The following is a 44103-nucleotide window of genomic DNA, read 5'->3' as shown; positions in this document are numbered from 1 at the left end:
GCCGCCGGACTGGATGAAGCGCCAGGCCGAGCTGGTGCACCAGCGCGCCATCCAGGCCGACATCGTCATCACCACCGCGCTGATCCCGGGCCGCAAGGCGCCGGTGCTGCTGCAGGAAGCGACCGTGGCGCAGATGAAGCCGGGCTCGGTGGTGGTGGACCTGGCCGCCGCGCAGGGCGGCAACTGCCCGCTGACGGTGGCCGACCAGGTGGTCAACCACAACGGCGTGATCCTGATCGGCCATACCAACCTGGCCAGCATGGTCGCGGCCGACGCCTCGGCGCTCTACGCCCGCAACGTGCTGGACTTCCTCAAGCTGGTCGTCGACAAGGACGGCCAGTTCACGCTCAACCTCGAAGACGACATCGTCGCCGCCTGCCTGATGACGGGACGCAAGCAAGCGGCGCTGGCCGGCTGATTCAAAGGAGACCTCAATGGAAATGGTTAGCCACACGGTGATCAATCTGATCATCTTTGTCCTGGCGATCTACGTGGGTTACCACGTGGTCTGGACGGTCACGCCGGCCCTGCATACGCCCCTGATGGCGGTAACCAACGCGATCTCGGCCATCATCATCGTCGGCGCCATGCTCGCCGCGGGCCTGACCGAAGGCGGCGTCGGGCGCGTGATGGGCACGCTGGCGGTGGCATTGGCGGCGGTCAACGTGTTCGGCGGCTTCCTGGTGACCCAGCGCATGCTGGAGATGTTCAAGAAGAAGGAACCGAAGGCCAAGGCGCCCGAGGGCAAGCCGGCACTGGCCAAGGAGGGCGCGTGATGGCGGGCCTTGTCAGCATGAACCTCGTCACCCTGCTCTACCTGGTGGCCTCGGTTTGCTTTATCCAGGCACTCAAGGGGCTGTCGCACCCGGCCTCGGCGCGCAAGGGCAATGCCTTCGGCATGATCGGCATGGCCATCGCGGTGGTGACCACGCTGGTGCTGATCATCAAGCTGAAGAACGATTTCCTCGCGGCGGGCACGGCCCAGTCGTCGGTAGGCACCGGCATCGTGCTGATCTTCGCCGCGCTGGTGGTCGGCGGCGGCATCGGCGCCTACGTCGCGCGCAAGGTGCAGATGACCAAGATGCCGGAACTGGTCGCGGCGATGCACTCGCTGATCGGTCTCGCGGCGGTGTTCATCGCGGTGGCGGCGGTGGCCGAGCCGGCGGCATTCGGCATCAGCCCGGCCGGCTCGCACCTGATCCCGCTAGGCAACCGCATCGAGCTGTTTATCGGCTGCTTCGTCGGCGCGATCACGTTCTCGGGCTCGGTGATCGCCTTCGGCAAGCTGGCCGGGCGCTACAAGTTCCGCCTGTTCCAGGGCGCGCCGGTGGTGTTCGCCGGCCAGCACATGCTGAACCTGGCGCTGGCGGTGGCCATGGTCGGCTTCGGCATCGCCTTCTTCATGACGCAGGAGTGGCTGCCGTTCCTGGTGATGCTGGCGATCGCCTTCGTGCTGGGCGTGCTGATCATCATCCCGATCGGCGGCGCCGACATGCCGGTGGTGGTGTCGATGCTGAACTCGTACTCGGGCTGGGCGGCGGCGGGCATCGGCTTCTCGCTGAACAACCCGATGCTGATCATCGCCGGCTCGCTGGTGGGTTCGTCCGGTGCGATCCTCTCGTACATCATGTGCAAGGCGATGAACCGGTCGTTTTTCAACGTGATCCTGGGCGGCTTCGGCGGCGATGCGTCGGCTGGCGCGGCGGCCGGCGCGCAGGCACAGCGCAACGTCAAGTCGGGGTCGGCGGACGACGCCGCCTTCCTGATGGGCAACGCCGAGACCGTGATCATCGTCCCCGGCTACGGCCTGGCGGTGGCGCGCGCGCAGCACGCGTTGAAGGAGCTGACCGAGAAGCTGTCGGAGAAGGGCGTGACCGTGAAGTACGCGATCCACCCGGTGGCGGGCCGCATGCCGGGCCACATGAACGTGCTGCTGGCCGAGGCCGAGGTGCCGTACGACCAGGTCTTCGAGATGGAGGACATCAACAGCGAGTTCGGCCAGGCCGACGTGGTGCTGGTGCTGGGCGCCAACGACGTGGTCAACCCGGCGGCCAAGACCGATCCCAAGTCGCCGATCGCCGGCATGCCGATCCTGGAGGCGTACAAGGCCAAGACCATCATCGTCAACAAGCGCTCGATGGCCGCCGGCTATGCCGGTCTGGACAACGAGCTGTTCTATATGGACAAGACCATGATGGTGTTCGGCGACGCCAAGAAGGTGGTCGAGGACATGTTCAAGGCGGTCGACTAAGGCCGCGTCGCTCTCTTCCCGGAAAGTCGATTCACCAATTGCACCGTCCTGCTGCATCAAGGCCGGCACCACAGAACTTTCAAATCCGAGCGCAAGCCGGGTGCGCTCCATTGCAATGTCGCAACATAACGATGACACCCACCTTCGTTTCCTCGTCCATGGAAATCAACGCCTTCTTTCATCCGGCTACCTCCACCTTTAGCTATCTCGTTCTTGACCGGCAAAGCCGGCAATGTGCGCTGATCGACAGCGTGCTTGACTACGACCCTCACTCTGGCCGGATCTGCACGGCTTACGCCGATCGGCTGGTATCGCGGGTGCAGGAGTTGGGAGCGGTGGTTCAATGGATTATGGAAACCCATATGCATGCCGACCACCTTACGGCCGCGCCCTATCTCAAGCGACGGCTCGGCGGCCAGATCGCTATTGGAAGTCAGATCACAACGGTACAGAAGGTCTTCGGCGAGATATTCAATGCAGGGACGGAATTCGCACCAAACGGCTGCCAGTTTGATCGCCTCTGGAATGATGGCGACAAGTTCACGATCGGCAGTCTGCAGGCCCGTGCGATTCATACGCCAGGCCATACACCGGCCTGCATGACCTATGTGATTGGCAACGCCCAGGAGACCGCGGCCTTTGTCGGTGACACGTTGTTTATGCCTGACTATGGCACAGCTCGTTGCGACTTTCCGGGGGGCGACGCTCGCACCCTCTACCGCTCCATCCACAAGGTGCTGTGCCTGCCAACGGAGACGCGCCTCTACTTGTGTCACGACTATCAGCCCGGCGGCAGGGAACTCAGCTACATGGCCACGGTAGCTGACCAACGTGCGAATAACATCCATGTCCGGGATGGCATCGGCGAAGAAGAATTCGTGGTGATGCGCAGGGCTCGCGATGCTACGCTGCCGATGCCGGCGCTGATGCTGCCATCCGTTCAGGTCAACATGCGGGCGGGAGAGTTTCCCGCGCCTGAGGCCAACGGTAAGCGATATCTAAAAATCCCCGTTGACGCACCTTGATGCAAGAATTCCGGCCTCGGTGAAACCGCCGGACCGGGGGTCCGAAACTCAATCAACCGGGCCGTGACCGGCCCGGGGAACAACCGCGCTAGTTCACCGGCGTAAAGACCGGCGCCCCCTGCTTCTTGAGCAGGAACACGACGAACTTCGCGGGCCTGGTCTTGCTGGCATTGCGACCGACGGTGTGGAGGTCGTCCGGGCCTTCGTAGAAGGTCTCGCCCGCCTTCAGCGTAACCTCCTTGCCGCCCTTCACGCCCATCACGATGCTGCCCTCGAGCACATAGACGAACGCATGCGCATCATGGCGATGCACCGGGTCGAAGCCGCCGGGCGGGTACTCCACCGTGATCATCTGGACTTCCTTGCCCGCATAGTCGGGCAGCGCCCTGGTGGTCAGCGACTGGACCACCACCTCCGGCGGGGCGGCGTGGGCCGGCGGCGCCGACATCAGCAGCACCAGGCTTGCCGCCATGGCAATCGACCGTCTCACGGCATTACTCCAGGTTGGCCTTGTCCAGCCCGAAGGCTTTGTCGGAAGAACCGGGGACCATGCGGAAGGCTACGTTCAACCGATTCCACGTATTGATGGCGCCCACCAGGAAAGTGAGGTCGGACAGCTCTTGCTCGGAATACTGCGTGCGCACGCGCTCGTATACCAACGCCGCAAGGACCGGCCGCAACGGCGGCAGCCTCGACAAGGCGCCGTCTGCCTGAGCGCGATCCAGGCACTGCGACGCCCCGCCGACCCCGCTCCAGCGAACCCGGAGGCACGGACTGGCTGCGCAGCGTGCCGTTGCGGTCCGTCAGGATCTGATCGAGCTCGGTGCCAGGCGCCGCCTTCAGGTACCACAGCCAGTTGAAGCGGCGGTGACCCGGCTCGGTCGAACCGTCGGCCCCGGCACCATGTACTGCAGCATCATCGAGCCGGGTTCGTGCTGGAACACCAAGTTCTCGTAGAGCAGCGGCTTGGCGCTATCGGGCAGGCGATTCTCCTCGACCAGTCCGCGCCAGACCACATAGCCGGCATAGGTCGGCGAGATGCCCGACAGCATGAGCAATCGGACCGTGGAGCCGGCCCCGTCGGCGCCGACCAGCAAGTCGCCTTGCGCCTGCCGGCCATCGGCAAACGTGGCATGCACGCCGAAGCCGTCCTGCCCGACGCCGGTCAGCCGCGCTCCGCGATGATAGTGCCGGGCCGGGAAGCTGCGCATCATGCCGGGCCGGGAAGCTGCGCATCAATGCCGCGTACAACCTGTTCCACGACGTCCGAGTCTGCGGCGAATGCTGTCGGTCGCGCACCGTGCCGCGGGAATCCAGGTACAGCCGGTCGTGCGAGCGCACGCCAAGCGCGCCGCCCGGGACGACGCCCGCAAAGGCAAGGCGCGTATCACCTCGGGCTGCAGCACGATCCCGCCACCGCGGCTGCTCAGCGCGGAGGGCGAACGCTCGAACACCTCCACATCCCAGCCGACCGCTCGCAGCGCGGTTGCCGCGAACAAGCCGACGAGTGAGCCGCCGATGACGAGAGCCCTGGGCGGGCGCGCGAGCGCTGCCAGGTCCTGCGCGGCAGATGCCGCTGGTTCTGCATTAAGGAAAAGCTTGCCTTCCATGTCTGGCTCCAGTATGCGATCCGATGCAGCGATGGTAGAGGGCCGTGCGTGATCGCTGAAAGGGACGGCAAAGCAAGAGCGCTTTGCGGCAACAGCAACGACCAGCGGCGGCCCCACGCGGGGGCCGCGCCCTTGCGTGCGATGCAAAGCTGGATTGCACGGATATGCCATTCGTGCCGGCAGCGATCGCGCCTAACCTTCCTGCATCGCCAACGCATCGCGTTGAACAAGGAGAAGCGACATGGAAAGTCAAGCCACTCTTCACTATGTGACGATCCCTACTGCGGCTGGTGCTACGGCCTGGCGCCGCTGATTTCGGTAGCCGAAGAGACCGAAGGACTGAAGGTCGTCGCGCATGGTGGCGGCATGCTGGCCGGCGCGCTCGCACAGATGATGTCCGGGGAATGGCGTGAGTTCGTCCGGCCCCATGAAGCGCGCATTACCGCGCTCAGCGGACAAACGTTCGGCACGCGGTACCAGGAAGGCACCCAGTTCAACTATGACGTAAAGCTCGATTCCGCGCCGCCCACGGCAGCGATGCTGGCTGCGGAACGCGTGGCCGATGCGGGTGTGCGCATGCTGAAACGGCTCCAGACCGCGTACTACGTCGAGGGCCGGCACATTGCCGAGCGCGCCGAACTGGTCCGCATCGCCGTCGAACTGGGCCTGGACGCACAGGCGTTCTCGACAGCTTATGACCAAGCCCTGCGCGAGATCGGCACGCACTTCAGCAATACCCAGACACTCCCAGAGGCACTGGGCGGGCAGGGCTATCCGACCCTGGCGATCGAACGGGACGGCAAGCTATCGCGCATCCACCTGGGCCGGAATTTCGGCACGCCGGAACGTTTCCGCGAGGCGCTGGCGGAGCTGATGGCACCACCCCAGCTCGCAGCGTGACCGCACACGCACCAGCAGCGCGCCGGGCGGTGCACCCACGGCCAGGACCGGCCGCCTGGCGTCAGTCCCGGCGTCGGGTCGGCCCTGGCAGCGCCGCCAGGAACTCCAGGAATGCGCCGATTCTGCGCGAACCGCGCTGGTTCGGAAGATACAGCGAGGAGATCGCGGAGCTTGCCTGGTCCGGATTGACGGAACAATCGTCGAACAAGGCCGTCAGCTGTCCGGCAGCGATGTCGTCGTCGACCATCCAGTCGGGCAACAGTCCGATCCCTCCGCCGGCCAGCGCGACTTCGCGCAGGATCTCGGCGTTGTTGCTGCGGAAGTGGCCGCTGACCGGTACCTTAATCTCGCTGCCGCCGTGCCGGAAGGTCCACACTTGATCCCGCGCGCCATAGCTGAACCGAAGGCAGCGGTGATTGACCAGGTCGACGGGATCATCGGGACTGCCGTGGCTTTGCAGATAGGCCGGGCTGGCAACGACACGTCGGCGAAAGCGCCCGATTTCCCGCGCGACGACGTTGTCGTAGGATGCCGGGCTGCCCAGCCGCACGGAAAGGTCGATGCGCTGGCCCAGCAGGTCGACGATATCGTCGGTCAGCGTCACTTCGACCTCGAGCTGGGGATGCTTGGCCAGCCACCCACCCAGATAAGGCGCGATGCACCGCCGGCCGAATGCCACCGGCAACGACACGCGCAATTGCCCGACCGGCTCCTCGCCCCGATCGGCGATCAGCGCGTCGGCCTCCTCGACGGCATCGAGGATCCTGCGCGCGCGCTGATAGTAGGCGGCGCCCGCCTCCGTGACGGTAATCAGCCGTGTGGAGCGGTTCAGCAGCACCGCCCCGAGCGATGCCTCGAGCCCGTCCAGCGCACGCGTGACCGACGATGTGGCCAGGTTCAGGCGGCGCCCCGCGGCAGAAAAGCCCTTCGCATCCACGGTCTCCACGAACATCTTCAGTGCAAGCAGCTTGTCCATTTTTGCCTTGGGACTGGTTGATCGATCCGGGCTTCGGGCGCCGGGTCTGGCCGACGCGTCGCGGGACGGCGTTAGCGGTGAGCACCGGCATGAAACACCGGCAGGACCGTCGCCGCCAGTTCGTCGAGGATGTCCTGTACCGGCCGCCCGGAACCCGAGATATTGAGCGAGACGTGGTGGACGCCCAGCGCCCGCATTTCCCCGAGGAGATCGACGAGATGCCGGGCGCCCGTCCGATAGCCGAGATTCAGTGCCGTGGGTGGCTCGGACGCATTCTCGCTTAGCTCGAGCCGCACCGCCACACCGAACGCACGGAAGCTGCCCGCCGCAGCGCGGTCGCACGCCGCTCGCCACATGCTGTGCCGGTCGCGCTGCGTGGCCAGATCACGGTGGTAGGTCATCCAGCCGATGGCATTCCGGGCGATCCAGTCCACACTCTGCCCGCCGGAGCCCACGGCCAGCATCGGGACGCCGGCCTGCTGGCGCGGCAGCATGTAGAACGCGGTCCCGTCGTCGGGCTGCCGGTCGCCAATGACCTGCGACGGCACGCCAACCGCGGCTCTCACCACGTCCCAGTGCGCGCGGAACCGTTCGCGGCGCGCTGCCGTCCTGTCCGAAGGCGGCATATTCGGGCGGTCGGTCTCCGGAGCCGAGGCCGAGGATAAAGCGCCCCGCGGCAAGCTCGCTTGCCGAGATTGCGCCCTTGGCGATATGCAGGGGATGGCGCAAGGTAAGCACCACGGCGCCGCTGACCAACACGGCCGGGCGCGTGCGTGTGGCCAGTGCTCCAAGGAAAACCCACGGATCAAGATGGCCGACAGGATCGGGATATCCGTCACTGTTGAGCGGCACGTCGCGGACCCACAAGGCGCGGAAACCCGCCGCATCGGCCCGTTGCGCCAGGTCGAGCTGCAGGCCATAGTCCGCCACGCTCTGGCCGGCCGCGAGCACCGGCAAGGCCAGGCCGATCGAGAGCCGGTGATCGCGGAACAGCCCGAGGGCCGCACTGGCCCGAGGTCGCGAAGCGCTGAAATTCGACATGATCCGTCCGGCACGATTGCATGTCGGGCGATGATGCCACGCCTTGGCGCCCCGGGGGCAAGGCTTCGTGGGCGTTGTCACGACTTCGCCACACGCCATCGCCGGCCCCCGGATCAGGGTTAATACCAGCATCTCCGCTCTTTGCCTGCCGGAGGATTCGCCCTAATATTTATCAACCGATCACTGATCGATCGATAACTTAAGGAGGCAGCGATGGCACTGACCAGGCTGGCACATTTCTCCATCCGCACCACGGACCTGGAACGGTCCTGTGCGTTCTATGAACGCGTCCTGGGTTTCCGCCGCGGATACCGGCCGCCGTTCGACTTTCCCGGCGCCTGGCTCTATATGGGCGACGACGAACGCGAATACGGCACCGTCCACATCATTGGCGTGGATCCGGACAACGCCGCGGGACTGTCGGCCTATCTCGGCGACAAATCGCTGCCGGCGTCGGGCACAGGCACGCTGGACCACATCGCGTTCCTGGCCACTGGCGTGCAACAGATGTGGGCAACGTTGCGCGCCGAGGGCATCCCCTGGCGCGACCGTACGGTGCCGAGCTTGGGCCTGCACCAGGTCTTCATCGAAGACCCGTCCGGCGTGACGATCGAACTGAACTATCCGGCCGCCGAAGTGGCCGGCCTGGAACTGCCGCATGCGGCGCAAGCAAGAACCGGAGTGATGGCATGAATACCGTACGGCACCAGAAACCCAAGGCGATCATCGTCGGGGGCTCGCTCGGTGGGCTGTTTGCCGCCAATATGCTCGAGCGCGACGGCTGGGACGTTGAAGTCTTCGAACGCACGCCCGAGGCCCTGAACGGCCGCGGCGCCGGCATCGTCACCCATCCGGAACTGTTCGACGCGCTGGCCGCTGCCGGAGTGGCGGTCGACGACAGCATCGGCGTGCGCGTCGACACTCGCATGACGCTCGCGCGCGACGGCGTGGCCGTGTCCAAGCGCGAGATGCCGCAGACACTGACCGCATGGGGCAAGATGTACGATGTGCTGGAAAAGGCATTCCGTGGTGCCTACCGCACCGGCGCCATGGTGACGGCCGTCGATTCGCGCGTCGACCAAGCGCTGGTCACGCTGCAGGACGGTTCCAAGCACCGCGCCGACATCGTGATTGCGGCCGACGGATTCCGCTCCGGCGTGCGCGAACAGCTGTTGCCCGAGGCACGGCTCGAGTACGCGGGATACATCGCCTGGCGCGGCCTGGTTGACGAAAAGCAGCTCTCGGCGGCCACGCATGCCGAGATCTTCGGCAAGTTCGCGTTCTGCCTGCCTCCGCATGAACAGATCCTTGGCTACCCGGTGGCCGGCGACGGCAACAGCACGGAACCGGGACAACGCCGCTACAACTTCGTCTGGTATCGCGCCACACGCGAGGACGATGAACTTCCGGACCTGCTGACCGACGCCACGGGCAAGCTCTGGGCCAACGGCATCCCGCCGGGCCTGATCCGACCGGACGTGCTCGCCGACATGGAGCGCGCCGCCACCGAGCTGCTGGCGCCGCAGTTTGCCGAAGTGGTCGCGAAAACCTCCCAGCCACTGTTCCAGCCGATCTACGACCTGGCCGTGCCGCACATGGCGTTTGGCCGGATCGCGCTGCTGGGCGACGCCGCCTTCGTGGCGCGCCCGCATTGCGGCATGGGCGTGACCAAGGCGGCGGGCGACGCCATGGCGCTGGTTCGCGCCCTTGCCGGCCATGCGTCGGCCGAAGCGGCGCTCGAAGCGTACAGCGCCGAACGCGTCCAGGTCGGGCAGGCCGTCGTCGAGCATGCGCGCCATCTTGGCGCGTATATGCAGGCGCAACTCCGCAGCGAGCAGGACCGCGAGATGGCCGAGCGTTATCGCACCCCCGAAGCCGTCATGCGCGAGACCGCCGTGTCGCCTCGGTTCTGAGCACCGCCCGAACAATATTTGGAGACAACCTCATGCCTCAAGCTGCCCCTGCCCCTGCCCCCTTCGCGTCCGGCCCCGGCCTCGAAGGGTCGAAGACGCCAGTCGTCCCGCACCCGATGCTGAGCGAGCCCGCCTTCGAACGCCTGCACCGCATGCGCCGGCGCTTCTCATGGTCGCTCACGGCCGCCATGCTGCTGGTCTATTTCGGCTTCATCCTGACGCTGGCCTTCCGGCCGGACCTGCTGGCCCTGCCGCTGACGCCAGGCCGGCCGATGAGCGTCGGCATCCCCATCGGCTTCGGCATGTTCGCGTTCACCTTTGCACTGGTGGCCGTCTACGTGTATCGCAGCAACACCGTCTACGACAAGATGATCGCGGACATCCGCACCGGAGAACAGCCATGAAACGCGTACTGACGACGGTGGTCCCGCTGCTGGCGGCCACCCCGGCCTGGGCCACCACGCCGCCAGTCGGCCAGGGCCTGAACCTGATCGCGATTGCCCTGTTCCTGGTGTTCGTCGCCGCCACGCTCGCAGTGACGCGCTGGGCAGCCCGGCGCAACCACAGCGTGGCGGACCACTACGCGGCCGGCGGCAAGATCACCGCCATGCAGAATGGCTGGGCGATCGCCGGTGATTACATGTCGGCGGCGTCGCTGCTCGGGATCTCGGCATTGGTGTTCACCAGCGGCTACGACGGCCTGATCTATTCGATCGGCTTCCTGGCGAGCTGGCCGATCATCCTGTTCCTGATCGCCGAGCCGCTGCGCAACCTCGGCCGCTACACGCTGGCCGACGTGCTGTCCTACCGCCTCAGGCAACGCCCGATCCGCGGATTCTCGGCCTCGAGCTCGATCGTGATCGTGCTGCTGTACCTGGTTTCGCAGATGGTCGGCGCCGGCAAGCTGGTCGAACTGCTGTTCGGCTTCAACTACACCACGGCGGTGGTGCTGGTCGGCGTCCTGATGGTCGTCTACGTGTTCTTCGGCGGCATGCTGGCCACCACGTGGATCCAGATCATCAAGGCCGTCATGCTGCTGGCCGGGTGCGCGTTCATGGCGTTCATGGTCCTGAGCCACTTCGGCTTCAGCCTAGACACGCTGTTCGATCATGCCATCGCCGCGCACGGCAAGCACGACGCCATCATGCGTCCCGGCGGCCTGGTCTCCGACCCGGTCTCCGCCGTGTCGCTGGGCCTCGCGCTGATCTTCGGCACCGCCGGCCTGCCGCACATCCTGATGCGTTTCTTCACCGTGGCCGACGTCAAGGCGGCGCGCAAGAGCGTGCTCTATGCGACGGGCATCGTCGGCGCGGGCTACGCTATGATCATCGTGATCGGCTTCGGCACGATCGCGCTGGTGGCGCCGGACCCGCTCTACCACAACGGCGCGGGCGCCGTGATCGGCGGGGTCAATATGGTGGCCGTGCACCTGGCGCATGCTGTCGGCGGCAACGTTTTCCTCGGCTTCATTTGCGCCGTGGCGTTCTCGACCATCCTCGCCGTGGTCGCGGGGCTGACGCTGGCCGGGTCCTCGGCCATCTCGCATGACCTGTATGCGACCGTGATCCGCCAGGGCCAGGCGTCCGACCAGGACGAAATGCGGGTCTCGCGCCTCACCACGCTGGTACTGGGTGTGCTCTCGATCCTGCTCGGCATCGTGTTCGAGAAACAGACCATTGCCTTTATCGTCAGCCTGACCTTCTCGATTGCAGCGAGCTCCAATTTCCCGGTCCTGCTCCTGTCGATCTACTGGCGCGGACTGACGACGCGCGGCGCCGTGCTCGGCGGGATTATGGGGCTGGTGACGGCGGTCGTGCTGACCGTGCTCAGCCCCACCGTCTGGGTGCAGGTGCTTGGACATGCTTCGGCGATCTATCCCTACGAGTATCCGGCGCTGTTCTCGATGCTGGCGGCATTCATCGGGATCTATGTGTTCTCCGTGACCGACCGTTCGCCACGCGGCGCATGGGAGCGCGCTGCGTACCAGAACCAGCGCGTCGACTGCGAGCTGGGCATCGGCGGCAAGGCAGCCCGCTAGTCCTGCCTGGACACGGTGCAACGGGCGGCGCAGAGCCCTGCGTACGCCCGTCTTCTTCGTTTATCGGGCGATTGGTAGAATCCGGACATCATCTGCATCGCCATTGCGAGAGAAAACGTCATGGAGTCAAGCAACGCACCGGCCACGGAAGACGCCGCAGCCAAGGGCACCAGACGGCTGCTGCCCGAGGAGCGCGAGCAGCAGATCGTGGAGAAGGCCATCGAGCACTTCACCCGCAACGGCTTCGGCGGCAGCACCCGAGAGCTGGCTCGGCAGATCGGCGTCACGCAGCCGTTGCTGTATCGCTATTTCGAAAGCAAGGATGCGCTCATCGAGCGGGTCTACAACGAGGTATTCCAGTGGCGCGCTGACTGGGAGCGCCAGATCTCCGACCGCTCCATGCCGCTAACGGAGCGGCTGTACGCGTTTTACCGCGACTATTCATCGGTGATCCTTCGTGAAGAATGGATCCGGCTGTTCATCTTTGCCGGCCTGACCCACGAAGGCATCAACAAGAAGTACCTGAGCAAGCTGCGCAGCAAGGTCTTCCTGCCCGTGCTGGCCGAGGTCAGGCACGAGTTCGGTATTCCTGCGCCCCGCGATACGGCGCAGACCGAGGCCGAGATCGAGATGATCTGGAGCCTCCACGCAGCCATCTTCTATATCGGCGTGCGCAAATGGATCTACGGGCTCAAGGTGCCGGCCGACATGGACGCCGTGATCCGCCGGCAGGTCGACATGTTCCTGCACGGCGCACCAGCGTCCCTGCGCGCCATGCGGACAGGCACGCCGTAAGACTCTCTCCGGGCCAGCTCCCCGCTGGCGCGCCTCTCGCACTACCACTGAACTCGCATCTCAGGTGTCAGCGCAGAGGTGCAGCCCATGCCATATCGGCAAAGCCCGCGCCATTTCCGAATACCCCGTGCGCGAACGGGATAACGCCCTTGCCATGCGTCCATAAGCTGCAATCGAAGCGGAAGGCCCCCCCGCCAAGATCGAGGACCATCATCATGGACTATGCGTTACAACATCAATTCACGGGGTGCGACGGGCGCTTCGCAGCCACGACGTCAAGGTCATCCGGCGAGACAGTTTCTGAATACCACGCGAACTAACTTTCCTTCACCTTCACGCGGTCAGCGTCAGTGCGCATCCATCAAGTCAGCACAAATCTGTCTGTTGTAGCAACTGGATGCTTGCGCTTGGAACGGGCCGGCCCAAAAGTCCGACTCAATTTGTCGAGCTACCAACGCTCGGCGCAAGATACCAATGGTAGAAGCGGCTCTTGCCGCCACAGTGAGGGAAGGAACAGGAGACAGCGAACGACGCAAGATCCTTCGCGACGATCTTCTCGCGACCAGCCTGCTTATGGCCCCGCACTGTATATCCCCATCGGAAAAAAGCGCAAATCAGCGTCAATCGGTCCGTCGCGTTTGACGACGGAGCCAGTGGCTTGACTTTGTCGCCGCTAGTTCATGCTGGTGCTACCTCCGGATGAAAGGAAGTGCACCATGCTGAAGCTTGTCTTCGTGTCCGTCGCAGTCGCTGTGGCGATTCTGTCCAATCAACCGTCCCCGCTGCCAATTGCCGAAGGCGCAGCGCAACGCCACGCCTTCGTGCGCCTGCCTTGACTTCATAGCGTTCAACGATGCAAGTCAACACACAACTGCCGCTGTTTCCGCCGGCACCCATTCCCCATAGCGAGTCCGCCGCTACGGCCCTGCTCCTCCTCGCGTGCTCAGGCACGAAGCTCGATCGGCCGGCGCCCGCGCTGGAGCTGTACCGCGGCGTCATGTACCAATCGTACAGGGCCCATGTTCGCGGCGATAAGGCCCCGACCGTTTTGATCCTGTCCGCCCGCCACGGTTTTGTGGCATCGCACACCGAGATCGCGCCCTACGATCAACGCATGACGCCCCAGCGTGCCGACCAGATGCTGGGCGACCTGCAGAGCTACCTGCGGCCGGAGGCTTGGCCGAGCCAAGTCAGCCGAGTGATGCTCGCCGGCGGCCGAGAGTATCGCCGCGTCATGCACGCCGCGCTGGCCCGCCGGTATGGCGCGGCCCTGCCGGCGCTTCAGGAAACCACCGGCGGCATCGGCACGCAGCGCTCCCAGCTCGGCGCCTTCCTCGAGGGCCTGGCACCAGCGCTTTGCGATCGGATCGGCCAGCATCCCAACGGCACCCCGCTCTATCGCCGGTATGGCTGGATCGAAGCGGGCACCACCGTCAGCGTGGTTTACCGTGCCGCACCGCATCTGCCCGCACGCAAGGCCCAGGTCCTGGCGCTCTTTGACGGGCCGAGCGGGCCAACCGCCGACGTCGTCGTCGAAGAAGTCATTGGTGGCCGCGCCAAGGCCTGCCCGCGCTGGGTCGCCGTGAGCAATGTGCGGCCTGATCTGACGGAGATGCCGGCATGACCGACTTTGATCGCGAACTGCAGCGCCTGGCCAACGAACTAAGCCAGGTAAGCCATGACAAGCCGGCCCAGCTGCTCGCCCTCACCTATGCTGGCTTCCGCGCCTGGGCGAAGGTCGGCAACCTGAGCTTTCCGCCAGAGCGGCGGCACGAGTTGCTGCAAGAGGTACTGCGCTTTTGCGCGTACGAATGCCTTTGCGCCTGCTGCTTTTCCAGAGACCACGCCTTGCAGCAGATTGCCGACATGCTTGACGGCAGCTGTCCGAGGTACGCGCGGACGCGCGCAAGGCTCGAGGAACGGCGCAACCGGTACGGTCGGATACGGTGCTGACCCCCTTCTCTGCAGGCTATACCCGCCTCGGTGAGGCGGCAGGGGTATGGGCGGAGCCAATTTCAGTATATAACAGCAAGCATGAAACCGACGGACACCCTCTGGCTCACGAATCCCACCCTGGCCTACAGCGATTGGCAAGCCCGGGAAGCCGCCGGCGCGGATCGTCGGCCCTTCTCTGCCCGCTCGATCGTCCAGCATCAGGCGATGTTCGAGCACTTTCGCCGGCACCTGCTCTCCCGGGGCGCTAGCATTCCCTCCTTCGGCGCCGACGATATCGACGCGTTCTGGCAGAGCCCCCATGCGCGTTCCTACTCCCAGGCCACGCGGGTGCGATATGTCAAGCTGTTGGATCGCCTGTGCCGGCATCTGGTCTTTTCCGGTGTCCGGCACGACAACCCCGCGGCCGCGCTGCTCGCTGGCGAGCGATGGCCTGACCAGGAGCCGACGCCGCAGTATCTGGACGCGGCCCAGGATGCGCGCCTGCAGGCCTTCCTGCAGGCGCCTGCCGATGACCTGGCCAGCCTGCGCTCGCGCGCGATCGTCGCCGTCTTTCTCGCGACCGGCATCACGGCCTCAGAAGCGCGTGCTGCACGGGTGACCGATCTACAGCTAGAGGCAAGGCCGCCCTATCTCTTCGTGCCCGCGCACGGGCCGCGGGATGCCCGAACCGTCCACGTGGAGGACTTCGCCGTGCCCCTGCTGCGCGCCTGGCTCGCCCGGCGCGCGACACTGCCAATCGAGGGCGAGCTGCTCTTCACGCTTTCGCCGCAAGGCCGGCCCATTACCGATATGACCTTTGGCCGGATCGTGGCCGCCGCGCTCGAAGCCATCGGATTCACCGGCGCCGAGCCAAGCCCGCGCACCCTGCGCAATACTTTCTGCCGACGCCACCTGCTCGCGGGCCTGTCCCGGGAGACCGTCAGCTGCATGCTGGGGCTGGCCAGCCAGCGAACTTGCGACCGCATCGCGGCAACCATCGAATCGGAAGACGGAGACCCATCATGAGCATCCCGCTGGACACCGCCAAAGCCATCTATCGACGCGCGATCGACCCCAGAGCAAGCGACCGCGAAGGCGAGGCGTGGTGGGCCGCCGTCGCCGACGAGGTCAATATGGTCGTGAGCGCCAAGGATGCCACGGCGGCGGCAGCCGTCATTGCCTGGTGGCACCACGACTGGAGCCAGGTGTCAGACACCCCGCGCGCAGCGGCCGCACGCATCCGTCGCGCCGCACGTTCGAGAGTGCATTGACGGCAGAAATCCGCTTGCATACTGGGCAGCTTTTGATATTCTTCGCCCGTGCGCCGCGCCGCAATCTGCGGCCTGCAGGGACGCACATCTAACCTACACGACAATGGCCACGAAAGCGAAACCCGTAGCAAAGACTGCAACGAAGACCGCAGCCAAGAAGGCTGCGCCGGCAAAGAATGCCGCCCCCGCCAAGAAGGCCGCGACCACCGGCGCTCCGGTCGCGAAGCCGATCAAGGACACCTTCAACAAGTCGAGCCTGCTGGCACACCTGGTAGAGCAGACCCAGCTGGACAAGAAGGCTGTCCAGACCGTGCTGGCTCACCTGGAAAACACCATGGTCAGCGCGATCCACAAGAAGGGCGCTGGCGAATTCACCCTGCCGGGCCTGTTCAAAGTCTCGGCCATCCAGGTTCCCGCCACAAAAAGGCGCTTTGGTAAGAACCCGTTCACTGGTCAAGAACAGTGGTTCCCGGCCAAGCCGGCCAGCGTCAAGGTGAAGGTTCGTCCGATGAAGAAGCTGAAGGACGCCGCGCTGTAATTGCAGGTCAAGGAAAAGAAAAGGCCCCGGAATCTCGCGATTCCGGGGCCTTTTTGTATGCAACACATCAGAACAGCGAGGGTTGCGGTGTGGCGGCCTGCTTCCAAACCATCCGGCTTTCCGGCGGCAGACATTCGAAGGGTACGGCGCGCGCGCATAGCGCGTCGACGTCGTATTCGAGCGTGAGGCCCAGCCGGTCCTTGTACGCGGTGCGGCGAGCAATCTCGTCATGCTCGGCCCGCTGCGAATGGGACAGCGTGAGGCACCCATACTGAGCGTACCAGCGGTAGCCTGCAGTGACCTGGCCCGGCGCGATGCCGGCGTCATGGACGTCCAGCAGTCGATCCAGTTCGAACTCAGCAATCAGCAACGCCGCCTCCGCGTCGACGGAGAACTGTTGGGCGGTGGGCAAGGCCCAGACCACCCGACCACTGGCTGTCGTCTGCAGCACAGGCCCACAGGCCGCGTCGGCCGTGAAGCTCTCCAGGTAAGGATCTCGCAGGCCCGACCATTCCGCCGGCGCCGCGGTATCGTCCCATTCCTTCCCCACATGCAGGAAGCGCGCCGCCGGCACCGCGGTCTGCGGCACCTGCGGCACCTCGGGAATGTCGTACCGGAGGCCCCGCAGGCGAATGTCGCGCCAGTCCGCCCAAACGGCGAAGGGTCTGGCGAGCCCATTGAGCGACTGCAGCGCGTCGACCGCGATCAGCAAGTCAAGCGGCAGCAGCTCGAACTTCGGACGTTCTCCTGCCCGTTCAGCGCGGCACTGCTCGTCATAGTCCAGCTGCAACATGTACCGGACCAGCTCCCGCAGCATGGCGGGGTGGTAGGTATCGGGCTGGATCTTGATGAAACCGCCGCGGATCGTGCGCCCTACCCAGTGCCGCCGCTTCCAGTCGAACCGGGTATGGCGGATAAACCGATTGAGCCGCTGCAGGCCTGCCGCGTAGGCGTAGCGCGCGTCGTACTCGACCATGTTGGCCAGGCTCTTGTCCTCGGCCATCTGGCAGACGTGGCAGCCCAGGCGTGCTCCGCATTTGCCTTGCCGTCGCGAGCCGGCGCCCTCGAGGATCGCGTCAGCGACAACGGCGCAGGAGGTTCCGACCGCGTGGGCGTAGATGCGCCGCATCTCCTCGAAGTCCGAGTAACAGGGACGGGCCCCGCCCCCATACAGCGCGATGCCCTCCCAGATATCGTCGTCCTGCCAGTGACAGACCGGGCTCAGCACCAGGTCGCCATCCTGGTTGCGCGCCGGCTGAATCGCCGACTCGCCACGCTGTCGCATGGCCACGTTTCGACGAGTACTCTCTCCGTACCGGGTCCCAAGCAGCGTCACCGGCTCCGCGACGCCTTCCTCAGCCAGGGAGCGAAAGAGGCTTCGCCAGAACGCGCGTTGCGGGAGGATTTTCAGGTCGCTGCTGCAGTCGCCATGGGTTCCGGGAAAGCTCGGCAAGGCCCGGCCGGACAACACCTTCACCTGAAAGGTTGCGGCCATCGCCGGCTCGACAATGCGGGGGATGATGGGGATGTCATGCCGGCTGCCGAACTTGCGCATCCGGCCCAGTTCGTTGCGGTAGTGCTCTGCCACCTCTGGCGATTCCACCAGCGTATCGCCGGTGGTGACCACCACCAACGGCTTGCCGCCGGCGGCGCGGTGCTCGACAGCGGCATGCAGCGCGAGCGCTGCGACCATGCTGCTGTCCTTGCCGCCGCTGTACGCGATCACCAGCGGATGGCCAGCCTCGAGCAATCGCCGAATGGCCTGGATGGCTTCCTCCGCCCGGTCCTCGATGGGATCGAGCGCGCCGGCGGGGAAAGTGAAATTGTTTGCATTGTGTCCCCTCGGGGATGGGACACGGCCCCAACGGGGGCTGTGCCCCCATGGGTTGGTAGAAAGACCGGCTCAGAGATCGACGAGATACGCCACGCGGCTGCAGTCGTGCTGCGATCCGGCAAGGCGCTGCCCTTCCGGGCACGTCGCAAAGTCCGCGACATTGGTCTCGAGCTCGTCGGCGATTTGTCGAAGCCGGCGTGCCGCCTCGGCGGGACCACCGGCGCCGCGGAATTCCGGCGTGTGCAGCGAAATGCTAACGATCAAGTCCATTCGCCCTCCCTGCTGCAGCCAGTTGCGGGCACTGTTTGTGCAATGCCTTCTGGTTGGTGTCGATGTACGTTCGCATGCCGTCCATCATGACGGCAAGCTGGTGCTGCAAACAGGCGGCGTCTTGGGAGACTTCCACCTCCTTTGCGGTCTCGAAGGCAGCCAACACCTTCTCGCGCGCGACATCAGCGCCCATCCACGCCATTACGCGGATGAACGTGTGCACCTTCTTGCCACGCGGCAGCAACTTGGCGGCTTCGGCCGCCGGGATCATGATCTTTTCCATCGTCTACTGACCAAAAAAAGAAATGCCCTCCGAAGAGGGCGATGAATGGGGCGGTACCGGCTCAGAGCCAGGCCGGACGGACCAGCTTCATGACGCTGCGGGTCCTGCGAAGCTTGCGCACACGCGACGCAAACCACAGCATCCCGATCAGCGCAATCGCCAGACCACAGCCGAGCAGCTGAAGTCGCAGCAGACCTGCATCCGGAGCAGTAACGACAAAGAAGAGCGCGACGAACAACACGGCAACGATCGCGAGGACCGCACCGGCAGACGTGCGAGACTGAATCACCATGGCAAGACTCCTGTAGGACGGAAGCCTTGCCCATAGGGACAAGGCCCCTATGGGTAAAAGAAAAAGCTGTGCTGGCAAGGCCAGCAAGGTCGATGCGTCAAAGACGCGGTAAGCACGGCCATTCTAGCGCCCAATTTCTCTCGGTTCAAAAGAAAAATGCCCGCTCCCCTTTCGGGGAAGCGGGCGTTGGCAAGGCTTGGGCGTGTGTGCAACTACTGCGCGGCCAGGGCCACGACATCGATGACACCATCGGCGTCATCGACGAGCTCCGGCGTCTGGGAGATGAAAAATTCCCGCTCATAGCCGCCGACCCGCAGCACCTCGCGCTTCATCTTCATGAAGGCACGCTTGCGCTCCGGATCCAACGGCCCGTCCGCCTCGTCGGTGAAAAGGGTCTGGAAGGCATGCTGCGCGTGCTGCGCCCGGTAGAGTGCGATGCCGCGCGTGAGGCATTCGTTAATCCACACCTTCTGGCCCCCACTGATTACGCTGAACTCCTTCGAGCTATCGTTTTCAGCATCCAGCACAGCGATGGAAAAGCTCTCCCGAGCTTCACCACTGGCAAGTGTCGTCTGGGTCTGGATCGCGATGGTGAATCGCGGCCCATAGCAGGCGAGCAGCAGATCATTGACAATGCCGGTAATGGCTGGTCCCGCGTCGTCAATCGACAATGCGATCACGCCGTCGTTGCCAAGGCCCTTGCCGAGCAGCTTCCACTGCGCGATCTCGTCGGACAGGCGTTGAACCTGCGCTTCGAGGGGGGGCAGACCGGCGAGCTCGCGCTCGATGCGGTCACGATCGGTGGCTAGGGCACTTTGGCGTCGGATCAGCGTTTCGATCCTGCCGTCGGCTGCACTCACGGCCTCGCGCACCCCCACAATACTGCGATCCAGGTCCGCAATCAATGCCGTCACGTCCGTGATGGCCAGCGCATCCACCTCCCGCTGCACCGCGCCCAGCTGAGATTCAACATCCTGGACATCCCGGCCATGCCGGTTGTTCCGTTCCGTCTCCTCCTTCGCCAGCACGGCCAGGTCGCTGCGGGCCTTCTCGAGCGCGGCCGCGGCAGTGTCAAGCAAGGGACGCTGAGCGGCCAGCGCCGTCAAACGCTGCAGTTCCTGGTTGTCCCGCGTGATATCGCGCTGCAGGACCGCCACCGCTTCCCGAACCGCGGGCAAACGCTGCACGATCACTTCCATCGGCTTCAGGGCTTCCTGCTTCTCCCTGTAGCTGGTGCGCAGCTTCGTTACGACGACAGCCTGTTCCGCATACTGTCCCTTGGCCTCGCGGGCCTGGGCCAGCAACGGGCATTGGCTGTGCATCGAATGCCCCGTGCACGGCACCGTGTCCATGACATCGGTCTGGGCCTTGAGCGTGCGGGCCAGCTGCGCTGCCACCGAACCTCGCTGTTCCATCTCGCGAAGCTCCGCTGCCAGTGTCGCGTGCCGGGTTGCCACGGCCTCCACCTCTGCAAGTTCACGCTGCCTATCGGCAAGCTGCGCTTGCCGCTGGCCAAGGGCCATCTGGACAGCATCGCGTTGTGCAGCCGCTGCGGTAATCGCCTCGGATTGGGCAACGGTTGCCCGGTGGGCGGCCGCGGCCTGTTCAAGTTCCCGTCGGCGCATCGCTGCCTTGGCGGCTGCCGCACGCTCATCCGCAGCCAGCTGCTGGCCACGTGCCCCTAACTCCCGCTTGCGCTGATGCAGCTCGCGCAAGCGGGCCTCGGTACCGGCTGAGGCCGCCTGCTTGGCCGCCAGCGTGGCACGCTCCTGCCCCAGCTTGCTGCCGCGGCTCAACTGCTCCGCGCGTTGCACCCGGGCCGATTCGAGCGCCTGGTCAATCTCGCGAATCTCACCCGTCATCGCCACCGCGGTGTCACGCTTGCCCGACAGCACCAGCACTTCCCGTTGCAGGACATCGAGCGACCGGCTCAACGCCTTCGCCACATCGCCAGCCTTCGCCGACAACTCGCGCAGGTGGTCGATGCCAAGCAATTCCGCCAGCAGCCGCTTGATTTCGGTCGGCTGGTAGCTTGCCAGGGGGCGCCGGTTCTGTGCGGAGAATACGCTGGTGAAGAAGGCCTCAGCGGAGCCGAGCACCGCATCAAGGCATCGGCCGTAGGTGTCGGCCTTGCCATCGGATACGGTGCCGTCGGGCAGCTGCACTGGATTCCAGGCGCCGGCGACATCGTTCTCGAACAAGTAGTACTCCGCCTTGCGGCTCTTGCCCGGGTTGCGGAAGGCAAACGCTGACCGGTAGACCTTGCCACCGTGCTCCCACTCCAGGTCCTTCTCGGCGCGAGGCGCGCAAAGGTGGTCCCAGTACGAGAATGCATCGGCCGACATCTTGCTGGCGTGGCTTGGCATGATCGGATAGGGATGCAGGTTGTCCATGATCGTCGTCTTGCCGGCGCCATTCGGGCCAACAATCGCAATCAGGCCGCTTGGCAGATCAGTGAGATCCACCGTCACGCTGTCCCGGTGCATGCCGTCGCGGATGCCATGGAAGCCCGCGAGGGTCAGTTTCAGTGGGCGCATTCGACAACCTCCGCTCCGGTGAAGGAATGAAGGTAATCAGCCGGCACCTCCATCGCTTCGCCCTCGAATACGGGCAACTCAGGCACATCCGGCACGTCCTCCTCCGGGTGGCCAGCCACGGCGCGCTCGACAGAGCGCACCGCGGCAGAGAACTGGCTTGCGGCCATCTCGAGCAATGCTTTCCAGTCATCCAGACCGGCAATGGCCTTCAGCTCCAGGGCGCTCCACTGCCCGGCAAAGCCATTCGAAAACGACCAGATCAGATCTTGCAGCTCCTTGGACGGCGCCACGGAGAACCAGGTGTTCCCCCCATCGGTGCCAATCGCCATCACGAGCATGTGTCCGCGCTTGGCGATCACCGCTCCGCGGTCGCGGCCGAAGGGTTCATACAGCATGCATTGGGTGAAGCCGTGGTCGTCACCCAGGCGTTTCGCCAATTCGGCGCGCGTCAGGGCAGACTCGGCGACATGGACCCACGAAGGCCCTGCGTGGTAAAGGATCATCTTGCACTCCAAAGTATGGGCGGAGCGCGCCCCTGATGGGAAGCACCCGCCAGGGTAAGAAGAAAATGGATACTGCTGGGTCGATGCGTCAAAGACGCGGGTGAAACCGGGTTTCGACAGCCCTTGTGGCTGTCGGAACATGGCTTGCGCATGCTCTAAGGGTTAGGCGGATTGCTCCGCAAACAGGTCATCGGTAAGCCAGTCCATGCTCGACGGTCCGGAAGCAGGCGTCTGGGCGACCAGCGTCACGTTGTCAGGTTCTTCGTGCGTGACAACAACAGGGGCCTCGTGGACACCTGGTGTTTCCTCGGCCGGAACAGCACGCAGCTGCGCCAGCACTGCATCGGCGATCGATTGCGCATCGAGCGTCTCCAGCATCGCCAGGCTGTCCGACAACGGGCCCGTGTCGACGCCAGTCAGCTCACCCCACCGGGCCAGCTTTTCGGGCAGGCTCGCGGCGCGGCTGATGCCTTCAGCACGGCTGCGCACTGCCGGCAGGACCCGCGCCTCGATCTTGAGCTCAGCGCTGCGGGCGAAGAGTGCTTGGATGGCATCGCGGTCGACCAGCTGGCGGTGCTCTTCGTTGACGGTCCAACGCACCCGCACGAACTTGTCAGCCGCTTGCGCAGCGACTTCGGCCAGCCTCGCCATGTCCGGCGGGCCATCAAAGTCCACGCACACCGTCTCGCGCGCCGGCGTGGCCACCAGCGACGCACTGGCGCGACCGGCCTCCACATGCCATCGCAGATAGCCCTTCTCGCCGATCTCGCCGTAGTGGAATCGCCCGATGGACCCGGGATAGGCCACTACCCTTCCCTCCCGCTCCCATTGCTGGGCACGGTGGATATGGCCGAGCATGAACCCGTCGCATTCCGCGTCGAACAGCGCGCCGATGGTGAACTCATGGTCGAAACCGGCCATCGGCACCCCGTGCTCTGTCTGGCAGCCATTGACCGTGCCGTGCGACACACCGACCGTGGGTACACCTTGCGAACGCCACTGCCGATTGACGGCGCCGGCGGCGGCCAGGTAATCAGCCAGATAGTCGCCAACCGCCGTTGCTGCATTGACGACACCCACCGTGGCAGCCAGGACCGCCTTGTTGACGGTGGGCACACAGGTGAACACAACGGTGGGCATGCCATGCTGCGCCAGGATCGCGTCGACTTCGGCGCCCGTAAAGACCGGGCCATCCGACGGTACGAACTGCCCGTTGCAAAGCGCGACCTGATGGATGCGGTCCGCAACGTAGACTGGATACTGCACCCCGATCAGACGGAACAGATCCAGCGTGCCCTGCGGTTCATGGCTGAACGTGCCTTGGAGCATCAAAAAGGGCATGTGAGCCGAGAGCAGATGGATCCGGCGCGCCAGCGCCGACAAGGCCGGCGTGTGCGCGTCCAGGCGGTGGTCGGTGGAATCTCCCGACACCACCCCCACGTGACAGCGCGATGCAATCGCATCGTCGACCGCAAAGCCGAAGCAACGGTCCGCCTCGGCCAGATGGCCGGGCGAGTAATGCAGATCTGAGAAGTGTCCCAGACGCAGGCAATCGCCTTCGTTGAGCATGCTACCTCCTTGAAAATGGGTTGTGCCTGCGCGAGCGCCGGCGCGTGGAAAAAAAAAAAGGACGCCACAAGGGCGTCCAAAAAGTGAGCCAGTCGGGAAGGCTGGCTCAGGGGGCAATCTCGGCCGCGATGGCTTTGACCTGTTCGCGATAGGCAACCGGGTTGTTCTCCAGCGCAACACGCATGTCGTGAACGACCTGCCGGACTGCGGCGGGCCGCTTGGTCCAGCCGACACCGAAGCTCTCCTGCAGAAACGCGCGCAGGTCCTTGCGATTCGGCTCGTTGTCGAAGCCCAACCGCGCGGCCAGCTCGTTGAAGGCTGCGGCCAAGTCCTCGGTAGCCGAGGTGTCGGCACGTTGCTCCGGCTGCATGCCTGGCTCCTCGGTGTCCAGCGGAGGGGCATGGGGCGACTGATCCTGCGGCATCTCCGACGTGCTTTCGAGCGCCGCGACCGCCTGCTGCGCGGCTTCGACATGTGACAGCCGCGGCCGATCGGAGCCGTCGAGCAGTCCGGCCAAGTCCAGATCGGCATCGAGCGTGATGAGCCATTGCATCTGGCGCACCGGCTTGCCGGATTCGGGATCGATGCGGCTGATCTCGACCTCCTGCTTGCTCACGAAGAACTGGACGCCGACCAGACGGCCGCGCGCCAGCGCAACCGTCTGCATCGCGGCGTGGGCCTTCTGGAGCACGTAAATGGAGGTGGTCGGCATCTGGATCAAACCGAGCCCCCGGGTCGAAGGCACCGCGAAATAGAACGCCGCGGACAAGTTGCAGACGCCCTGCTGGTACTGCGGGCAGCTATGCGGGTCGCAGCGCCCGTCGGGGATGGCATCGTCCTGCCGCAGAATGATCGGACGGCCGCCCCACACGCGTTTCGCTCGGCTGGCGCGCGGATCGCGCTGGACCGGCGCATACGTCTTGCAGTAGCGCAAACCGTCAGGCCCGTACTCCGAGAAGAACTGCTTGCCGCTGGCGGTGTAGGTCACCAGCTCGTTGGGCATGTTGCGCAGCCAGTCGTCGAAGGCAAAGACCACGGGAAAGCGCCACAGCTTGTGGCCATTGCCGTCGCCGCGGTCTTCACCGTAGCGCTGCACGATCTCTTCGGCCACCGCTGGGTTGGTGAAGTCCGACCCACGGCAGGTGAACCACGGCACGTTCTTCGGCACCAGCGCATTGCGCAACTGGGTTCGGCGCTCGATTTCCAGGCCGATGGCCTCATAGGAATGGCCCTGCGCCACCATGGCGTCGTGGATCCGCACCGCTTCGGGATTGTCCCGGGCCTTGCGGGTCAGGACCTTGATACCCGGTCGGATCTTGCCGATGATCGGCGGGCGCATCGGCCGCTCTTCTAGCAGGCTTCTGGGTCCGTCGAAGCCACCGTAGGTGATGGGTGCATGCATACGTTCAATCTCCTTTCAGAGAGAAAGCGAACGACGCTCGCCCGGATGGACGCAGCATGCTCCCGAAGGCGCAAGGCTGTGTCTGCCCCGCGCTGGGTCGTTACGGTGTTGAGGAAGGCCGCTCGCGCGGCTTCCGGAAGACTGGCGACATGTGCCGCCTCACAGAGGTTTCGCCAGGCCGCCGGCATGTCCTTGTACAACGGACGTCGGCGTTCCAGCGTTGCCGCGATCACGGCGCAAATCTCGGAATCCTGATGCATGGCAGCTTCTCCCGAAACGGTCTCTCACAAACGACAAAAGCCCGCGTCCCGGGTACGCCGGAAAGCGAGCTTTGCTAGAGAGACCTGGATGCCACGCCCCTTCCGGGGGCGTGGCACTCAGGGAGCAGCGCACAAAGCGCGCCGCTCATGCGGAGGACGTAAAGTCGTCCTCGTGCAGCATGGTCACGCTGCACAACAACCCATTTCGCGAACCCACAGGTTCGGCCGCAGGTTCACGGATCGGCTCGACGTCAGCCGTTCTGCCTAGGAGGGGCCTGGAGAGAGACGCCACATGGTCCCAGGCTCGAACGGTGTCCGGCGTGCGCTCATGAAGAGGCACAGCCAAAGACGCGTATTACGAGCTGATGAGGGAAGTGCTCGGCGAAAACACTTATCACAAGGAATATCCACACCGGTAGCCAACCGGTCGGCGCGTGCGCAAATTGCACGTCTTGAAGCAGAAGATGGACTCTCGAGGAGTCAGGGTCGATGCGTCAGTGACGCGAGGTGTGAATGAATTGTGGCACATCGCTAGCCGCGCAAATGGCAGAAAGCTCGCGAATTTAGCATCGCTTTCTCCGAGCATGCCGGGAGCAATGTATCTCACAATTCCATGTGAGAGAGATTCCACAACATGGACCATGGCCGAACTTATCCGTCCGCTACCCGATGGCGATTCGCGTCCCATACCGCCAGCATCATCGCTAGACGCACCCCCAGAGAGCTCCACTGCCAATGGTGGCCCGAAGCCTATTCGGCGCATGCTCAGCGAGGGACGCGTTGCAAAGATTGTCCCGCAAACGGACAGCGGTACTGAGGTGTCGTATTGCACCGACTTCGTGCGCAACTTCCTACGCAGCGACTACAACTACATCACTTCCAAGTTTTCGGTCGCCAGCAAAGGCAAGATCCTTGCGCTTGACGAAGCCTTTCGGCTGGCACAGGAATGGATGGATGCCAGACTGCAGTGGATCGAAGCCAAGCCCCGGCGCCATCTCAGCTTGAAATTCGACCATCGGCAGATCGTCGTGACGCATTCCCTGTCGGGCCGGCTCATCCGACTTCTGAACCAGCACGACAGGCTTTTCCATCGCACGCTCGGCGCATACATTGCGCAATCCATTTCAGATGCGGAGAAGGACGACGCAATCGTCGGCGCGGCCAAGCACATTCGTGCAATCCATCACCTTTGCATCCCTGACAACGATCGGTTCGCCCCAGACGGCCAGCTGATAGAACAGGCCTGAAAACCGCTCCCGAGACCGATATGGACATTAAGGAAATTGAGCGCCTGCACGCGCAGTACGCGGCCCCTCCAGTGACTATCGAGATGGACACCTCTGGAAAAGCCAGTCTTGATGCAGCTGCGTCGCCGGCCGCCAGCCAGCTACGTCCCGATCGTAACGGGGCGATCGTCGCGCGCATCAAGCCGATCCACTTGCAATGCCTTGGGATTTTGGCCGTTGCCGTGCTGGCGTTCGGCGGAGGGCGCTGGCTTGCATCCAGCGACGCGCGCAAGCCATCCGAGAAAGCTGTAGCCGCACAGCCGGAAACCGCCATTTCGCCGCCCGTGGAAAGCGCTCATGAGTGGCCTGCTTCACAGCCATCCGTGTCGCAGCCGCCAGCGGCGGCAGCAGCGCCAGCGGGGCCAGCACCATCCGCAGTCCCTGCCGGCAACTCCGGCGCATCCGCAAGCACGCCCACAGCGGCTGCGCCGCAGAATGTTGCCAAGCCTCAACCGCCAAAGGCGCAAACGCCAAAGCAACCGGCCTCCGTCTCGACAGCCGCACGCCAGGCGCCAACCCCTCCCGCCCCAATCCACCCGCCGGCACCGGCGGCCGGCCGCGGCAACGAAATCAAACTGTTCTGATCCCGTCATGAATGCCACGCGAAACTTCAGCTTGATCCAGGCCGGTCTCAGCATCCACGGACACGTTTCGTCTGATCACGGCGTCAGTTGCTTTGGCCTGGTCGACGGCGATCTGCGCTCTTCCCGTGGCCTCGTCCATATCGGCGCCGAAGGGTTGGTCCGGGGAACGGTGGAAGGTGACCATGTGCTCATCGATGGCACCGTAGAGGGGGATGTTGCGGCTCGAATGTCGCTCCATATCAATGGCCGCGTGAAGGGCCGGATTGCCTATGCTGGCACCATCCGGCTTGGGAGCTCCGCAGCCCTTGAGGGCACGATCGCCCGGATTCCAGCCCTCACCTTCGGCGACGGTCCCGGGCCAACAATCGAAGAAGCCGTCACCCCAACAACGGAAGCCGACGCCACGGTGACAGCGTGAGCATGCTCAGGGTGTATATCCGGAAAGCCAACATATAAGCATCGTCTTTTTGGCTAAACCGAAGGAAAAAAGGGCCCGCCGCTGGATAGCGTCGGGCCCTTTTCTATGGCTGGTCTGGCAGCTCTCGCATGCTCACCATCTCTTCGATGGTGAAGAGATTGATCACGGTAATCCACGCTCCGCGGTAGCCGCGCTCATCAATGAAAGCAACGAGTGGAACTCGGCCATCGATGATGCAACGAAATTGCCTGACTCCGCGCACGGTATCTTCGATCGAGTATCGTTGGCCATGCCGCAGCTCAAATTCGACATTACCTTGCGACAATCGCATGCCAGGCGCAGCGGATGGCGCGGGCGTCGCCACAACCGCAAGCCAGTCATCAAAAGACTGCATATTTTCTTTGCGGATATCAGAAAACCACTGGTCCACACGCTTCGCGATTCCCTGCCGTGGCAGGTTGTCGACGTTCATCAAAAGAAGTTGGGGTTCCAAAGCTCGCTCCTCCGGAGCCCCATGCCGGCAACACGTCCTAGCCCTGTCGCAGGGTTCTGGCCGGCGATCGCCCGTTTCATCCAGGCGAATGATCCGAGTTATTGTTTCGGATTTTGCAATGTTTGCCGACATGTAAAAGAAAAAGCCCCGGGCACGCCGGGGCTTGAGCCTGCTACGACAACCACTTCTGTACCTACCATCGGCACTTCCATGGCTCGCTTGAGGCTGGTTACAGAGAGGTTGACAGCGAAAGGAACGATATAGCTGTCAGGGAAAACCGCATTGGGCGAACCCGGCTTCCGCTCAAGTGATCACTTCGACACACGCACCGAACGGCGGTGCGGCGATGCGGTCCAGGGGCGTGACCGACGCCCAGAGAACCGGATATGCCGGCGCCGCGGCCGGGAATCCGCCATAAAGGTCCGTCAGGTAGACAAGGAACGCCGGTGCAATGCCTTCGCTCTCGAGCCATCTGAAGGGCGGCTTGAAGCTGGTGCCACCGCCGCCTTTCAGCGGCGCGAGGTCGACCACATCGTCTCGGGCGAATACCTGGACCTGGGTGACCCTGGTATCGCAGTCGATCACGATGAGTCGGGCCGGCTGCAGTTGCTGGTGCACGGCAATAATTTCGGCCGCGAACTGGCGCTGCGTCTCGTCAAAGACCGAACCGCTGGAGTCGCGCACGAACACCGCGTCCCCCACCGCCTCGGAATGCAAAGACGGCAGGTAGAGACCCAGATGCGCATAGCGGCGGTTGGGTACCTTCCAGCTGTAGTCGGCGTGCGCTGCTTCAGCGGCGAAGCGATGCAGCACAGCCCGCCAGTCGACAGAAGGCCGCAGTGCGGCTTCCACCAGGTGTTCAAGATCGCCGGGCAAGGCGCCGCGCATCTTGGCCGCTTTCGCGGCCTGACTGACGGCAACCCGCCATTCGCTCTCGACGGCCGGCTTGTCGGCGCCGGTGTACTGGCGCACTTCGCCACACCCGTTCGACTCCGGCGGAGACGGCTCCCCGTCGGACGGATGCGGCGCTGAGCCTGCTGCGCCGCCGGCAGATTGCTGCGGCTGCTGCGATGATTCCTCCTGTCGTAGCAACGCGTAGATCTCTTCCGCCGACTTGCCGAGGTAGCGGCCATCGAGCAGGACGCCCTGCGGCAGCTTGAATTGCGCATTGAGCACCAGCGGATTGACCGCATAGTCGCAGGCCTCGTTCCAACGACGCTGATCCCGTGCCCCCATGCGCCAGCAGTGACCGTTGGCCACGTGCAGCACCTCATGGGCCAGGACGCCGCGAAGCTCGAGGTCATCGAGCTTGTCGACATACGTTGGGTTGTAGCCCAGGCTCACGCCGTCAACCCACATCGACTCGCAGGTCGTGTCCTCGACGATGGCCAACCGCAGGGCCAGCGCGCCGAAGAACGGCTGCGACAGCACCAGCGCTGCGCGCTGCTTCACGATTCGATCATGCATGGCGACCTCACGCAGCAAGCAACTGCAGCATCGGCATGTCGCCCACCTCGCGCGTCATCGCCGGCGGCGGGCCACCCATGAATGCAGCCATCTGCGCCTCGATTTCCATCGCACGCTCGGCCACGTTCAGGCGAAGCAGCGGGTCATCCTTGAGCTGCGCCCCGGTATAGCAGGCAAGCTGCTCCTGGGTCTTGGCGAGGATCTCCGACAGGACCGGATCATCGGAGAAGTTCAGCCGCGGCAACAGCGCGCTGAGCTCGCGCACCTTGTCGGCGACGTCAAGCCGCACGTTGCCCTCGCCATAGAGACGATTGGCGAAGTGCTGCACCGCTTCGTAAAGACGGCCGACCAGGTCGTTGTTCGCGGTTTTCACCGCACCCAGAACCTTGGCGTCCATCTCTTCGCGGATGCCGTGCAGGACGTCGGGCGGCAGGTCGATGCCGAACTGGCTGGCATCGGGGAACGGCAGCACGGAAAAGCGCACGCCGAACTTGCGGCGCAGCTCTGCCTCGGTCGGATAATCCGCCTCGTCAAAGAGCCCATTGAGCGCAACACGGGCCTCGTCCTTCAGCCGCGGATAGTCGGCCAGGAACTGCGCCGTCGCCACTTCGAACTGATCGCGCATGGCACGCAGCTTCTCCGCGACGTCCATGTAGACAGCGGTGGGAAGAAGCCGGACGCCGAGTTGGTCATAGTCCAGCGAGTGGCTATCGAAGAGCGCCCGGGCGCGGTTGCCGATGGCGCACACCTCCTTGTACGACGTCGCGCCGTCGGTCAGCAGCCGCTTGTTGAAACGGCCAATGTCCTTGGCTTCGTGCTTGGCCTCGACTTCCTGCGTGGCACGGGTGTCGAAGCGGCGCGCGCGCCAGACCGAGATGTTGAGCGTCGCAAGCATGACGCGGGACGTGAGGTTGGTAATGTTCATGATGGATCCTTGGAAGGAATCACCGCGCGAAGGCGGCAGAAATGAAAATGGCCGGCCCGGGTAAAACCCGAGACCGGCCGGCAGATTTGTTGATGCGGGAAAACGACCTACTGGCCGCGGATGTGGGCGCCGATGGGGCCGCCCTGCGCCACGATGAACGCTGGGGTACTGGCAATCGACGCGTCACGTTCGACGGCGTCTCGCACCAGCAGCACGGCAAACTCGCCGAGCCCCGACTCGTGCAGCCGATTCGCGTAGACCATCACGCGATCGAAGTTGTTGGCATTGGCCAGGCGCGCCAGCGCCGTGGCGATGCCGTATTGCACAGCCACGTCCGTCGGAATCGGTGCCGAGGACGGTGCCGCGAGGACACCGTCGGGTGAAGGCATCTGTTGGAAGAGGCGCTTGAACGCGACGAATTCCGTCGCAGCGCCCTGCCCCACCGCGCCGGCGAAGGCGACGTGCTCCAGTTCCGCGGGCACGACCTTCGACAGCTTGCCCACCATCCCCCAGGAACGCGGGCTCGGCAGGTTCTCGATCTCGCGGGTGCGATTCGCAGACAACAGCAGGTCCGGGCGGAAGCGCAGGAAAGCAATCAGCTCCGGCGGCTGGTTCGTCGCAACGGCCCAGCGCGTCCAGTCCTCGATCGACGTGGTCAGCTCCACGATGGTCGCGAAACGGGACTTCAGTGGATCGAGAATGTTGGAGACGCCGGCGTTGTCGATCCGCCGATTGGTCGCAGCAACGAAGGTGACATGCGGCGGCAGCACGTGCTCGCCGATCTTGCGCGCGAGCAGCAGCTGCATCTTGGCGGCCTGGACTGCGGGAGTCGCTTGGCCCAGGTCGTCGATGAACCAGACCAACGGGCGGCGCGCGCTGAGCGCACGTTCCAGATCGCCGAAAGGCAGGAAGCGCGCATTGGCGCCGTTGGCCGACGGGAAGGGCAAGCCTTTCGAGTCGGTCGGGTCTTCGACCACCGGATGCGAGATCAGCAGCTCGTGACCGGCGTCCGCAGCAGCGCGGGCGACGATGTCGCTCTTGCCGATGCCAGGCGCGCCCGTCACGAGCACCGGCAGGATGGCCGGGATGCAGGCTGCTAGCAGTTTTTGCAATTGGGAGGGGTTCAGTTCCATGGGATGCCTCAAAGGGGATCCCACAGGCCGTCCCCACAGGGAGCGTCCCTGTGGGAAGGTTCAAGAGATGGCCGGCATGCCGGCGTTGGGGTCGATGCGTCAACGACGCGGGTAAAACAGTGTTTGGACTGATTCGGACCAGTGCAAACACCGCTTAGTAGGTGACAGGCTACCGCTGCGGCCCTCTTGCGATAGGGACGAAAGCTCGGGAAAAATACACGTGATTCAGGGAAGCGCCCCGGCCCCGAAGGGCCAGGGGAACTCCATCAAGCCGCGATGGCAGCCGGGACGGCCTGGGCGAGTCGTGCCCGGGCGTAGGTCAGCGTGCCGTCCTTGGCGCGCAGCGGGCGCGACATGCCGCGTCGCGGATGGCAGATGCGATAGGCGCGCGCACGGCCGCGTGGCATGTCGATGATCTCCGAGAAGCCCTCGGCGATGCAAAAGTCGACGTACTCGCGTCCGTTCAACACCTTGCCGCTCTCAAGCCTCCAGCTGGAGGCCTCAGCGCGCTTGCGGGCGTCCTCAATCTCCCGCGTGGCAGCGCGGACAGCCTTCGCTGCGGCCGCTTCTCGCTCCCAGCGCTCCTGCTCTGCTGGAGAGAACCCGCACAACTCGAAGATCCGCCGGCGGCGCTGCGCTGCAGTGCACTGCAGCAGATCGACACCGGTCTCGTCACGCAAGGCGCGCTTGGTCTCGGTGTTCCAGTCCTTGGGGCTGTCGAAGGTCTCCAGGACCGCGGCAACGTCACGCTGCAGGACCGCCAGCGCGACCTTGTTGGCCCAGTCGTAGCCGGCGCAGGTGCGCTCGGCGACTGCGCGCCGCGCAAGATCATCGAAGTGCCGCTGGCTGATTTCCATGGCTTCGCGCTGGGCTTTGGCTCGCTCCATCGTGGCGTTGAAGCGCCGTTGGGTCGCGAGCGAGTGGATGCGCTGCGCCAGCGGGGACACAGGGGTAGCGGCAGGTCCTTGCGCAGCCTTGAGCACCGGCGCGGTCCGCGGCTGCAGGATGCCGGCTGCGAACAAGGCATCGTCGACCTCCACGTCTCGGCAATCCTCGGGCAGCCGTCGTACGATCGCGAGCAGCTTCCCTTCGTTGCCTGCCGTGATTGGCAGATGCTCGTGCCGCATGACCTGGCAGAGGCCCTGCAACTGCGCGGGCGATAGTGCGCCTCGCAGTGCGGGCACGTCTATCAGCGGCCGCAGCCACGGCAGGTCGTGCTTACCGATCTCCGGGTCGTCGCGGTAGGCGCTCAGTACGCATTCCCGGACTTTCTCGCCGCGCAACAGGGCATAGGCCACATGCAGTTCATGGCGCGAGTTTGGGCTCGCGCCAGGTGCATACGCCGGCCCCTGCCGACCGTAGCCGAAACGGCGACGGAATTCACCGTCGACGAAGGCTGCGATGTCGAACGGCCCTTGGGCTTCAAACAGATCCCGGGTATGCAGGAGCGGGCCTGCCTCGGCAGCGGCCATATCGATGGCTTCCTCGGGGAAGAAGGCGAGCCGGCCTGCCGCAACGACTGCGCCCCAGGAGGCGCGCGTCATCTCGTGCGGGCGCAGGACCTTGCCGTCCATCCGGACGAGGTACCGCTCAATCTCATCGAGGACCTGGGTCAGGATCGACCGGGCCGTGCCCCGCGGGCGCACGGCGAACCGGCCAGACTTCAGGTGATGCACGGCGATTTCACCGCGCTCGACGTGCCGTACGGTGACGTCGTCGGGTCGCGGTGCGGCCAGGCCGCGTCGGTCCTGGTTCAGGTATTCCAGCACGCCGGCGATCGTCGTGCGCATTTCGGATCTGGCCGATCCTATCGAAATAACGTACATATGTGCTCCGGAAACGGAACACGCCCCCTCGCGGCGTGCCCCGAGAGGGTTGGAAGATGCGCCGTGGTGCTACACCAGGGCGGCAATGCGACGCGCAGGCCTGCGGCGTGCGACGACCCGAGCTCCTGCGAACTGTGACAGCAGTTCGGGGCAATCGATGCGCCAGATCGCACCGCCTTCGGGAAGGCCCGTCGACAGGCGGCCGGTGTCCGCGAACTTGCCGGTGGCCAGCAGCGCCGCTTTGAGATCCGCCGGGAGGTTCCAGTCGGCAGCGACGCAGAATTCACTGTCGAGCAATGGCGTGCCCGGCAAGTTCACGCTGAGGGAGGCATACGGCATGCCATCGTCTGCGCAGATCAGCTGGATAGCCGGGCGCAGGGTCGAGTCGTAGAGCCCGACGCGCAGCTGCACGCCGGCGGGATAGCTGGCCATGCCAGCCCCAATTACGTTTGTGTCCATCGAGGGAGTCCTGAGATACGGAGCCGCCCCCGACGGGACGACGCCCGTGTAGGTGTGGAAGCGAAAAACGCACCTCAAGGGTGCGTTCACGCGGTGAGCCGACTGATCGGCTATAGGGATTGGGGATTGGAGTCTCTAAGCCACTACAGGCTGATCAACCTGGCGCTGGATCTCAGCAGCTTGATCAGATGGCGTAAAAAGCACTCAATCCTTGTGTACACGCCGGCCGTTGCGGTCGGCCCAGAGCAAAAACGCCGAGATGGCACCCCCGACGATTAATACAAACAGACCAAGAGTCATCACTCAGTCTCCTTTGGAAAGAACTGCACCTACGAGAAATAGTACAACACCGACGCCGATGAGGCTAACAACGTCCGTCACAGCGCCCAGGTTCCAAGCGCGGCTGGACCCGACGTATCCGCTCGCGCCAATGAGCGCAGCTGCGGATAGCGTATGAGCAAAGCGACCCGACTGCTGGCGCTGTTCCTTCGTGGGCGCCGTGACAGCTTTCCAAGCCTGTTCCAACAAGCCTTGGCGTTGTCGTCGAGAGCGGTCGAGCTGGTAGACACCGTTGTCAACCGGTTGCAATGGGTAACGGTATCCGTCTTCGTGCGCAACGATGGCGTGCCCGTCTCCCGACGCTTTGGCACGCTGTACGAAGTCAAGCATGCGCGATGGCAGAGTAACGATACCGGACGCCGGCTCATACAGCGCCTGGCCGTGAATTTCTTCGCCAGCCGTCGAAGTGAACGTGACCTTGATCAAGATCGTCATCGCCACTCCTTCAGCTGCGCCGCCCGGCCACCACGCGTAGCGTGGATACCAGTTCGGAATAGCCACCCTGGGTGGCCAGCGACTCCACGCTGACGGTATTGTCGCGGCCCCCTGCCATGTCGTTGCGGCCGCGGCACGTCCGGTAGGACATGCGAATTCCGGCGGCGCCGGGCGGATGCTGAATCTCGACCAGCAACGAGTCCGTCTGCAACGCAAACACGTTGACGTCGCGCCGGCGCTGGCGATGCTCGCGGATCGTGTAATCGCCCGGTCGCAATGCCATGTCACCAGCGAACCGGCGCAGCACGCGACAGGCGTCACGGCGCAGTTCCTGGCATGCGGCCGGGTTGTTCGGAAAGGGTGCGAAAAAGGACTTGGGAAGTTTCATGGATATCCTCTGGATGGGTGGGGACATCCCTTCCCTGCCGGGACGAGTGTCCCGCAAGGGTTGGTCCGGCGATGCCGTGCGATAGGTCGATGCGTCAATGACGCGGGTAAAAGCGGCTTGCCGAACCCCGAAGGGTTGGGCAAGCCCTCTCGGGCTTGCGAATGGGATGGCCTGAACTCAGGCGACATCGAACATCTTGCTGATCGCACGAACGCTGTCCCAAGCTTGACGCTCGGTCAACCACTTGCCGACCAACAACTTCTGCGCCGCGGTTGTCACGCCAGGCGCATCGCCGTCGTAGCCAATGCGATCGACGTGGATTGCCCAGCCTTCGGACCAGCCGCGATGCACCGAGACGGCGAGCCGTTCACGAGCACCGAACTGGGGCCACTGGCGTGACGACTTGGGGCCGTACAGCGCCTCGTTGTCGTCATCCATGAAGTTGCTCGCGTTGAGCCACTCCGGCTCGAGGCCGGCACTGCGCAACTGACGACGGATGTCGTCGGCGACTTCGAAAATGTACTTACCTTTCGTTTCGAGCGGGGTGATGGTGATAGGGGTTGCTTCTGCGACGTCGAACATGTGAACTGCTCCTGTTCGCGACAGAGCCCCCACGCGGGAGGCCCGCGCGGGGAAGATGTGAAGGGATGAGGCTCCGTCTGGAGCCAGGTCAGCGAGTGAGGCGAGAACCGCCGGCACTCGAGACGAGATACAGCCGCTCGCCAGTGACGAATTGCTGATCAGCGTCTTGCGTAACAACGATCTGGCGGCCACTGTCCGTACGGACAATGACCTCCACGCCGCTGCGACGGCTCAGGTGATTGGCGGCCGTCTGAGCGATCACCGCGGAAACGGTGCCCGACAGCGCGCCGGCCAGGTAGCGGCCATTGCCGTTGCCAATGACACGTGCGCCAAGCACTGCGCCCACAACGGCACCGAGAACGCCCGGCACGCCGGTGTTCGCAGACATCATGCCGTCGGTGTCAGCAATCGTGACAGGACGGATCCGGACGACTGTGACAGCTTCAGCAGTACCAGGGCGCAGCGCTTCGGAACCCCGGTAGGTGTTCGGCGAAGTCGGCTGGGCGGCGCAGCCAGCGAAGACGGCGCAGCAAAGCAAAAGCAGGAGAAAACGCTTGAACATATTGGCCTCGATGAAAAGCGGGCCAACATACCCACGGGCATGAGGCCCGTAGGGGGAGAAGGAAATGTCCGGCTATACAACCGGAAGGGTCGATGCGTCTGGGACGCGGTAGGTGCAGCAATGTTAGCAGGGTCAGCCGCAATTGTGGAGAGGGCTGGTTTGGTAGCTATCTGCTACCACGTCTCGATAATCCGACGCGTCGGCGAGTTGCCAACACCAGCTTTCGCCGAGCGAATACAGGTGCAGCTCCTCGCCATCCACGACTTGAGGTGCTGCGTGGAACCATTCTGCCTCGCCGTTCTCGTCGAACAGGAAGGCTTGGCGGGCCTCGACGTACATGAGGTTCGGCATCACTGCACAGAGACTGATGGCGTCCTGGTGCGTGAACAACGGGACCGCAAAGCCGTTCCACATGGTGCCCTTCCAATGTGCCCACACGACAGCATTGTCTGGCAGCCAGCTGCCCGTCACGCGAACGCGACGCCAAGCATGGTTCGTACCGCTTTGATCAGGGGAATCGTTCAAAGTGTGCTCCGAAGAAAGGTTGGAGCACACCGCCAGGGCAGCTGCCCCAACGGGTTGGAAAAAACTGATGGCGCGCGGCCACTGAATCGATGCGTCCGAGACGCGAGGTGTCGCTAGATGCTAGCAGCGTGGGGCTCTCCCTCGCAAGGTGGCTACCTCAAGAATCTCCTGGGCGGCTCTCGGACAAGTCCAAGAGCAAAACGTCCGAGACCGGCCATAATGCGCAATTGGTCCGAGCACTTCCACCATCGTTCAAATGTCGGCTATTACCATGCCAACGGGCGTTCGATGATCTGTGACGCAAGCCTCAATATCGTCCCAAAGCAACAACTCGGCGGAACGGGCAACAGTGATGGGTTTTTGGTAAATTGCATTGCACGAACCATGTTTCGTTGGCGCTCTCTCGCTGGCAGGGAGCCATTCCGCATGCTCCTTGTTTTTGCGGCGAATCATCCTTACGGTGGATTTCCGCCTCCGAGACGAGCCAACACAATGAAGCGCAGGTACAGAGGCTGCAGCTAGATCTCAACTACTTAGGATGCCATCGATTCAGCTTCTATTTCGACCTTTAATGAGACCATCTCCGGTGCGGCTAACAGATTAACTATCCATAGGCATTCAATCATGATCGACCACCCAGTCGCCAAGATGATTGTGCAGTTTCTATTTTTATGGCTGATGATTTCTGCGGCGCGTTATGGATACATAAAGCATCGTCTTAGCAAAATACAAAAACTTACTAATATAAGCCGTGCAGAGCTCCGGAAGCTGGTCAATTCGAACCCGGTGACCGGCGCCGACTTCTATTTCTGGGAGCGGTCTCTTTATATATCATGTTTCTTGGTGATACTTGGAACCATCGTCGTCAAAGGCAGATAGAACTGCAATCAGAATCACCCCGAAGCAGCTACGCATCGCTCCAACGCCGACGGCGGCTCCCGGCCAGTGTGGCCGTTTGGCATGGACAGGTTGGAATGGCTGCTCTGGGTCGGCAGCGGCCCTGTTACCACGCCCCTTGCACCTGACCCGCCCGATGGCTAAGTCCCGCCATTCTCGGCCGCCCAACCTTCTGGCGACCGACCGCTGAGTTGGCCCCTTGCAGACAGTCAGTCAAGGCGCAATCCATAGTTGAACTGCCTACGAACCGGCACAGACGACGGTTCAAATCCAGAGCAGTCACTTTGAATCTGGCTGCCCTTCACGCCAGACGAAGGTCGTCTGGCTAACGGCCGGCCCCAAGGATAAGTGGCCGCGATCATCGAACTTTCGTATCGGCTTGTACCTCAAGATCATCGGCTATTTGAAATCACACCACTCATGTATTTATTCAAATCTCGAAAATCTTTAACAGTCCAAGAGTGCGGCGCCAGTCTTACACCATTCTCTTGCAAAGTTCTTGGAATCAAGTCTCCATTTGGACGAAGTATCACCGATGAAACAATAACACCAGGATAATCATTGAGTCGTCTTTTGAAAGCGGCGGTTGTCAGATCAGGTGTGGGAGGAGTGCTTTTCTTGGCCAATGGCCCTGTGCCTTTGAGGTCTGCTCCATGGCACATGGCACATCTCTGCGTAAAGAGATTTTTCCCATTAAAAATTTGCGCCCAGGATAGTGATGTTTGAGTTAGCACTACAACTCCTAGCGAAGCGATACATAACTCTCTTACTTTCATTTAGCTTATTGTATAAATCAGATCATAATCGAGAGCAAATACCGGGGAGCACCACTGCAACACATGAGGGCCACGACACGCGACAGCTCGTCGGGCCGCCAAGCCGATTCCTGGGCAACCCGCCTCGCAGGCGGCGGCTCGGCGCACTCAGTCATGTTCCACCGAAAGTTAGGTGCGCTGTCCCACTATCTGGGCCCGGCCACTCAAGCTCCGCCCTCCCGGTTGCGGCGCACCGCTAGTTAGCCCATGTCTTCTACCGTGCCCGCCGCGACGGCACACGGCTCGCCATGACGGTGACTTCGACTAGCCATCCTGACGGCACCAGCCGCAAGACTTCGGCTCGCGTGCGCACCGGCACGTTGGGCTGCTTGTCTGTTCCGAAGTATTGCTTATAGGCGCTCGAGAAGCCGGTAAAGTCTGGCTTGCCCGTGGCCGGGTCTGCCACAATCAACGCCTGCATGGAGACGATGTCGCCCATGCGATAGCCGCGATCCTGGAGGATGCGCTCGATCTGGTCAAGCACGCTGCGAGTCTGGGTTGCGGTGTCGCCATAGGAGGCCGCGGTATCGGGCGGCGCCGAGGCATTCGCCACCGTGGGCCCCACGCCGCTGAGCACAAGCAGCTGCGCATTGGCGGGAATCTCGATCACCTCCGCGAACTCACGCGCCCACGGTTCGGTCATGTGCGCCGGGTTGCGATGCCTGACGATCTGCTCGGCGGCGTTGGCACTGGCGATGCAGAGCGCCGGCACAACGAGGGTGGCAAGGGCCGCGATCGAACTACATGATAGCAAGCGTGCTGTGCGCATGGGCAGGGCCTGGTAAGTAAAGGATGAAGGTCCGGACAACGCGGCGTTGCCTTGCCCAACCGTACAAAACGAAGAACGCATATGCGAAGAACGTACTCGCGTTCGTTTCAACTAAATCGAGTGGTCGCCCCTTGGGCGGACAAATGACTCCCGCTGCCTGTGTCCACGGAGGGAGTTCGGTGTGCATTTCATCTCGAACAGAAGGCGGCATTCGGCCCACTCACTCTTTAGATTACTCATAACTTCATCATCTCATCAGCCGCATTGAGAATCCGGTTGGAGGACTGCTGAGCACAGCGAACAATGCTGTCCACGTTGTAGGCTAGCAAGCGACCGCTTCTCTTTACTATTCGGCCATCGACTAACACCGTGTCGACGTTGCTGGCGCTGCCGCTCTGCACAATCGCCGTTTCGATATTGCCTATTGGCCAGATGTTCAGATCCTTGGCCCGCACCAGAATAATGTCTGCGCGCTTACCTTCTGTGATCGATCCAGTGATGTCGCCGATCCCCATCGCGATCGCTCCGTTGATCGTCGCCATCTCGATCACCTCTTGCACGCTGACCGCCCTTGCCCGCTCGCTCGGAGTGCCAATCCAGGGCACCCCGAGGTTCCAGGTGAAACGCATCATTTCGAACATGTCCGGTGGGGCAATGGACGTCGCGTCGCTTGATAATGAGATAGTCAGCCCCGCGGCACGCATCGCGAACAGCGCAGCCCGGGCATCGCCCGTGCTGCTGAGCCGGAGCTCGGAATGCGTCGCAAAGGAGAGCGGTGTCTTCGTGCGCGCCATCGCCATCAAGTCCTCGGTCGTCGCCGGGACGTAATGCGCGATCATGAAATCGGGGCCGAGGTAACCGCGCCTCTCGTAGTCGACAGCATCGACATTGTTGGGCGACTCCTGCGGCGCGTGGATCGCTACGGGAAGCCCACTCTTCTTGACGAATTTCATTTCCTCGTGAAAGACAGCATCGGTGCTCTGTTGCGGACCACGCAGATTCAGTCCCAGGTGCACCAAACCTTCGAATGGGGAGTTTGCACCGAACCATTTGTGCTGGACGTGCGCAAGGTCGCCGAACCTGTTCACCTCGTCTACCGGGAGCTTGTCAATGTGGCCGTACGAGTAACGGGCCCTCAGCAAAGCGTGCTGGTGCGCGCGAAGTTCGGCATCCGCATGGGCCGCGGAGCGGGTGTTATGCGACCAGTTGTGCACGGTAGTGGTCCCGCCGTTCGCTAGTTCGGCGCACGCAAGCATCACGCTGTTGTAGAAGTCCTCCGGCGTGTACAAGGCGGATGTGGCGCTCTTGGCCGGGTAGTAGGAAAAACCCCCATTCCGCGCAGTGAAGCTGCGTCCGATCGCGCTCCACATATGGTAGTGAGAGTTGACGAAGCCGGGCATGACGATCATGTCAGTGGCATCGATCGTCTGCGCGCCGGACGCGCTCAGACCCCGACCGATCTTCTCGATCACGCCGTTTCGAACCAATATGTCGGCGCGCGGCAAAACACCATGCGTCCGGTCGACCGTGATGACCATGCCATTTTTGATTAGGTAGGTGCCTCGACGGACTCGGGTCGCTGCGAATGGCGTGCCGCCCCGCGCCGAAGCCGATGCCGATGCCGATGCCGGAGCGACAAGCGATGGGATCCCGGTTGCCGCGACCATCAATGCGCCGGCGGCCTTGGTGAATTCTCTTCTGGTTGTTCTCATGTCTCTTTCCGATGCAAATTGTTTTGCGAGAGGTGCGGTCAGTTCGTCTTGAGAAAGAATGCTGTCGTCATTGCCAGCCCTGTCATGACGACGAAGCCGCGCACAAGTGCCGGCTTCAGTCGCCGAGCGAGGACGCCGCCGAAGTATCCGCCGGCCGTTGCGCCTATCGCCATCCATAGTGCATGCGTCCAATCGATGGCACCGCTGGCCCCATAGATAACGACTGCCATCAGCGTCAGGATCACGGAGACGAAGTTCTTGATGCCGTTCATCCGGCTCATGTCGGTGTGCCCAAGCGCCCCGAGAACCGCCAGCAGCAAGATGCCGAGACCGCCGTTGAAATAGCCACCGTAGATCGCGACCGCAGCGATGCTGATGTCCGTGATCCATTCACTGGGGGACTGCGATGCGACGGCTCCTTTGCGCAGAAGCCTTGGCCCACAGGCAAAGAGAAGGGTCGCGGCTAACAGCAACCATGGCACAATGCGCCCGAAGTCGGTGTTCGAGGTCGACAGCAGCAACGTAGCGCCTGCCGCACCGCCCAGCACCGACAGTACGCTTAGCCGAAGAAGCGAGGGTGCCATCGGCGCCGACAGATCCTTGCGCTGTGCCCAGGCACCCGCCATATAGCCAGGCAGGAGCGCGGCGGTCCCTGTGGCGTTGGCAGATACCAGCGGCACGCCCACCATCGCCAAGGCCGGCAGTGTCAGGAAACTACCGCCGCCTGCCACCGCATTCAGCGTGCCGGCGAAAGTCGCAGCGCCACCGAGCAGCACCCATTCGGCCGGCGTCATGGCTTACGCACAGGCAAGGACATCCGGTCGGTCCGCAGTAGCACGGTGAGTACTATTCCGAAGACCGATAGCAAGGTGATCTGCGCAAAGCCGGCGGTGCTCCAGCCAAAGCGTGCCGCGATGCCGCCGATGATGTAGCCCGCGAAAGCGCCCGCGCCGTAGAGCGTCGTGACAAAGACACCGGTGGCCCGATTCGTGAGCGAAGAGCGCACGGACTTGATGTGGTAGCCGGCCAGGTTCACGTACAGCACGCCACTCACCACCAGCCCCCACACGAATGACAGCACCGATTGGACCAACATGCCCGTCGGCCCCGAGAACAGAAGGTAGCCGAGCAGCCCGGTCCCCGCAAAGCTCAGCGACAACACAAGCTTGGGGTGGAAGCGGTCGCCAAGCCAGCCGCCAAAGATGGAGGCGAACACGCCGCACCCGAAGATACTCATGACGCGACCAGTGTCCGCCGGCGTGTAGTGCAGATGCTCGCGCAGGAACGTGGGGTACATGCCGAGGTAGCCATAGATGCACAACCCGCCAATGATGCTCATCACAGTCAAGAGAGCCGTGTTGCGGTTCCACATCGTGGTTGCACCGCGCGTGTCGATGTGCGTGGCGATCGCGCTGGCCTTCTCGGTCATGCGCTTGCTCACGGTAGCCGCGATCAGCGCCATGGCGACAAATCCGGTCAGGCCGAACACCACCAGCGGCAAGCGCCAGTTTCGCTCAATGCCGATCAGGTACCCACCGAGCAGCGGTCCCACGATGGCGCCGACACCGAAGGAGAAGTTGATGGCCCCAACGGCCGTCGCGCGGAAGCGAGCGAAATAGCTCGCCGCGATGGCGATCACCACAGTCAGCTGCATCGCTTCGCCGATGCCAGTTGCGGCGCGGTAGAGGATCATGTCGGCGAAGCCGCTCGAGTAGGCAGTCAACAGCGTGCCAAGCGAGAAGATCGCGATGCCAATCTGGAGCACGGCCTTGCGCGACCACCGCGCCAGCAGGTAGCCTGTCGGTACCCCGGCTAGTGCCATGCCGAGCGTAAAGATGGTCGAAAGCAGGCCGGTGTCGGCGAGGCCGAACCCAAACTCCCTTCGCACATCTGCGGCGATCAGCGGAAAGATCTGCCGGTCCATCGCGTTGAGCGCATAGGAGGCAAGCAGCACAAGAAACATGCCGATCTCCAATGCCGTGACGGGCGCATCGCTGCGCACGTCTCCGGTCAGCGAGCCGGCCGAAGTCGAGGAATTCACGTGTTGTCCCCTTCTCGTCAAGCGAGAGATTTGTTCGAGTTCCTGGCGATGCACGGATCCGGCTATGAGGCCGCGCGCGCTGCCTTATACCAATCGAGGATCTGCTCTCCCGTCAGGAAGGCAACGTCGTCGTGTGCCCGAATGTGCGCCAGCGCCTCCCGGAAATAGCGCAGGCGGTGTGGCGCGCCCATGATGTACGGATGCACGACCAGCGCCATCACGCGGGCTGAGCCCTTCGCATCGGCGTAAAGCTGCTCGAACTGGTCGATAGCGCGGTCGCGATACTCGCTGGCCTTGTGATGCTGGATCAGCATCATCGCTACATCGTTGCACTCCTGTGTGTAGGGCACGTTCACGATACGGCCGCCATCTCGCGTCATCAGTTCCACGGGCTGATCGTCGAGCACCCAGTCGCACACGTACTCGTAGCCTTGCTCCGCGAGGATGTCAGGCGTGTTCCAGGTCTCGGTGAGCCCCGGTCCGAGCCAGCCGCGGGGGCGCTTCCCGGTGTAGGCGCGAATGGCCTCGGTGGTCTTTGCGATGTCGACCGCTTCGTCGGGCACCTTCTGCATGTTGCGCTGCCCAAAGCCATGGCCGATGAACTCCCAGTTACGCGCCATCGCCGCCTTGGCGATAGGCTCGTAGGCATCGATGGCCGAGCCGTTGATGGCGAGCGTTGCATTGATCCCAAGCTCGTCAATGACGTCCAGCATGCGCCAAAAGCCGACGCGGTTGCCGTACTCGTGCCAGGCCCAGTTCGGGATGTCTGGCATCGGCGAACCGCCCGCCGGAGGCGTGAGAACCGTGCGCGGCATGGTCTCGTTGATATCCCATTCCTCAACGTTGACGATGACCCAAACGGCCAGGCGCTTGCCAGCCGGCAGCGTCAGGGCGGGGCGCTCGGAAATGGCCGAAAATGAGATGCGTTCGAGTGGTTTCATGGCGTGTTTCCTTTGACCCCGGACTCAGACGATCTCGACCTGCAAGGGGTCGAGTCCTTCAATACGGCCGATCAACGTGTCACCGCGCTGCACCGGACCAACGCCTTCTGGCGTGCCGGTAAAGATCAGGTCCCCAGGAAGCAGGCGGTACTGCCTGGACAGCTCGCTGACGATTTCATGGACGTTCCAGATCATCTTCTCCAGGACCGAGTGCTGTCGTACGTCCCCGTTTACCGCCAGGCTCAGTGCGCCCGAACGGAGAT

The 44103-nt window shown here is 63.5% G+C and carries 50 protein-coding genes and 3 pseudogenes (1 of these 53 cut by a window edge); 19 read left to right on the top strand and 34 right to left on the bottom strand.

From position 1 onward, the window contains the following. The 4 genes from AC3FMM_RS29975 to AC3FMM_RS29960 form a co-directional block, all read left to right on the top strand. On the top strand, positions 1-418 hold a 418-nt coding region (locus AC3FMM_RS29975; protein ID WP_488688079.1), incomplete at its 5' end, for a Rossmann-fold NAD(P)-binding domain-containing protein. Positions 419-434: 16 nt separating this feature from the next. Continuing rightward, on the top strand, positions 435-776 hold the full coding sequence (locus tag AC3FMM_RS29970; RefSeq protein WP_488688077.1) for an NAD(P) transhydrogenase subunit alpha part 2: 342 nt from the start codon (positions 435-437) through the stop codon (positions 774-776). Next, positions 776-2251, top strand: a complete 1476-nt coding sequence (locus AC3FMM_RS29965; protein WP_488688076.1) for an NAD(P)(+) transhydrogenase (Re/Si-specific) subunit beta — start codon at positions 776-778, stop codon at positions 2249-2251. Before AC3FMM_RS29970 ends, AC3FMM_RS29965 begins: the two co-directional genes overlap by 1 nt. A gap of 131 nt (positions 2252-2382) precedes the next feature. Further along, positions 2383-3276, top strand: coding sequence for an MBL fold metallo-hydrolase (locus AC3FMM_RS29960; protein ID WP_488688074.1), 894 nt, complete (start codon positions 2383-2385; stop codon positions 3274-3276). An 88-nt stretch (positions 3277-3364) separates the two neighbouring features. Here AC3FMM_RS29960 and AC3FMM_RS29955 read toward each other — a convergent pair whose 3' ends face one another. From AC3FMM_RS29955 to AC3FMM_RS29940, 4 genes and pseudogenes are all read right to left on the bottom strand, one after another. Beyond that, entirely contained in the window at positions 3365-3766 is a 402-nt protein-coding gene (locus AC3FMM_RS29955) for a cupin domain-containing protein (RefSeq protein WP_488688072.1), read from the bottom strand. Positions 3767-3770: 4 nt separating this feature from the next. Then, positions 3771-3932 (bottom strand): annotated as a pseudogene (locus AC3FMM_RS29950) (carboxymuconolactone decarboxylase family protein); the annotation flags it as partial. 154 nt (positions 3933-4086) lie between these two features. After that, positions 4087-4328: pseudogene (locus tag AC3FMM_RS29945) on the bottom strand (FAD binding domain-containing protein); the annotation flags it as partial. Positions 4329-4511: 183 nt separating this feature from the next. Beyond that, a complete protein-coding gene (locus tag AC3FMM_RS29940; protein ID WP_488688070.1) occupies positions 4512-4886 on the bottom strand; it encodes a hypothetical protein in 375 nt (124 codons plus the stop codon). A gap of 48 nt (positions 4887-4934) precedes the next feature. On the opposite strand from AC3FMM_RS29940, the gene AC3FMM_RS29935 reads away from it, so the two are divergent. Continuing rightward, on the top strand, positions 4935-5786 hold the full coding sequence (locus AC3FMM_RS29935) for a DsbA family protein (RefSeq protein WP_488688068.1): 852 nt from the start codon (positions 4935-4937) through the stop codon (positions 5784-5786). A gap of 61 nt (positions 5787-5847) precedes the next feature. On the opposite strand, the gene AC3FMM_RS29930 is transcribed toward AC3FMM_RS29935, so the two are convergent. Further along, the gene (locus AC3FMM_RS29930) at positions 5848-6762 is read right to left on the bottom strand and encodes a LysR family transcriptional regulator (protein WP_488688066.1); all 915 of its coding nucleotides are present in this window, start codon (positions 6760-6762) and stop codon (positions 5848-5850) included. A gap of 71 nt (positions 6763-6833) precedes the next feature. Next, positions 6834-7803: pseudogene (locus tag AC3FMM_RS29925) on the bottom strand (TIGR03571 family LLM class oxidoreductase). Between the two features lie 213 nt (positions 7804-8016). Here AC3FMM_RS29925 and AC3FMM_RS29920 point away from each other — a divergent pair. The 5 genes from AC3FMM_RS29920 to AC3FMM_RS29900 all read left to right on the top strand — a co-directional run bounded on the left by AC3FMM_RS29920 (position 8017) and on the right by AC3FMM_RS29900 (position 12549). Next, positions 8017-8496: a VOC family protein gene (locus AC3FMM_RS29920; protein WP_488688064.1), complete on the top strand. Its 480-nt coding sequence runs from the start codon at positions 8017-8019 to the stop codon at positions 8494-8496. Further along, positions 8493-9716: an FAD binding domain-containing protein gene (locus tag AC3FMM_RS29915; RefSeq protein ID WP_488688062.1), complete on the top strand. Its 1224-nt coding sequence runs from the start codon at positions 8493-8495 to the stop codon at positions 9714-9716. The genes AC3FMM_RS29920 and AC3FMM_RS29915 overlap by 4 nt, the downstream gene beginning before the upstream one ends. Positions 9717-9748: 32 nt before the next feature. Then, positions 9749-10120 (top strand): DUF485 domain-containing protein, encoded by a 372-nt coding sequence (locus AC3FMM_RS29910; protein WP_488688060.1) that lies wholly within the window; start codon positions 9749-9751, stop codon positions 10118-10120. Then, a complete protein-coding gene (locus AC3FMM_RS29905) occupies positions 10117-11754 on the top strand; it encodes a cation acetate symporter (RefSeq protein ID WP_488688058.1) in 1638 nt (545 codons plus the stop codon). The genes AC3FMM_RS29910 and AC3FMM_RS29905 overlap by 4 nt, the downstream gene beginning before the upstream one ends. Before the next feature lie 120 nt (positions 11755-11874). After that, entirely contained in the window at positions 11875-12549 is a 675-nt protein-coding gene (locus AC3FMM_RS29900; RefSeq protein WP_488688056.1) for a TetR/AcrR family transcriptional regulator, read from the top strand. 67 nt (positions 12550-12616) lie between these two features. Here the strand turns inward: AC3FMM_RS29900 and AC3FMM_RS29895 are convergent, their stop codons facing one another. Further along, entirely contained in the window at positions 12617-12766 is a 150-nt protein-coding gene (locus AC3FMM_RS29895; RefSeq protein ID WP_488688054.1) for a hypothetical protein, read from the bottom strand. Between the two features lie 636 nt (positions 12767-13402). Here AC3FMM_RS29895 and AC3FMM_RS29890 point away from each other — a divergent pair. The 5 genes from AC3FMM_RS29890 to AC3FMM_RS29870 all read left to right on the top strand — a co-directional run bounded on the left by AC3FMM_RS29890 (position 13403) and on the right by AC3FMM_RS29870 (position 16293). Beyond that, positions 13403-14173 (top strand): DUF6884 domain-containing protein, encoded by a 771-nt coding sequence (locus AC3FMM_RS29890; protein ID WP_488688052.1) that lies wholly within the window; start codon positions 13403-13405, stop codon positions 14171-14173. Continuing rightward, positions 14170-14502: a hypothetical protein gene (locus AC3FMM_RS29885; protein ID WP_488688050.1), complete on the top strand. Its 333-nt coding sequence runs from the start codon at positions 14170-14172 to the stop codon at positions 14500-14502. The genes AC3FMM_RS29890 and AC3FMM_RS29885 overlap by 4 nt, the downstream gene beginning before the upstream one ends. 81 nt (positions 14503-14583) lie before the next feature. Further along, positions 14584-15510, top strand: coding sequence for a tyrosine-type recombinase/integrase (locus AC3FMM_RS29880; RefSeq protein ID WP_488688048.1), 927 nt, complete (start codon positions 14584-14586; stop codon positions 15508-15510). Next, the gene (locus tag AC3FMM_RS29875; RefSeq protein ID WP_488688046.1) at positions 15507-15755 is read left to right on the top strand and encodes a hypothetical protein; all 249 of its coding nucleotides are present in this window, start codon (positions 15507-15509) and stop codon (positions 15753-15755) included. The genes AC3FMM_RS29880 and AC3FMM_RS29875 overlap by 4 nt, the downstream gene beginning before the upstream one ends. Before the next feature lie 103 nt (positions 15756-15858). After that, on the top strand, positions 15859-16293 hold the full coding sequence (locus AC3FMM_RS29870) for an HU family DNA-binding protein (RefSeq protein WP_488688044.1): 435 nt from the start codon (positions 15859-15861) through the stop codon (positions 16291-16293). Between the two features lie 67 nt (positions 16294-16360). Here AC3FMM_RS29870 and AC3FMM_RS29865 read toward each other — a convergent pair whose 3' ends face one another. The 9 genes from AC3FMM_RS29865 to AC3FMM_RS29825 all read right to left on the bottom strand — a co-directional run bounded on the left by AC3FMM_RS29865 (position 16361) and on the right by AC3FMM_RS29825 (position 25171). Next, on the bottom strand, positions 16361-18043 hold the full coding sequence (locus AC3FMM_RS29865) for an adenine nucleotide alpha hydrolase family protein (protein ID WP_488688042.1): 1683 nt from the start codon (positions 18041-18043) through the stop codon (positions 16361-16363). Positions 18044-18196: 153 nt separating this feature from the next. Further along, the gene (locus AC3FMM_RS29860) at positions 18197-18397 is read right to left on the bottom strand and encodes a cell division protein ZapA (RefSeq protein WP_488688040.1); all 201 of its coding nucleotides are present in this window, start codon (positions 18395-18397) and stop codon (positions 18197-18199) included. Next, the gene (locus AC3FMM_RS29855; protein ID WP_414249554.1) at positions 18381-18680 is read right to left on the bottom strand and encodes a hypothetical protein; all 300 of its coding nucleotides are present in this window, start codon (positions 18678-18680) and stop codon (positions 18381-18383) included. The genes AC3FMM_RS29860 and AC3FMM_RS29855 overlap by 17 nt, the downstream gene beginning before the upstream one ends. Before the next feature lie 61 nt (positions 18681-18741). After that, entirely contained in the window at positions 18742-18972 is a 231-nt protein-coding gene (locus AC3FMM_RS29850; RefSeq protein WP_488688038.1) for a hypothetical protein, read from the bottom strand. Between the two features lie 212 nt (positions 18973-19184). Next, the gene (locus AC3FMM_RS29845; RefSeq protein WP_488688036.1) at positions 19185-21509 is read right to left on the bottom strand and encodes an AAA family ATPase; all 2325 of its coding nucleotides are present in this window, start codon (positions 21507-21509) and stop codon (positions 19185-19187) included. Next, positions 21497-22012 (bottom strand): hypothetical protein, encoded by a 516-nt coding sequence (locus AC3FMM_RS29840; protein WP_488688034.1) that lies wholly within the window; start codon positions 22010-22012, stop codon positions 21497-21499. The genes AC3FMM_RS29845 and AC3FMM_RS29840 overlap by 13 nt, the downstream gene beginning before the upstream one ends. A gap of 162 nt (positions 22013-22174) precedes the next feature. Further along, a complete protein-coding gene (locus tag AC3FMM_RS29835) occupies positions 22175-23581 on the bottom strand; it encodes a metallophosphoesterase family protein (protein WP_488688032.1) in 1407 nt (468 codons plus the stop codon). Between the two features lie 106 nt (positions 23582-23687). Beyond that, complete coding sequence (locus AC3FMM_RS29830; RefSeq protein ID WP_488688031.1) at positions 23688-24983, bottom strand: recombination directionality factor; 1296 nt, start codon at positions 24981-24983, stop codon at positions 23688-23690. Continuing rightward, positions 24932-25171 (bottom strand): DUF7696 family protein, encoded by a 240-nt coding sequence (locus AC3FMM_RS29825; protein ID WP_420025924.1) that lies wholly within the window; start codon positions 25169-25171, stop codon positions 24932-24934. Before AC3FMM_RS29825 ends, AC3FMM_RS29830 begins: the two co-directional genes overlap by 52 nt. 713 nt (positions 25172-25884) lie before the next feature. Here AC3FMM_RS29825 and AC3FMM_RS29820 point away from each other — a divergent pair. Genes AC3FMM_RS29820 through AC3FMM_RS29810 form a run of 3 tightly spaced genes read left to right on the top strand, consistent with a single transcriptional unit; the run spans position 25885 to position 27531 of the window. Continuing rightward, complete coding sequence (locus AC3FMM_RS29820) at positions 25885-26490, top strand: hypothetical protein (RefSeq protein WP_488688029.1); 606 nt, start codon at positions 25885-25887, stop codon at positions 26488-26490. Positions 26491-26510: 20 nt separating this feature from the next. Then, a complete protein-coding gene (locus AC3FMM_RS29815; protein ID WP_488688027.1) occupies positions 26511-27113 on the top strand; it encodes a hypothetical protein in 603 nt (200 codons plus the stop codon). 7 nt (positions 27114-27120) lie between these two features. Next, positions 27121-27531, top strand: coding sequence for a bactofilin family protein (locus AC3FMM_RS29810; protein WP_488688025.1), 411 nt, complete (start codon positions 27121-27123; stop codon positions 27529-27531). Positions 27532-27634: 103 nt separating this feature from the next. Here AC3FMM_RS29810 and AC3FMM_RS29805 read toward each other — a convergent pair whose 3' ends face one another. The 11 genes from AC3FMM_RS29805 to AC3FMM_RS29755 all read right to left on the bottom strand — a co-directional run bounded on the left by AC3FMM_RS29805 (position 27635) and on the right by AC3FMM_RS29755 (position 36665). After that, positions 27635-28024 carry a hypothetical protein gene (locus AC3FMM_RS29805; protein ID WP_488688023.1) on the bottom strand — a complete coding sequence of 130 codons (390 nt, stop codon included), beginning with the start codon at positions 28022-28024 and terminating at the stop codon, positions 27635-27637. 303 nt (positions 28025-28327) lie between these two features. After that, positions 28328-29491 carry a vWA domain-containing protein gene (locus tag AC3FMM_RS29800; protein ID WP_488688021.1) on the bottom strand — a complete coding sequence of 388 codons (1164 nt, stop codon included), beginning with the start codon at positions 29489-29491 and terminating at the stop codon, positions 28328-28330. A 7-nt stretch (positions 29492-29498) separates the two neighbouring features. Then, complete coding sequence (locus tag AC3FMM_RS29795) at positions 29499-30416, bottom strand: hypothetical protein (RefSeq protein WP_488688019.1); 918 nt, start codon at positions 30414-30416, stop codon at positions 29499-29501. A gap of 107 nt (positions 30417-30523) precedes the next feature. After that, positions 30524-31549, bottom strand: a complete 1026-nt coding sequence (locus tag AC3FMM_RS29790) for an ATP-binding protein (RefSeq protein WP_488688017.1) — start codon at positions 31547-31549, stop codon at positions 30524-30526. A 266-nt stretch (positions 31550-31815) separates the two neighbouring features. Beyond that, complete coding sequence (locus AC3FMM_RS29785; RefSeq protein ID WP_488688015.1) at positions 31816-33339, bottom strand: hypothetical protein; 1524 nt, start codon at positions 33337-33339, stop codon at positions 31816-31818. A gap of 105 nt (positions 33340-33444) precedes the next feature. Next, positions 33445-33807: a hypothetical protein gene (locus tag AC3FMM_RS29780; RefSeq protein WP_488688013.1), complete on the bottom strand. Its 363-nt coding sequence runs from the start codon at positions 33805-33807 to the stop codon at positions 33445-33447. Positions 33808-34137: 330 nt separating this feature from the next. After that, positions 34138-34608, bottom strand: a complete 471-nt coding sequence (locus AC3FMM_RS29775) for a hypothetical protein (RefSeq protein ID WP_488688011.1) — start codon at positions 34606-34608, stop codon at positions 34138-34140. A 10-nt stretch (positions 34609-34618) separates the two neighbouring features. After that, on the bottom strand, positions 34619-34996 hold the full coding sequence (locus tag AC3FMM_RS29770; RefSeq protein WP_414249570.1) for a hypothetical protein: 378 nt from the start codon (positions 34994-34996) through the stop codon (positions 34619-34621). 177 nt (positions 34997-35173) lie between these two features. After that, the gene (locus AC3FMM_RS29765; protein WP_414249571.1) at positions 35174-35578 is read right to left on the bottom strand and encodes a hypothetical protein; all 405 of its coding nucleotides are present in this window, start codon (positions 35576-35578) and stop codon (positions 35174-35176) included. Positions 35579-35666: 88 nt separating this feature from the next. After that, the gene (locus tag AC3FMM_RS29760) at positions 35667-36140 is read right to left on the bottom strand and encodes an outer membrane lipoprotein (RefSeq protein ID WP_488688009.1); all 474 of its coding nucleotides are present in this window, start codon (positions 36138-36140) and stop codon (positions 35667-35669) included. 132 nt (positions 36141-36272) lie between these two features. Then, positions 36273-36665 (bottom strand): hypothetical protein, encoded by a 393-nt coding sequence (locus AC3FMM_RS29755; RefSeq protein WP_488688007.1) that lies wholly within the window; start codon positions 36663-36665, stop codon positions 36273-36275. Positions 36666-37289: 624 nt separating this feature from the next. Between AC3FMM_RS29755 and AC3FMM_RS29750 the strand changes: the two genes are divergently transcribed. After that, positions 37290-37544: a hypothetical protein gene (locus AC3FMM_RS29750; RefSeq protein WP_488688005.1), complete on the top strand. Its 255-nt coding sequence runs from the start codon at positions 37290-37292 to the stop codon at positions 37542-37544. A 410-nt stretch (positions 37545-37954) separates the two neighbouring features. Here AC3FMM_RS29750 and AC3FMM_RS29745 read toward each other — a convergent pair whose 3' ends face one another. The 7 genes from AC3FMM_RS29745 to AC3FMM_RS29715 form a co-directional block, all read right to left on the bottom strand. Beyond that, positions 37955-38338 carry a c-type cytochrome gene (locus AC3FMM_RS29745; RefSeq protein WP_488688003.1) on the bottom strand — a complete coding sequence of 128 codons (384 nt, stop codon included), beginning with the start codon at positions 38336-38338 and terminating at the stop codon, positions 37955-37957. A gap of 253 nt (positions 38339-38591) precedes the next feature. Beyond that, positions 38592-39146: a RidA family protein gene (locus AC3FMM_RS29740; protein ID WP_488688001.1), complete on the bottom strand. Its 555-nt coding sequence runs from the start codon at positions 39144-39146 to the stop codon at positions 38592-38594. A 236-nt stretch (positions 39147-39382) separates the two neighbouring features. Next, on the bottom strand, positions 39383-40858 hold the full coding sequence (locus AC3FMM_RS29735) for an amidohydrolase family protein (protein ID WP_488687999.1): 1476 nt from the start codon (positions 40856-40858) through the stop codon (positions 39383-39385). A 38-nt stretch (positions 40859-40896) separates the two neighbouring features. After that, positions 40897-41652 carry a sulfite exporter TauE/SafE family protein gene (locus tag AC3FMM_RS29730; RefSeq protein ID WP_488687997.1) on the bottom strand — a complete coding sequence of 252 codons (756 nt, stop codon included), beginning with the start codon at positions 41650-41652 and terminating at the stop codon, positions 40897-40899. Then, positions 41649-42899, bottom strand: a complete 1251-nt coding sequence (locus AC3FMM_RS29725) for an MFS transporter (RefSeq protein WP_488687995.1) — start codon at positions 42897-42899, stop codon at positions 41649-41651. The genes AC3FMM_RS29730 and AC3FMM_RS29725 overlap by 4 nt, the downstream gene beginning before the upstream one ends. 62 nt (positions 42900-42961) lie before the next feature. Continuing rightward, entirely contained in the window at positions 42962-43840 is an 879-nt protein-coding gene (locus AC3FMM_RS29720) for a polysaccharide deacetylase family protein (protein WP_488687993.1), read from the bottom strand. Positions 43841-43864: 24 nt separating this feature from the next. Beyond that, a protein-coding gene (locus tag AC3FMM_RS29715; protein WP_488687991.1) for a fumarylacetoacetate hydrolase family protein crosses the window boundary here: on the bottom strand, positions 43865-44103 show its 3' portion. Its footprint extends 448 nt past the window's final position; 239 of the gene's 687 nt are visible here — the last part of the coding sequence; the start codon falls outside the window, past its right edge; its stop codon occupies positions 43865-43867.

The sequence above is a fragment of the Cupriavidus sp. 207A1 genome, assembly GCF_057798955.1.
Note: the sequence above shows the minus strand (reverse complement) of the source record. Positions and strands in the feature narration are given on the sequence as shown.

Coding starts and splice junctions, on each gene's coding strand:
- AC3FMM_RS29970 (WP_488688077.1), top strand. CDS start 435: ATGGAAATGGTTAGCCACACGGTGATCAATCTGATCATCTTTGTCCTG.
- AC3FMM_RS29965 (WP_488688076.1), top strand. CDS start 776: ATGGCGGGCCTTGTCAGCATGAACCTCGTCACCCTGCTCTACCTGGTG.
- AC3FMM_RS29960 (WP_488688074.1), top strand. CDS start 2,383: ATGACACCCACCTTCGTTTCCTCGTCCATGGAAATCAACGCCTTCTTT.
- AC3FMM_RS29940 (WP_488688070.1), bottom strand. CDS start 4,886: ATGGAAGGCAAGCTTTTCCTTAATGCAGAACCAGCGGCATCTGCCGCG.
- AC3FMM_RS29930 (WP_488688066.1), bottom strand. CDS start 6,762: ATGGACAAGCTGCTTGCACTGAAGATGTTCGTGGAGACCGTGGATGCG.
- AC3FMM_RS29920 (WP_488688064.1), top strand. CDS start 8,017: ATGGCACTGACCAGGCTGGCACATTTCTCCATCCGCACCACGGACCTG.
- AC3FMM_RS29915 (WP_488688062.1), top strand. CDS start 8,493: ATGAATACCGTACGGCACCAGAAACCCAAGGCGATCATCGTCGGGGGC.
- AC3FMM_RS29910 (WP_488688060.1), top strand. CDS start 9,749: ATGCCTCAAGCTGCCCCTGCCCCTGCCCCCTTCGCGTCCGGCCCCGGC.
- AC3FMM_RS29905 (WP_488688058.1), top strand. CDS start 10,117: ATGAAACGCGTACTGACGACGGTGGTCCCGCTGCTGGCGGCCACCCCG.
- AC3FMM_RS29900 (WP_488688056.1), top strand. CDS start 11,875: ATGGAGTCAAGCAACGCACCGGCCACGGAAGACGCCGCAGCCAAGGGC.
- AC3FMM_RS29895 (WP_488688054.1), bottom strand. CDS start 12,766: ATGATGATGGTCCTCGATCTTGGCGGGGGGGCCTTCCGCTTCGATTGC.
- AC3FMM_RS29890 (WP_488688052.1), top strand. CDS start 13,403: ATGCAAGTCAACACACAACTGCCGCTGTTTCCGCCGGCACCCATTCCC.
- AC3FMM_RS29885 (WP_488688050.1), top strand. CDS start 14,170: ATGACCGACTTTGATCGCGAACTGCAGCGCCTGGCCAACGAACTAAGC.
- AC3FMM_RS29880 (WP_488688048.1), top strand. CDS start 14,584: ATGAAACCGACGGACACCCTCTGGCTCACGAATCCCACCCTGGCCTAC.
- AC3FMM_RS29875 (WP_488688046.1), top strand. CDS start 15,507: ATGAGCATCCCGCTGGACACCGCCAAAGCCATCTATCGACGCGCGATC.
- AC3FMM_RS29870 (WP_488688044.1), top strand. CDS start 15,859: ATGGCCACGAAAGCGAAACCCGTAGCAAAGACTGCAACGAAGACCGCA.
- AC3FMM_RS29860 (WP_488688040.1), bottom strand. CDS start 18,397: ATGGACTTGATCGTTAGCATTTCGCTGCACACGCCGGAATTCCGCGGC.
- AC3FMM_RS29855 (WP_414249554.1), bottom strand. CDS start 18,680: ATGGAAAAGATCATGATCCCGGCGGCCGAAGCCGCCAAGTTGCTGCCG.
- AC3FMM_RS29850 (WP_488688038.1), bottom strand. CDS start 18,972: ATGGTGATTCAGTCTCGCACGTCTGCCGGTGCGGTCCTCGCGATCGTT.
- AC3FMM_RS29845 (WP_488688036.1), bottom strand. CDS start 21,509: ATGCGCCCACTGAAACTGACCCTCGCGGGCTTCCATGGCATCCGCGAC.
- AC3FMM_RS29840 (WP_488688034.1), bottom strand. CDS start 22,012: ATGATCCTTTACCACGCAGGGCCTTCGTGGGTCCATGTCGCCGAGTCT.
- AC3FMM_RS29835 (WP_488688032.1), bottom strand. CDS start 23,581: ATGCTCAACGAAGGCGATTGCCTGCGTCTGGGACACTTCTCAGATCTG.
- AC3FMM_RS29830 (WP_488688031.1), bottom strand. CDS start 24,983: ATGCATGCACCCATCACCTACGGTGGCTTCGACGGACCCAGAAGCCTG.
- AC3FMM_RS29825 (WP_420025924.1), bottom strand. CDS start 25,171: ATGCCGGCGGCCTGGCGAAACCTCTGTGAGGCGGCACATGTCGCCAGT.
- AC3FMM_RS29820 (WP_488688029.1), top strand. CDS start 25,885: ATGGCCGAACTTATCCGTCCGCTACCCGATGGCGATTCGCGTCCCATA.
- AC3FMM_RS29815 (WP_488688027.1), top strand. CDS start 26,511: ATGGACATTAAGGAAATTGAGCGCCTGCACGCGCAGTACGCGGCCCCT.
- AC3FMM_RS29810 (WP_488688025.1), top strand. CDS start 27,121: ATGAATGCCACGCGAAACTTCAGCTTGATCCAGGCCGGTCTCAGCATC.
- AC3FMM_RS29800 (WP_488688021.1), bottom strand. CDS start 29,491: ATGCATGATCGAATCGTGAAGCAGCGCGCAGCGCTGGTGCTGTCGCAG.
- AC3FMM_RS29795 (WP_488688019.1), bottom strand. CDS start 30,416: ATGAACATTACCAACCTCACGTCCCGCGTCATGCTTGCGACGCTCAAC.
- AC3FMM_RS29790 (WP_488688017.1), bottom strand. CDS start 31,549: ATGGAACTGAACCCCTCCCAATTGCAAAAACTGCTAGCAGCCTGCATC.
- AC3FMM_RS29785 (WP_488688015.1), bottom strand. CDS start 33,339: ATGCGCACGACGATCGCCGGCGTGCTGGAATACCTGAACCAGGACCGA.
- AC3FMM_RS29780 (WP_488688013.1), bottom strand. CDS start 33,807: ATGGCCAGCTATCCCGCCGGCGTGCAGCTGCGCGTCGGGCTCTACGAC.
- AC3FMM_RS29775 (WP_488688011.1), bottom strand. CDS start 34,608: ATGACGATCTTGATCAAGGTCACGTTCACTTCGACGGCTGGCGAAGAA.
- AC3FMM_RS29770 (WP_414249570.1), bottom strand. CDS start 34,996: ATGAAACTTCCCAAGTCCTTTTTCGCACCCTTTCCGAACAACCCGGCC.
- AC3FMM_RS29765 (WP_414249571.1), bottom strand. CDS start 35,578: ATGTTCGACGTCGCAGAAGCAACCCCTATCACCATCACCCCGCTCGAA.
- AC3FMM_RS29760 (WP_488688009.1), bottom strand. CDS start 36,140: ATGTTCAAGCGTTTTCTCCTGCTTTTGCTTTGCTGCGCCGTCTTCGCT.
- AC3FMM_RS29750 (WP_488688005.1), top strand. CDS start 37,290: ATGATCGACCACCCAGTCGCCAAGATGATTGTGCAGTTTCTATTTTTA.
- AC3FMM_RS29745 (WP_488688003.1), bottom strand. CDS start 38,338: ATGAAAGTAAGAGAGTTATGTATCGCTTCGCTAGGAGTTGTAGTGCTA.
- AC3FMM_RS29740 (WP_488688001.1), bottom strand. CDS start 39,146: ATGCGCACAGCACGCTTGCTATCATGTAGTTCGATCGCGGCCCTTGCC.
- AC3FMM_RS29735 (WP_488687999.1), bottom strand. CDS start 40,858: ATGAGAACAACCAGAAGAGAATTCACCAAGGCCGCCGGCGCATTGATG.
- AC3FMM_RS29730 (WP_488687997.1), bottom strand. CDS start 41,652: ATGACGCCGGCCGAATGGGTGCTGCTCGGTGGCGCTGCGACTTTCGCC.
- AC3FMM_RS29720 (WP_488687993.1), bottom strand. CDS start 43,840: ATGAAACCACTCGAACGCATCTCATTTTCGGCCATTTCCGAGCGCCCC.